Origin of the sequence: Streptomyces sp. Ru71, from assembly GCF_002920535.1 — a bacterium.
Classification (GTDB): Bacteria; Actinomycetota; Actinomycetes; order Streptomycetales; family Streptomycetaceae; genus Streptomyces.
Window position 1 is genome coordinate 1 of record NZ_PQSS01000029.1, and the last position, 57671, is coordinate 57671.

The 57671-nt window shown below is 72.3% G+C and carries 44 protein-coding genes (1 of these 44 running past the window's edge); 30 read left to right on the top strand and 14 right to left on the bottom strand.

What is annotated here, in order from left to right; all coding sequences use genetic code 11:
- The 7 genes from C3489_RS18700 to C3489_RS18730 form a co-directional block, all read left to right on the top strand.
- Positions 1–244 (top strand): carboxyl transferase domain-containing protein (locus C3489_RS18700; protein WP_308460811.1); only part of this gene is annotated, 244 nt, incomplete at its 5' end.
- 337 nt (positions 245–581) lie between these two features.
- Positions 582–1439: an AfsR/SARP family transcriptional regulator gene (locus tag C3489_RS18705; RefSeq protein ID WP_103783007.1), complete on the top strand. Its 858-nt coding sequence runs from the start codon at positions 582–584 to the stop codon at positions 1437–1439.
- A 228-nt stretch (positions 1440–1667) separates the two neighbouring features.
- Complete coding sequence (locus tag C3489_RS18710; protein ID WP_103783008.1) at positions 1668–2315, top strand: ScbR family autoregulator-binding transcription factor; 648 nt, start codon at positions 1668–1670, stop codon at positions 2313–2315.
- Between the two features lie 530 nt (positions 2316–2845).
- Positions 2846–3667, top strand: a complete 822-nt coding sequence (locus C3489_RS18715) for an AfsR/SARP family transcriptional regulator (RefSeq protein WP_103783009.1) — start codon at positions 2846–2848, stop codon at positions 3665–3667.
- A 121-nt stretch (positions 3668–3788) separates the two neighbouring features.
- A complete protein-coding gene (locus C3489_RS18720; protein WP_103783010.1) occupies positions 3789–4541 on the top strand; it encodes a thioesterase II family protein in 753 nt (250 codons plus the stop codon).
- Between the two features lie 583 nt (positions 4542–5124).
- Positions 5125–8598 (top strand): condensation domain-containing protein, encoded by a 3474-nt coding sequence (locus C3489_RS18725; RefSeq protein ID WP_103783011.1) that lies wholly within the window; start codon positions 5125–5127, stop codon positions 8596–8598.
- A 207-nt stretch (positions 8599–8805) separates the two neighbouring features.
- Positions 8806–9105: a DUF6059 family protein gene (locus C3489_RS18730; RefSeq protein WP_103783012.1), complete on the top strand. Its 300-nt coding sequence runs from the start codon at positions 8806–8808 to the stop codon at positions 9103–9105.
- 82 nt (positions 9106–9187) lie between these two features.
- On the opposite strand, the gene C3489_RS18735 is transcribed toward C3489_RS18730, so the two are convergent.
- The 7 genes from C3489_RS18735 to mvk form a co-directional block, all read right to left on the bottom strand.
- On the bottom strand, positions 9188–10180 hold the full coding sequence (locus C3489_RS18735; protein WP_103783013.1) for a 3-oxoacyl-ACP synthase III family protein: 993 nt from the start codon (positions 10178–10180) through the stop codon (positions 9188–9190).
- Positions 10181–10340: 160 nt separating this feature from the next.
- Positions 10341–11510, bottom strand: a complete 1170-nt coding sequence (locus C3489_RS18740; RefSeq protein ID WP_103783014.1) for a hydroxymethylglutaryl-CoA synthase — start codon at positions 11508–11510, stop codon at positions 10341–10343.
- Positions 11511–11513: 3 nt separating this feature from the next.
- Positions 11514–12575, bottom strand: a complete 1062-nt coding sequence (locus C3489_RS18745; protein WP_146075332.1) for a hydroxymethylglutaryl-CoA reductase — start codon at positions 12573–12575, stop codon at positions 11514–11516.
- Positions 12572–13663, bottom strand: a complete 1092-nt coding sequence (gene fni / locus C3489_RS18750) for a type 2 isopentenyl-diphosphate Delta-isomerase (protein ID WP_103783015.1) — start codon at positions 13661–13663, stop codon at positions 12572–12574. Before fni ends, C3489_RS18745 begins: the two co-directional genes overlap by 4 nt.
- Entirely contained in the window at positions 13660–14790 is a 1131-nt protein-coding gene (locus tag C3489_RS18755) for a phosphomevalonate kinase (RefSeq protein ID WP_103783016.1), read from the bottom strand. The genes fni and C3489_RS18755 overlap by 4 nt, the downstream gene beginning before the upstream one ends.
- Positions 14787–15842 (bottom strand): diphosphomevalonate decarboxylase, encoded by a 1056-nt coding sequence (gene mvaD / locus C3489_RS18760; protein ID WP_103783017.1) that lies wholly within the window; start codon positions 15840–15842, stop codon positions 14787–14789. Before mvaD ends, C3489_RS18755 begins: the two co-directional genes overlap by 4 nt.
- Positions 15832–16839, bottom strand: a complete 1008-nt coding sequence (gene mvk / locus C3489_RS18765) for a mevalonate kinase (protein ID WP_258054845.1) — start codon at positions 16837–16839, stop codon at positions 15832–15834. The genes mvaD and mvk overlap by 11 nt, the downstream gene beginning before the upstream one ends.
- A gap of 681 nt (positions 16840–17520) precedes the next feature.
- Here mvk and C3489_RS18770 point away from each other — a divergent pair.
- Positions 17521–18627, top strand: coding sequence for an AfsR/SARP family transcriptional regulator (locus C3489_RS18770; RefSeq protein WP_103783019.1), 1107 nt, complete (start codon positions 17521–17523; stop codon positions 18625–18627).
- Between the two features lie 69 nt (positions 18628–18696).
- Here C3489_RS18770 and C3489_RS18775 read toward each other — a convergent pair whose 3' ends face one another.
- The gene (locus C3489_RS18775) at positions 18697–19149 is read right to left on the bottom strand and encodes a nuclear transport factor 2 family protein (RefSeq protein ID WP_103783020.1); all 453 of its coding nucleotides are present in this window, start codon (positions 19147–19149) and stop codon (positions 18697–18699) included.
- 365 nt (positions 19150–19514) lie between these two features.
- On the opposite strand from C3489_RS18775, the gene C3489_RS18780 reads away from it, so the two are divergent.
- The 3 genes from C3489_RS18780 (at position 19515) to C3489_RS18790 (ending at position 24231) form a co-directional block, all read left to right on the top strand.
- Entirely contained in the window at positions 19515–21032 is a 1518-nt protein-coding gene (locus C3489_RS18780; RefSeq protein ID WP_103783021.1) for an FAD-binding protein, read from the top strand.
- 355 nt (positions 21033–21387) lie between these two features.
- On the top strand, positions 21388–22467 hold the full coding sequence (locus C3489_RS18785) for a polyprenyl synthetase family protein (RefSeq protein WP_103783022.1): 1080 nt from the start codon (positions 21388–21390) through the stop codon (positions 22465–22467).
- Positions 22468–23097: 630 nt separating this feature from the next.
- The gene (locus C3489_RS18790) at positions 23098–24231 is read left to right on the top strand and encodes an AfsR/SARP family transcriptional regulator (RefSeq protein WP_258054846.1); all 1134 of its coding nucleotides are present in this window, start codon (positions 23098–23100) and stop codon (positions 24229–24231) included.
- Between the two features lie 72 nt (positions 24232–24303).
- Here the strand turns inward: C3489_RS18790 and C3489_RS18795 are convergent, their stop codons facing one another.
- Positions 24304–26418, bottom strand: a complete 2115-nt coding sequence (locus tag C3489_RS18795; RefSeq protein ID WP_103783024.1) for an MMPL family transporter — start codon at positions 26416–26418, stop codon at positions 24304–24306.
- 17 nt (positions 26419–26435) lie between these two features.
- Positions 26436–27338, bottom strand: coding sequence for an RNA polymerase sigma factor SigJ (sigJ, locus tag C3489_RS18800; protein ID WP_258054847.1), 903 nt, complete (start codon positions 27336–27338; stop codon positions 26436–26438).
- Positions 27339–28213: 875 nt separating this feature from the next.
- On the opposite strand from sigJ, the gene C3489_RS18805 reads away from it, so the two are divergent.
- Positions 28214–29653, top strand: coding sequence for an MFS transporter (locus tag C3489_RS18805; RefSeq protein WP_258054848.1), 1440 nt, complete (start codon positions 28214–28216; stop codon positions 29651–29653).
- A 72-nt stretch (positions 29654–29725) separates the two neighbouring features.
- Positions 29726–30028 carry a hypothetical protein gene (locus tag C3489_RS18810; protein ID WP_103783027.1) on the top strand — a complete coding sequence of 101 codons (303 nt, stop codon included), beginning with the start codon at positions 29726–29728 and terminating at the stop codon, positions 30026–30028.
- Positions 30029–30284: 256 nt separating this feature from the next.
- On the opposite strand, the gene C3489_RS18815 is transcribed toward C3489_RS18810, so the two are convergent.
- Both C3489_RS18815 and C3489_RS18820 read right to left on the bottom strand, forming a co-directional pair.
- A complete protein-coding gene (locus C3489_RS18815; protein ID WP_181139734.1) occupies positions 30285–31205 on the bottom strand; it encodes an aromatic prenyltransferase in 921 nt (306 codons plus the stop codon).
- A 117-nt stretch (positions 31206–31322) separates the two neighbouring features.
- Positions 31323–32960 (bottom strand): prenyltransferase/squalene oxidase repeat-containing protein, encoded by a 1638-nt coding sequence (locus C3489_RS18820; RefSeq protein ID WP_181139735.1) that lies wholly within the window; start codon positions 32958–32960, stop codon positions 31323–31325.
- Between the two features lie 398 nt (positions 32961–33358).
- On the opposite strand from C3489_RS18820, the gene C3489_RS18825 reads away from it, so the two are divergent.
- The 12 genes from C3489_RS18825 to pcaB all read left to right on the top strand — a co-directional run bounded on the left by C3489_RS18825 (position 33359) and on the right by pcaB (position 49144).
- On the top strand, positions 33359–35134 hold the full coding sequence (locus tag C3489_RS18825) for an FAD-dependent monooxygenase (RefSeq protein ID WP_103783030.1): 1776 nt from the start codon (positions 33359–33361) through the stop codon (positions 35132–35134).
- 392 nt (positions 35135–35526) lie between these two features.
- Entirely contained in the window at positions 35527–36357 is an 831-nt protein-coding gene (locus tag C3489_RS18830) for an AfsR/SARP family transcriptional regulator (protein WP_103783031.1), read from the top strand.
- A gap of 222 nt (positions 36358–36579) precedes the next feature.
- Complete coding sequence (locus tag C3489_RS18835) at positions 36580–36780, top strand: hypothetical protein (protein WP_103783032.1); 201 nt, start codon at positions 36580–36582, stop codon at positions 36778–36780.
- 519 nt (positions 36781–37299) lie between these two features.
- Positions 37300–38367 (top strand): type III polyketide synthase, encoded by a 1068-nt coding sequence (locus C3489_RS18840; RefSeq protein ID WP_181139736.1) that lies wholly within the window; start codon positions 37300–37302, stop codon positions 38365–38367.
- A gap of 32 nt (positions 38368–38399) precedes the next feature.
- Positions 38400–38969, top strand: a complete 570-nt coding sequence (locus C3489_RS18845; protein ID WP_103783033.1) for a cupin domain-containing protein — start codon at positions 38400–38402, stop codon at positions 38967–38969.
- A 5-nt stretch (positions 38970–38974) separates the two neighbouring features.
- Positions 38975–40132 (top strand): DegT/DnrJ/EryC1/StrS aminotransferase family protein, encoded by a 1158-nt coding sequence (locus tag C3489_RS18850; RefSeq protein ID WP_103783070.1) that lies wholly within the window; start codon positions 38975–38977, stop codon positions 40130–40132.
- Positions 40129–41124, top strand: coding sequence for a class I SAM-dependent methyltransferase (locus C3489_RS18855; protein ID WP_103783034.1), 996 nt, complete (start codon positions 40129–40131; stop codon positions 41122–41124). Before C3489_RS18850 ends, C3489_RS18855 begins: the two co-directional genes overlap by 4 nt.
- Positions 41125–41342: 218 nt before the next feature.
- A complete protein-coding gene (locus C3489_RS18860) occupies positions 41343–42929 on the top strand; it encodes a class I adenylate-forming enzyme family protein (RefSeq protein WP_103783035.1) in 1587 nt (528 codons plus the stop codon).
- 56 nt (positions 42930–42985) lie between these two features.
- The gene (metK, locus tag C3489_RS18865; RefSeq protein WP_103783036.1) at positions 42986–44212 is read left to right on the top strand and encodes a methionine adenosyltransferase; all 1227 of its coding nucleotides are present in this window, start codon (positions 42986–42988) and stop codon (positions 44210–44212) included.
- 250 nt (positions 44213–44462) lie between these two features.
- Positions 44463–45473, top strand: a complete 1011-nt coding sequence (locus C3489_RS18870; protein ID WP_258054849.1) for a methyltransferase — start codon at positions 44463–44465, stop codon at positions 45471–45473.
- 217 nt (positions 45474–45690) lie between these two features.
- Positions 45691–47715 carry an FAD/NAD(P)-binding domain-containing protein gene (locus tag C3489_RS18875; RefSeq protein WP_103783037.1) on the top strand — a complete coding sequence of 675 codons (2025 nt, stop codon included), beginning with the start codon at positions 45691–45693 and terminating at the stop codon, positions 47713–47715.
- A complete protein-coding gene (gene pcaB / locus C3489_RS18880; RefSeq protein WP_103783038.1) occupies positions 47705–49144 on the top strand; it encodes a 3-carboxy-cis,cis-muconate cycloisomerase in 1440 nt (479 codons plus the stop codon). Before C3489_RS18875 ends, pcaB begins: the two co-directional genes overlap by 11 nt.
- A 113-nt stretch (positions 49145–49257) precedes the next feature.
- On the opposite strand, the gene C3489_RS18885 is transcribed toward pcaB, so the two are convergent.
- Together C3489_RS18885 and C3489_RS18890 are read right to left on the bottom strand one after the other, a co-directional pair.
- Positions 49258–49440 carry a hypothetical protein gene (locus tag C3489_RS18885; RefSeq protein ID WP_103783039.1) on the bottom strand — a complete coding sequence of 61 codons (183 nt, stop codon included), beginning with the start codon at positions 49438–49440 and terminating at the stop codon, positions 49258–49260.
- The gene (locus tag C3489_RS18890; RefSeq protein ID WP_258054850.1) at positions 49437–49925 is read right to left on the bottom strand and encodes a hypothetical protein; all 489 of its coding nucleotides are present in this window, start codon (positions 49923–49925) and stop codon (positions 49437–49439) included. Before C3489_RS18890 ends, C3489_RS18885 begins: the two co-directional genes overlap by 4 nt.
- Before the next feature lie 633 nt (positions 49926–50558).
- Between C3489_RS18890 and C3489_RS18895 the strand changes: the two genes are divergently transcribed.
- The 5 genes from C3489_RS18895 to C3489_RS18915 all read left to right on the top strand — a co-directional run.
- The gene (locus tag C3489_RS18895) at positions 50559–51581 is read left to right on the top strand and encodes a polyprenyl synthetase family protein (protein WP_103783041.1); all 1023 of its coding nucleotides are present in this window, start codon (positions 50559–50561) and stop codon (positions 51579–51581) included.
- Positions 51582–52157: 576 nt separating this feature from the next.
- Positions 52158–53672 carry an NAD(P)/FAD-dependent oxidoreductase gene (locus tag C3489_RS38215; protein WP_181139737.1) on the top strand — a complete coding sequence of 505 codons (1515 nt, stop codon included), beginning with the start codon at positions 52158–52160 and terminating at the stop codon, positions 53670–53672.
- A gap of 346 nt (positions 53673–54018) precedes the next feature.
- Positions 54019–55755: a cytochrome bc complex cytochrome b subunit gene (locus tag C3489_RS18905; protein ID WP_103783042.1), complete on the top strand. Its 1737-nt coding sequence runs from the start codon at positions 54019–54021 to the stop codon at positions 55753–55755.
- Positions 55756–55890: 135 nt separating this feature from the next.
- Positions 55891–56250 carry a DUF3099 domain-containing protein gene (locus tag C3489_RS18910; RefSeq protein WP_103783043.1) on the top strand — a complete coding sequence of 120 codons (360 nt, stop codon included), beginning with the start codon at positions 55891–55893 and terminating at the stop codon, positions 56248–56250.
- 105 nt (positions 56251–56355) lie between these two features.
- Positions 56356–57671, top strand: partial view of a helix-turn-helix domain-containing protein gene (locus C3489_RS18915; protein WP_107499747.1) — the 5' portion only. It continues 1006 nt past the right edge of the window; the window shows 1316 of its 2322 coding nt (coding positions 1–1316); the start codon lies at positions 56356–56358; the stop codon falls past the right edge of the window.

Sequence of the window (57671 nt, forward strand, 5' to 3'; positions counted from 1 at the left end):
AGCGGCCAACGTCATCTTCCGCCGGCAGATCGCGGAGGCGGAGGATCCCGAGGCCATGCGGCAGAAGGTGGTCAAGGAGTACAAGGCCGAGCTGATGCACCCCTACTACGCGGCCGAGCGCGGGCTGGTCGACGACGTCATCGACCCCGTACAGACGCGGGAGGTGCTCGTGCGCTCCCTCGCCATGCTCCAGAGCAAGCACGCCGACCTGCCCTCCCGCAAGCACGGCAACCCCCCGCAGTAACCCCGCGGACCCACGGCGACAACCCTGCTGACGGTAGCTCAAGGCAACCGCACGACACGTCTGTTATCCCACCCGTAAACAGCTCGTACGGTCTTGTGCCCGTCTGTTTGGGAGCGTAGATCCATCCACATGCTGGAAGTTCCGCAGCGCGGACCAGCCTGGACGGTCGGCCCCGACCCCATGAACAAGCAGCTCAAAGGCGTGCTCAGCGGGGCAGGAGCGAAACGGCTGCACGGTACACCAAAACAGCGCACTCGGTTTGATATTGACAAACCGTGTGCGCTGTTTTGTACTCGTGAGTTGCTGAGCACAGCACACAGATCTAGGGGGAGACGGCGTGCAGATCGAGGTACTGGGGATATTGGACGTCCGGGAGAACGGGGTCTCCATCGCTCCTACCGCCCCGAAGCCCCGTCAGGTGCTGGCGCTTCTGGCGCTGCACGCCGACCAGGTGGTGCCGGTCTCCGCGCTGATCGACGAGCTGTGGGCCGGCCGGCCGCCGCGCAGTGCGCGCACCACGCTGCAGACGTACGTCCTTCAACTGCGCGACCTCATCGGCCTCGCGCTGGACAAGGAGGCGTCCGAGGCCGAGGGCGCCGCGGCCCCGGCCCGCAGCGCCAAGGACGTCCTGGTCACCGCGCCCGGGGGCTACATGCTCGTCTCCGGCGGCGGCAGCAGTGACGTCCGCGAGTTCGAGCGGCTCGCCGGCATGGGCTACCGCGCGCTCGACGCCGAGGACTTCCAGGGCGCCTCGCGCCTGCTGTCCGAGGCGCTCGCCCTGTGGACCGGGCCCGCCTTCGCCGACGTGCAGACCGGTGCGCGGCTGGAGATGGAGGCGAGGCGGCTGGAGGAGAGCCGGCTGTGTGCCCTCGATCAGCGCATCGAGGCCGACCTGCGGCTCGGCCGCCACCGCGAACTGCTCGCCGAGCTGACCGTGCTGACCAGCCGTTACCGCACCCATGAGAACCTGCACGCCCAGTTCATCGTGGCGCTGCACCGCTCGGGCCGGCGCGGCGAGGCCCTCGACGTCTATCAGCGGCTGCGCGGCACCCTCGTACGGGAGCTGGGCCTGGAGCCGTCGGCGCGGCTGCGCCGCCTCCAGCGGTCGATCCTGGTGGCGGCCCAGGAGGCCGTGCCGGACCACCGGGTGCCCGCCGCGGTCTCCGCCGTACGGGTGGGCAGCAACGCCCGTTAGGAACACCGGCCGCCGCAAGGCGCCACAGCGACACGTCCAGGCGAACAGGAACTGAGGGGCCGCTTCCCGCGGCCCCTCAGCCATGGCCAGCCGCCGTGTTGCCGCTCTATATGAAACCGCACAAGCGGTTTGTTAGTCTAAGTGCTGTTCCTCGCACGCCGCGCCCGTGCGAGGGACAGACCGTCGGTTCCTGCCGGCTTCCGGCATCCCGTGCCCAGGAGGCAGCACATGGTCAAACAGGAGCGAGCCGCGCGGACGCGGCGGGCACTCATCCAGGCCGCGGCCGAGGTGTTCGCCGAAGTCGGCTTCGTTCCCGCGTCGCTGGCCACCATCAGCCAACGGGCCGGTGTCAGCAACGGGGCGCTGCACTTCCACTTCTCCAGCAAGACCACGCTCGCCGAAGCGGTCGAGGCGGAGGCCGTCGAGAGGGTGCGGCGGCTCACCGAGGCGGCGCGGGCCCGGCACAGCGACTCCCTGCAGGCGGTGGTGGACGCCCTGCACGAGCTGACGAAGGCCCTGGCCCAGGACGTCGTGGTCCGCGGCGGCTTCCAGCTCGCCGGTGACATCGCGCGCCGTCCGACATCCCCGCTGCACACGGAGTGGCAGAACTGGGTCGAGGACAGCCTGCGCCGGGCCGCACAGGGCGGTGCGCTCGCCGACGGGGTGTCCTGGGCGGACGCGGCCCGCGTCATCGTCGCCGTGACCGTGGGCCTGGAAGTGCTCGGGGGCAAGGACGGCTTCTGGCTCTCCCAGCAGAACGTCACCCGGTTCTGCGAGTTGCTGATGCCGCCCCTCGCCGACCGGCGTGCCCTCGGCACGCTGGTGTGGTCCGGCACGCGGCGCCCGGCCGTGGCGCCCGCGCGGACTCCGCGCTAGCGGACACGCGGCCCCGGACACGTGCGGTAACTCTTCCCGGATGCGTGCGGCAACTCTTCCCGGCTTCGCTGCAGCAACGTAAGTTGGGGCAGCCTGGCAGCTGTGGAACCCCGGCAGGGGATCAGGGATACGCGTTGGGCGGTTTGGTTTCCCCAGGCCCAGCGCACGTGCTCGGAACACCCGGCCCTGGACGCCGGAGACCAGCCAGGCGCGGCCCGGTATCGCTGCGGGCCGGGCACGGCGGTGCGCTGAAGCCGTGTCGGCGCATCCGTACGCCGGGGACGAAGTCCCGGCTGCGGGCCGCCGGTTCGCCCACGGGGCAAGGCCGGCCGAGCGCGGCAGAGGCGCGGGACCTGGGTCCGGGGCGCACGCGGGGCGCGTGAGCGGGTGTCTTGCCATCCGCTCGACTGTTCGAGGATTGCTCAAATGCCACTGAAGGAACCGATGCCTCCGGTGCGAGTAAGGCTAGCGTGCAGGTTCGCCGACGACTTTCCGCCATCGGGAGTGCCCGACGACGAACGGAGGGAACCATGGAGATTCAGGTCTTGGGTCCGCTGTGTGCCGCCGTGAACGGGGACTCGATCGTCCCGACAGCGGGAAAGCCGCGACAGGTCCTCGCCCTGCTCGCGCTGTATCCGAGCCGCGTCGTGCCCGTGTCGACACTGATGGAAGAGATCTGGGGCACGCAGCTGCCACACAGCGCCATGACCACGTTGCAGACGTACATCATGCAGCTGCGCCGGTGCCTGGGCAGCGCGATGGGATCGGACACCCCGGGCGCGGCGAAGAACGTCCTGGCCACGCGGCACGGCGGCTACCTGCTGCAGGTCCCGCCGGAATCCGTGGACGTGCACACCTATGAACGCCTGGTCGCCCAGGGCCAGGAGGCCTTCGAGGACGGCGACGACGAACGCGCCGCCCGCTCCTACCGTCAGGCCCTCGCCCTGTGGCAGGGGCCCGCGCTGGTGGACGTACGACTCGGCCCGGTGCTGGAGATAGAGGTCACGCGGCTGGAGGAGTCCCGGCTGATGACCACCGAGCGGCGTATCGACGCCGATCTGCGGCTTGGCCGGCACACCGAACTGATCGCCGAGCTCACGGACCTGATCGCCCGTCACCCCCAGCACGAGGGCCTGCACGCCCAGGCCATGGTGGCGCTGTACCGCTCCGGCCGGCAGGCCTCCGCGCTGACCGTGTACCGCAGACTGCGGGAGGGACTGATCGAGGAGCTCGGCGTGGAGCCCTCGCCGCAGCTGCAGCGCCTGCACCAGGCCATGCTCGCCGTCGACCCGGAACTCGACGTGGTGGCGGGCCCGCGCCGCGGCTCCACCTTCGACCGGTACGCCGCCTGAGCCGGGCCACTCGCACTGCGGCCCAAGGAGCCTCGGCCGGGTCTCCAGTGCGATTCGAGACGGTCCGGCAAGGCTCTTACCCCGCCCCGTGTACCCGGAGCGGGCACAGAGGAGGGTGCACATGTCGGTCGAACAGCCGGTGCGACTGCACTGCTTCGCACACTCTGCCGAGGGCGTCTTCGTCTTCGACGACTGGGCGACGAGCGTCGGAGAAGGTGTGGACGCGGTCCCGGTCCTGCTGCCGGGCAGTGCGCAGCGGCGCACCGAACCGCGCCTGACCACACAGGCGGCGCTGCTGGCCGACGTCATGCCGCTGTTCACCGAACCGCGTCCCGGCCCGTTCGCCCTGTACGGGCACGGCCTCGGCGCGATGACGGCGCTCAGCGTGACGCGTGCGCTGCACGAGGCGGGCCTGCCGGGCCCGGCGTTCCTCGCCGTCGGCGCCTGGTCGCCGCCGTACCCGTTCGCCTGCCTGCCGGATGTGCGACGGGCCTCTGACGCCGAACTGCTGCACATGCTCAGCGGCGAGGGCGCCGTGCCGTCCGGCAGCGACGAGGGGATCTGGCTGCGGGCCGTGCTGCCCGAACTCCGCGCCGACCTGGAACTGGCACAGGACCTGCAGGAGGCGGCCGACAATCCCTGCGAGGCGGGGCCGCTCACCACCCCGGTGCTCGTCGTCGCCCCGCAGGACGACCCGCGCACGGCACACGCCACAGTCGAGCGCTGGTCCCGGCTGACCAAGGGACCCGTCGTGCTGCGGACCGTGCCCGCACGCCACTTCCTGCACCGCGGCAGCCCCGACATGCCCCGGCTGCTGGGCCGGGCCTGCCGCGTCGCCCGACGCCTCGTCCAGGAGCCCGAGCCCGTCGGCTGATCCCGCGACGCGGGCACCGGCCGCGCGCATACGACGTCACAACACCGAGACCACCCGCACGCCGTGACGCGGCCACCCTGCCGCCAGCGTGCACCGTCGCCGTCGCCGTCGCCGGTGAGCGGGGCGGTCCGGGAAACTCATCCCCCGCGCTTTCGCGGGTACGCCCACCGCGGTCCTCCCCCCACGACCGGCCCACTCGCGCCCACGGTCGCCGGATGCTCGGGCTCTGCTCGCACTCGGCTGTACCCCTGCTCGGGGAAACCGGCTTCGACCGCAAACTGCCCTTAACGTGGCGCTCCCGACCGTTGTGGACACAGGCAGGCCAGGAGAGGGTCATGGGGGGAAGGCAGTGGGGGCGCGGCCGGTACGGTCCGGTCCGGCCCAGGTGCGCCCCTTCGCGCTCCGCGCACCCTTCACCCACTCCTGGCGTCCTCGCCTCACCGGGCCGTCGCACACCCTTCGGACCCTGCCGCCCCGGGCACGGCGCCCGGGCCCTCTCCGAACCCCGCACGCTCGTTCCGCGCCCGCAGAAAGGAGAGAGGGGACCCGGCCACCCGCAGCGGGCGGCGCACCCCCGGACGTCATGACACCTCATCGCTTCCCGAACGCGCCGATCTCCGTGGTCGTCCGCCCCGGGCACCCTTCCCACCCGACGCCGTGGGACATCGAGCTGCACGGCCCGCTCGACGCCGCCGCGCTGGACGACCTCCTCGTCGAGCTCACGGCCGGCGACACGGGCCGGCCCGCCGAGCGCCACCGGCTGGTGCGGCACGGCGCCGACCGGCACACGCTGCGGTTGCCCGTGGCGCAGCCGGCGCCCGCCGCCCTCGTAGCGGGCCGCATCGCCGACCGGCTCACCGAGCCGTCGCCCACCGCCGACCGCCCGCTGACTCCCGCTCAGCACGCCGTCCTCGCCCGCTGCGGCCCGCACCGCTATGAGGCGCTGCTGCTCGCCGGGGCCGTGCGGCCGGACACGGGCGCGCTGCGCGAGGCGCTGCGGACCGTCGTGGCCGCCCACCCCCAGCTGCGCTCCCGCCTCGGGGGCGGCCGGGAAACACCGGGGGAGGAGGATGTACCGGTGCAGGGGAATCAGCCGCCGGGGCAGGGGAATCCGCCGCCGGGGCAGGGGAATCCGCCGCCGGGGCAGAGGGACCTGCAGGTGGAAGGGGATCTGCAGGTGGAGGAGGACCTGCAGGTGGAGGAGGACCTGCAGGTGGAGGGGGACCTGCTCGTGGAGGGGGAGTTCACCGACGACGCCTCCTTCGCCGCGCTCCTGGACGCGACCGGCCGTACGCTCGACGCGCACACCGGCCTCCAGCTGCGGCTTCTGCTCGCCCGGGACCGCCGTCCGGCCGGACCGCGTGCCGACCGGATCGCGGTCGTCGCCCATGCACTGGCCGTGGACACCGGCTCCTGGCGCATCCTGCTCGACGACTTGACCGCCGCCCTCGGCGCGGCCCCCCGCAGGCTCGCGGCGCCGCCGCAGCCCGCGCCGGACGGCCTGGCCGACTGGGTCGCCGAACTGCGTGAACTGGCCCAGGACGGCACCGAGGCCGGGCACTGGACCCAGGTCGCCGCGCGCAGGTCCTGGATGCCCGGCCCGTCCCGGCCCGCCCGGGTGAGCGGGCCCGGCGCCCGCGGGGCCGAAGGGCCCGGCAGCGCGCAGGGCGAGGCCCAGGACACGGCGTTCATCCTGGAGGAGGAGGCGAGCGAACGGATCACCGACGGTCTGGCCCGGCGGCTCGCGCTGACCACGGGGCAGGTGCTCACCGGGGTGCTCGCCCTGGCCCTCGCCCGCTGGCAGCACACCGACGAGGTCGCCTTCGACGTACGCAGCGACCCGCGGGCCGACCGCGTCAGCCTGCGACGCCACGTGGGCCGGCTCACCGAGCCGTACCCCGTCCACCTCGCGCCCGAGGCGGGCCTCGACCCGCTCGGCCAGCTGACCGCGCTGGCCGACACCCTGGCCGGCTGCGCGGGCCGGGGCGCGGGCGGCGCCGGCTTCGGAGCCTGCCGCGAGTGGAGCCCCGACGCGTCGCTGCGGCACGCCCTGCGCGACCTGGCGCCCGCCCGGGTGTGTCTCGTGCTCGACGACCTCGGCGGACCCCTGCCCGTCTCCGCCCGGCCCCTGCCCGGCGGGCCCGCGTACCCGGTCGAGGTGCGGGCCCGCGTCCACGACGGCAGGCTGTGCCTGCGCCTCGACTGGGCCGACGACCCCGCCGGCGGCATCACCGGCACCTCCGTGCGCGCCCTCGCCCGCCTGTTGCGCGAGCTGCTGGAGGAACTGGCCGGCACGCCCGCCGCCCGGCCCCTGCCCGTCTTCCCCGCCACCCCCCAGCAGTCCGCGCTGTTCACCTGCGGCGACGCGCAGCCCGGCACCGGACACCATGTCGAACAGCTCGTGTGGGTCTGGCACGGCCCGCTCGACCTCGCCCGCTTCACCGCGTCCTGGCAGTCGGTCATCGACTGCGAGACCGTGCTGCGCACCGCGTTCACCGGCGCCCACCCGATGCTCGTCGTCCACGAGCGGGGCACTCCCGACATCACCCGCCGGTCCGTCCACGACGGCGACTGGTCCGCCCTTCTGGAGCACGACCGGCTGCGCGGCTTCGACCTGCGCCGGCCCGGAGCTCTGCGCCTGACCCTGCTGGAGAGGGAACCGGCCCGGCCCGCCGGCCCGGCCGCGCCCACCTGGATCCTCGTCACCTACCACCGCGCCCTGCTCGACACCCGCAGCGCGCACATCCTGCTCCGCGAGTTCTACCGCGCCTATCTCTCCGGCGGCACCCTGCCCGGCGGCGAACGCCGGCCCGATCTGCGTGACTACAGTGCCTGGGTCGCCGCCCAGGACCCGCAGCCCGCGCAGGGGTTCTGGGCCGACAGCGCACCGCCCGACGGTGCGGTGTCCCGGCCCACCCGGCCCGCCGGGCCCACCGGCCTGACCGGCGTCGGCCACGCACGGCTGCGCCTGGACCCCGTCGAGACCACCCGTCTCGCCCGCTGGGCGGGCACCTGGGGCACCGCCGAGAGCAGCGTGCTGCAGGCCGTGTGGGCGCTGCTGATCCACTGGGGGTCCGCGGCCGGCGCAGCCGCCCCGGTCTCGTTCGGGGTGACCGTGTCGGGGCGGGGCATACTCTTCGACGGCGCTGCCGGGATGCCGGGGCCGCTGCGCAACGCGCTGCCGATGTCCGTGGAGGTGGACCCGGCGAGCACCGTGCCGGGCCTGCTGCGGCAACTGCGGGACCGCGCCCTGGACATGGCCGCCTACGAATGGGTGCCCAGCGACTGGATCCGGTCCTGGGGCGGAGGCGGGCCGGGCGGTGGCGGGTGCGCCGACACCGTCGTCGTCTTCGAGGACGCCCCGCATCCGGTGGACGGGCTGGAGGCCGAACTCGCCGCCCACGGCATCCGCGGCGAGTTCCCGGTGACCGTGCCGGCCCGCACCGTGCCGCCGATCGGGCTGCTCGCCCACCACGACAGCTCGGGCGGCCTGGTCCTCACCGGCGTCTACGACCGGGCCCTGTTCGAGAAGGAGACGGTGGCCGAACTGCTCGCGCTGAGCGCCATGCTGCTGCGCGTGCTCCCCGTGGCGGCGGGGGAGTACACCACCGTCGCCGAGGTGCTCAAACTCCTGGAGGACCAAGCCGTGCCGCGCCTGGCCCAGGGCCCCGTGGCCCGGCGGGACATCCCGCTGCTCACCCTGCGCGCGGCCGGGCACGAGCGGGCGGGCACCATCTGCCTGATCCCGCCGCCGGACGCGCCCCCGACCTGCTACGACCTGCTGCCCGACCTCTACGCGGGCCCCCAGGAGCTGCTGGTGCTGCTCACCGACGCCGACGGCGCGCAGCCGGCGCTGGCCGCGCACGGAGTCGGCCGGTCGCTGCTGCTGGGCGGTTTCTCCGGGGCGGGCGCGCTCGGCTGCGACCTGGCCCGGCGTATCGGGGAGGACGGCGGCAGCCCGCCCCGGGTGGTGCTCGCCGGCGGGGCCCAGGACGAGCGGGAGCGGACCCGCCACCTGGCCCGGGCCCTGCGGGACGCCGGCGCGCAGGACATCTGACGGCACACGGGGTGCCGGGAGCGCCGGAGCGGGCCAGGGGCGCACGCCCCCCGCCTCGTCGCCGTACGGCCGGCAGCCCCTCCATGTGCGCTCCGGCGGCGTTCGAGCGGTGCTCGTCCGGCGTCGTCCAGGGTGGCTGCGACAGGGGAGACCCGCCGGTGGCAGGCCTGCTCGCAGCCCGGCCGGCGACGGCGCGAAGGGGCGGACATGAGGCGGTGGCGGGGCGGCGGCCTGTGGGCGCTGGCATGCTCCTGCGGGCGGCGGCTGCACCGCTCCCTGGCGGCACTCGGCGCCGGCTACGCGGGCCCCGCGGTCTACTGCCAGGCGCTGCTGGCGCCTTCGCCGGCCGCGCACCTGGGTGATCCCGTCACACCGCGCGACGCGGCGGCGCCGGGCCTGACCGGTCCGCCGCCCGGGCATCCCGAGCGGCTGTGCGCGGAGCGTCCGTTGTCCGTGCAGGAACGGCGGCTCGCCCGCGACATGTGGCCGGCGCACTACCGCGACTGACAGCGGCGCTTCACCGCGCCGGGCGCCGCCGTCCGGTGCCGCCGGAAAACCGGCGCCCGGACGGACGGCGTGGCGGGAGGATCTACCACTCGATCAGCGCGAAACTCGCGGCCATGCCCCCGCCGAAGCCGGCCAGCAGGACCAGCTCACCGGGGCGGAAGGAACCGGCGCGGACGGCCGCGTCCATGGTGATCGGGATGGAGGCGGCACCCGTGTTGCCGTAGGTCTCCACCGTCCGGTGCATGGTCGCACGCGGCAGGTGCAGCTCCTCGAAGACGGCGTCGAGCATGACGCCGTTGGCCTGGTGCGGGATGAAGTGGCTGATGTCGGCGGCCTCGACCCCGGCCTCGTGCAGGAAGTTCTTGACCAGCTGCGGCAGTTGCTCCATCACGAAGCGGCGCACCTCACGCCCGTCCATCGCGAAGTACTGCAGACTCGCGTCCAGGCCGTCCTTGTCCAGCGGCATCCGGCTGCCGCCCGCGGGCACCCGGATCAGGCCGGTGAGGTCGCCGAAGGTGTGCAGGGCGACGCGTCGCACGATCGGGCCGGCTCCGGTGGGGACGGTCGGTCCGAGGACCATCGCGCCGGCGCCGTCCCCGAAGAGGATGACCGTCTTGCGGTCGGCCGGGTTCAGGATGCGCGAGTAGACGTCCGCGCCGATGACCAGCGCGTAGCCGCCCCGGTAGACCAGGGTGCCCGCCACCGAGGACAGCGCGAACACCGTGCCGGAGCACACCGCGTTGACGTCGAAGGCCGCGGTGCCCACCGCGCCGAGGTGGTGCTGGACGTAGGCCGCCGTGGGCGGCTGCGGACGGTCCGGCGTGGAGGTGGCGACCGCGATCACGGTCAGCTGCTCGGGCGTGATGCCCGCGGCCTTCAGCGCGGCCCGCCCCGCGGCCGTGGCCAGGTCCGAGGTGGCCTGGCCGTCGGCGGCCCAGCGCCGCTGCCGGATGCCGGTCTTGCGGGTGATCCATTCGTCGTCCACACCGGCCGGTGCACCGACCTCATCGTTGGAGACGATCCGTTCCGGTACGTAGGCACCCGTACCGAGAACGCGGAACCGGACGTCGGTCATGCGGCTGCCCTCCCCTCAGGTGGTCGTGGAATGGCTGTGCGAAGGTCCGGCGCGGGGTGCGCCACCAAGGAGCGGCGGCGCACCCCGCGCCGGGACGAACGGGCCGTACGCGCGCGGCGTGGGGAGCCGCACGCGCACTCACCGGCCCGGCGAAGGCCCGTCAGCGGGCCTCGTAGAGGCGCTTGTGGCCGCTGATCCCGGCCAGCCGGAACGGGCCGGTGGTCTGCGCCTCGGTGGAGTGGTCGCCGCCGTCGGCGGGCAGCCTGCGCTCGTGCAGGTCGCGGTAGCCGGCGTAGTCGACGCTCTTGCGCCGGTCGATCACCTGCTGGTTCTCCTCGGTGCGCAGATGCTCGCGGTAGCCGGCGACCACGGTCCCGGAGAAGAACTCCGCGACGCTGCCGGAGCCGTAGCTCAGGAAGGCGACGGACCGGCCGGTCAGGTCGTCCGCCTGGTCGAGCAGCGCGGCCAGGCCCAGGTACACCGACGCGGTGTAGCTGTTGCCGATGACGCTGTTGTACGCCGTGGTCAGGCCGAGGGCGCGCTCGATGGCGTCCTTGTCGGTGTCGTGACCGCAGAAGTTCAGCAGGTGGCGGTGGGCCTTGTAGGCCATCTTGGTGAACGGCTGGTGGTAGACGAACGCGGCGAACTCCTCCAGCGAGCGCCCGTCCTGCTCCGCGTAGTCCTTCCAGGCGCCCTCGACGGCCTGCAGGTAGGCGTTGATGGACTCCTGCCCGTCGACCAGGGCGGCGTCGCGGTAGTTCGGGCGCCAGAAGTCCATGACGTCGGCGGTGAACAGGCCCGACGGCTCCTCGATCCGCACCAGGGCCGGGTCGGCGGAGACCAGCATGGCCACCGCGGCCGCGCCCTGCGTCGCCTCGCCCGGGCTGTCCAGCTCGTACTTGGAGACGTCGCTCGCCACCACCAGGACCTGCTGCGAGGGGTCGCGGCGGACCAGGCCGATGGCGAACTGCAGGCCCGCGGTCGCCCCGTAGCAGGCCTGCTTCAGCTCGACGACCCGGCAGGCCGACTGCAGCCCGAGCAGGGAGTGCACGTACACGCCGGCCGACTTCGCCTGGTCGATGGAGGACTCCGTGGCGAACACGACCGTGCGGATGCGGCTCTTGCCGTGCCGGGCGATGATGGGCGCGGCCGCGGCGGCGCCCATGGTCACGATGTCCTCGTCGGCGGCCGGCACGCTCATCGACCGCTGCCCGATGCCCACGTGGTACTTGCCGATGTCGGTGCCGTTGTACTCGGCGAGCGCCGTGTGCGGCAGGACGAACTCGGTGCTCGCGAACGACAGGTCGTGGATTCCGATCGATATGGACATGCCCTATGCACCAACCTTTGCGGTGTTGTTGTCGCGTTCCAGCTGGACGTGCGCGCGCATGAGTTCGCCGGGGTTCGTCTGCGCCGCGAGCAGGGAGAGTTCACCGCACAGCACGGTCGCGGCGGCGATGACCGCCAGCCGGCGTGCGTTCTCCCCGGGTTCGCGCTCCTCCAGGCAGCCGAGCCGGGTCAGGTTCGTCTCCACGAAGCCCAGGCCCTTGCCGTTGCCGACCGTGCCCATGATCAGGTTGGGCAGGGTGCAGGCGAAGTACAGGTCGCCGTCGCGGTCCTCGGCCATGACGACGCCCTGCGAACCCTCGACGATGTTGGCCGCGTCCTGGCCCGTGGCCAGGTAGAACCCGAGCAGCATGTTCGCGAAGTGGGCGTTCGCCGAGCGGATGCCGCCGGCGAGGAGGGTGCCGAGGAGGTTCTTGCGGATGTTCAGCTCGACGATCTTGGCGGCCGTGGTGTGCAGGACGCCCTCCACCACGTCACGCGGCACGAGCAGCTCCGTGACCACGTTCTTGCCGCGGCCGAGGATGCCGTTGATCGCGGTCGCCTTCTTGTCCGTGCAGTAGTTGCCCGAGATCGACCCGTAGGAGATGCCGGGGATGGTCTCCAGCAGGTGCTTGAGCAGGGCGTCCGAGGCGAGCGTGGCCATGTTGTGCCCGGAGGCGTCGCCGGTGGCGAACTCGAACCGCAGGAACAGCAGGTTGGCGTTGATCTCGTGCCGGATGCCGATGAGCCGGGCGAAGCGGCTGCAGCCGCGCACCACTTCCTGCAGCTCGTCGGTGCGGGACTCGATGGTCCGGGCGGCGGTGAGCGCGGTCTGCGCGTCCGTCGCCTCCACCAGCACCGAGCGGGTCATCCGCTCGTCGACCAGGGTGGCGACGATGCCCTGCTCGGCCAGCATGGACACCTTCGCGCCGCGGCCCACCGAGGGCCACAGCGGCGACTCGTAGGTGGCGAGCGGCACCTGTGTCTCGGTGGTGGCGACGTTCCCCGAAATGCGAAGGGGTCCCACCCAGCGCATCGGGACCCCGGCTATGGCGTGTGTGTCGGTCATCGTGTGCTTCCCGTCATCTCGTGGAGGGCCTCGACGGAGCTGGACCGCTGGGCGAGTCGCCGCGTGTCGATGCCCCGGTCGGCGCAGAAGGAACGAAGCTCGCCGTGGATCAGCAGATCGCAGCGGGTGAGGTCGGCGGGGGTGCGCGCGCCGAGCATGGTCTGCAGCGCCGCCAGCTGGTCCAGCCAGGTGGTGATCTGCGCGACGAGCGCCGGGACGCCGCCGTCGAGCAGGGTGCGCAGGAATCCCGCGGACGAGCCGACCGCGCGGGCGCCGAGCGCCAGTGCGCGGGCCACGTCCAGCGGGTGGCGTACGCCGCCGGAGGCGAGGACGGGCAGGCCGACGTCCTGCGCGTCCAGCAGGCAGGCGGCGGTGGACTGCCCCCAGCCGTGCAGGAAGGCGTAGTCGGCGAGGTCCCGGCGGCCGTTCTCGATGCGGGCGAAGTCCGTCCCGCCGCGGCCGCTGACGTCCGCCGCCGCCACGCCCAGGTTCTGCAGCGTCAGGATGGTCTGCCGGCTCAGCCCGTTGCCGACCTCCTTGACGATCACCGGGATGTCGACGGCCGCCGCGATCTTCTCGATCTGCGGACCCCAGGAGGCGAACGACCGGTCGCCCTCCGGCATCGGCGTCTCCTGCGCCGTGTTGATGTGGATCTGCAGCGCGTTCGCCTCCAGCAGGTCGATGGCACGCCGCGCGTTGTCGACCGACGTCGTCGCGTTGATGTTGGCCATCACGAACCCGTCCGGGTTCTCCTCTCGCAGGACGCGGAACGTGCCGGCGCACGAGGGGTCCTTGAGGTAGGCGTTCATGGAGCCCGACGCGATGGGCACCCCGGTCTCGCGGGCGGCGGTGGCCAGGTCCCGGTTGATCTCGCCCGTCTTGACGCTGCCGCCGGTCATCGCGTTGATGTAGATCGGCACCTGCCAGGCGATGCCCGCGAAGGACGTGCCCAGGGACACGTCCGGGCGGTCGATGCCGGCCAGGGCGTGATGGACGAAGGCCACCTCGTCGAACTGGTTGCGTCCGCTGTGCGCGTGATGCTGCTCGATGGCGAGGCGGACGTGGTCGTCCTTGCGTTGAGCGCTCATTCCTCGATCCCTTCCAGGGCGGGGCGGACGGGCAGGGGCAGCACCCCGTCGCTCTCCCACCGTTGCCGTACGTGTGTGATGTCCCGCGACGCCTCGGCGTCCAGCAGGGCGATGCCGCAGTCGCCGCCCCCCGCCCCCGACGGCTTGGCCGCGCCGCCGACGGCCTCGGCGGCGTCGCACAGCGCTTCGAGCCGGGGCGTGAAGATGCCGAGACCGACCTCGTCGTCCAGGCGGGCCAGCTCCGTGCGGGCCCGGCGGATCTGCTGCTTCAGGCCCGCCGGGTCGCCGGCCTCAAGCGCGTCGATCGCCGAGCGCACACAGTCGGTCGTGGTCTGCACGAACCTCTGGTGGGAGGCGGTGCCCCGCCAGGTGCGGCGGTGCAGATCGGACACCAGGGACGCGGTGGAGGCGGGCTCCCCGGTCCAGCCGACCTCCAGCGACACCCCCGTCGGCGGCGGCAGCCGGCGCACCGAGTGACCCGGCCAGGGCGCGCTGAGCGTCCTGTCCACCCCGAGGCGGCGGGCCAGGTCCAGCACGAAGGCCCGGTCGGGTGCCTGGTAGGCGATCCAGCCGCCCCAGGTGCTGGCGGCGAGGTCGCCGCCGGAGCCCTTGGGGTCGAGTTCGGCCGTGGCGAGCATGGCCAGCCGGAACTGCTCGTCGTTCGACAGCTGAAGTCCGCAGAAGGACGCCACGGCCGCCACCGTCGCCACGGTCACCGCACCGCTGGAGCCCAGACCGTACTTGCGGCCGCCGTCATGCAGACGGCTGCCGACCGAGACGTCCAGCGCGGGCACCGGCAGGCCGCGTTCGGCCAGCAGCCGGCCCACGGTCTCGATCGCCGACACCACGTGCGCCAGGGCGCCGCGTGCCCGCCCGGCGTCGCTCGCGCCGCACACGACGAGCCGGCCCTCGTGCCACCGCCAGCCCACGGGCCGCGCCAGGAGATCGGAGGAGACGACGACGTCGGCCGCGCCGGCGCCGGGGCCGGGCTCGGCCACGGTGACGGTGACCCGCCGGTCGACCGCGACGAGGATCGCCGGGGTGCCCGGCTCCACCACCGCGTACTCGCCGGCGACGAACAGCTTGCCCGGCGCGTGCCGGACCACCGTGCGCTGACGGGTCCTCACGCGTCCTCGCCCAGCAGGCGGGCGCCGGGTCCCGGACCGGCGACGAGCACCGTGCCCTGCGGGGCGGCGTCGCGGACGGCCGCCGCGACGCGCTCGGCGTCCGCACGCCGGCACAGCACCTTCACGTTGGGCCCGGCGTCCATGGTCGCGTAGGCCAGGACACCGTCCCGCCGCAGCTGCAGCACACTGTCGAGCACGGTCACCGAGGCCGCCGACAGGTAGCGCACCGCGGGACGCGCCGCCAGCATCGTGGCGTGCATGCCGAGCGCGTTGCGCTCCGCGATCTCCCCCACGGCCTGGAGGTCGCCGCGCAGCAGCGCCGCGCGCATGTCCGTCAGGTCGTCCTTGCTGGAGGCGGCCCACGGCCGGTACAGCGGCGAGGTGTCGACCGTGCGGCGCATGGCCTCCCGGCTGGAGACGTCCTTGGGCCCGGCGTTGACCACGGCGACGACCAGGGCCGGGTCGATGTCGGCCGTGGGCACCGGCTCGGCGTAGGAGGCGAGGTCCGCCTCCTCGGCCGGGCCGGATTCGGGGCCTGCGTGCCAGACGGCGAAGCCGCCGAAGACCGACCGGGAGGCCGACCCGGACCCGCGCCGCGCCAGCCGGGACAGGGCGGCGGCGTCCAGGTCGAGGCCGTAGGCGGCGGCCGCGGCCACGGCGAGGGCGGCGAACCCGCTGGCGGAGGAGGCGAGTCCGGCCCCGGTGGGCACGGTGTTCCTGGTGTCCACGACCGCTCGCTCCGGGCGCCCGGCCGTCTCCCGCACCAGCTGCAGGAAGGCGGTGATGCGGCGCAGCGCCTCACCCGTGGCCGGGGCGCCGTTGAGCTCGGCCGTGTCGTGCTCGGCCGCCGGATCGAGCCGGACCCGCGTGGTCGTGGGGAACACGTCGAGTGTCATCGACAGGCTGGACGTCCAGGGCAGGACGAGACGCTCGTCGCGCTTGCCCCAGTACTTGATCAGCGCGATGTTCGGGTGTGCGACGGCGGTGGCGCTCGCGTGGGCGCCCTGCCGCTGCGGCCTGATCGCCGTGGTGGTCGGGTGGTCACTGAGCATGGTTGTCGAGCCCCTTCAGCGGTACGACCCAGGTCTGTACGGCGCCGGCCTCGTGCAGCTGCCGGGTGACCTCCCGGGCGTCTTCGGGCCGGGTCTGTGCGATGACGCAGCCGCCCAGACCACCACCGGTGATCTTGGCTCCGAGGCTGCCTGCCTTCAGTGCGGCGCCGACCAGCTCGTCGATCCGCTCGGTGCTGAGGCCGGCCGCGCGCATCAGCTCGTGATAGTCCGTCAGCCGTTCGCCGAGATCCTCGGCTCTGCCCTCGGCGAGGGCCTTGCGGGCCGCCTCGGTCAGCTCCGAGGCCCGGCCGACGAAGCTCTCCTGCGCTCCGCCGCGGCGCCTGAAGCCCTCCCGCAGCAGTTCGACGGCTTCCTTGGTGCTGCCCGGCACGCCGCTGTCGGCGACGATGAACAAGCCGTCGCAGCCGATGGCCACCGGCTCGGTGCGGCCCGCCTGGAACAGCAGCGGATGGGGTGCGCCGACGGTCTTGGCGTCCACGCCGCTGGCCCGGCCGTGTGCCATGTTCTCGGCCGTCTGCACCAGGTCGAACACCGTGTCCTCGGACAGTTCGCGGCCGAAGAGGTCGGCCAGGGCGAGGACGATCGCGCGGGAGCTGGCCGCGCTGGAGCCGAGGCCCCGGCCGTGCGGGACGGCACCGTCCAGGATCACGTCCAGGTGCGGCCCGCCCGTCACCCCCATGAGCGTCTTGAACTCCCGGGTCAGCCGGCGCAGGCCGTCGGAGGCCTGGGTCACCAGGGCCCGTGAGGCGGAACCGGTCATCGTGTACGACAGGTCGTCCTGACCGTCGCAGGCCCGGGACGACCACCCGGCGCTTGCCGTGACCGCGAGCTGAGGAATCGGAAGGGCGAGCGCCGGCGCTCCGTAGACGACGGCATGCTCCCCCAGCAGGATGGCTTTGGCGTGGGCGCGACCGATGCCGACCGAGCGGACCCGGCGGCCTTCTGATAACCCCTCCGCTGAGGTCGGTAGAGTCAACGCACTCAGCTCCCTTTGTCTGTTCTGCGTGCAGATCGCGTGGTCATGGGATCGCTTCGTCCAGAGTTCTGAGATAGGCATGAAGCAGGACGCCAGATGCGTGCGCCGCTCGCTGCGAGGGCACGGAGCGTCAACCGCCGTACGACGACCTGGCATGGCGCGGGCCGGGTGTGGGGGCGCGCGGGCTTACGTCGTGGCGAAGGGCGTCGGGCATCGACGCACAGCACCTGAAGCGAGCGGTTGCTCGGACACGGAAGAAAACGGATGCCGTACGCGCAAGGACACGGTCCCTGGGCGGCTCAGCGGCGGGTACGGCACGCGATCCACTGCCTCGCAGCAAATTTTGGGCAGGGTGGGCGTGGGTAGATAGTGACACGGGGGTTCCTCCGGCGCCAACACCCCGCAGAAGTGACCTGGGCCACGGCCGCGCGCCGCGCCGTCGCCCGGCCCCGGGGCTGCCGCGTTCGGGCGCCGGCCGCGCCCTGAGCGTGGGTGGAGGATCGATTGGCGACGGCTTGACGCCCACCTGGTGGTGGCTTGGCGCCCAGGCCCTCGGCCCGTAGGGTCGCGCACACCGGCGGCCCGGCGAGGCGAAGGGGACCCCGGCGGGTGGTCCGCCGACGCAGTCCGCGCGAGGCCTGTCGATGGCCGCAGCGGGCCATGAAATGGGGGTTTTCACGGATGGCTGACGATCCCGCACGCGCGGACGCGTGGCGCATGGCGGAGCTGGAGCGCGAGGTCTCGCAGCTTCGCCGCAGCAACGAGGCCCTGCGGGAGTACGTGGCCCAGGAGCTGGAACGTCGCGACGACGAACTCTCCCGGCCCGCGCCGCGCATCCCCGAACCACCGCGTCCCCTGGTCGAGTTCCGCGTCCTCGGCCCCATCGAGGCCGTCGTCGGCGGCCGTCTCGTCGACCCGGGAGCGCCCAAGCAGCGCGCCCTGCTGGCGCTGCTGGTCAGCAAGGTGGGCGAGCCGGTGGCCGTCGACGTGATCGTGGAGGAGCTGTGGGCCGGGAAGGCGCCGCCGTCGGCGATCGCCTCGCTGCAGGCGTACGTCGCCAACCTGCGGCGCATGCTGGAGCCCGGCCGCGCGCCCCGCACCCCGCCGGTGGTGCTGCGCACCTACGGCCGCGGCTATCTGCTCGACGGCCGGGTCGTCGAGGTCGACGTCCACCGCTTCAGCGAGCGGGCCGTCGCCGGCTGGCAGGCGCTGGACGGGGGCGATCCGCAGGGCGCGGTCGACGAGTTCGAGGCGGCGCTGGCGCTGTGGCGCGGGCCGGCGTACGCCGAGGTGGCCGACGCCCTCGGGGTGCGGCCGGACGTGGCCCGGCTGGAGGAGCTGCGGCTGTCGGTGGTCGAGGGGCGCTGCGCGGCCCTGCTCGCGGCCGGCGCCCATGAGGTCGCGGTGGCCGAGCTGGAGGCGTTCGTGCGGGCCCATCCGCTGCGCGAGTACGGCTGTGAGCTGCTGAGCCTCGCCCTGTACCGGGCGGGCCGGCAGGCCGACGCGTTGACGGTGCTGCGCACCAACCAGCGACGGCTGGCCAAGGAGCTGGGGATCGATCCGCGGCCGTCGCTGCGGCTGCTGGAGAAGCAGATCCTCGACCAGGCGCCGTCCCTGCGCTGGCGCGAGCGTCCCACGGCGGTCGCGAAGCCGGCCAGGCCCCGCGGGCCTCGCGTGGCGGCGTGGCCCGCACCCGCCGGGCCCGAGCCGTCCGCCCGCGCGGCGGACACCGCCGAGCGCCGGGTGCCCTGGGCCGCGCTGGCCGGCACCGGGCCGGCCGCGGGCTGACCCTCCACGGCAGTCCCCCTCGGCCCACCGAGGGGGACTGCCGTGCCGCGTCACCGCGGGCGGTGGCCCTCACGCATGCTCGGCCCGGCGCGGCGGCGAGCCGGCCAGCGGGGAGGAGTCCTCGTAGCGGACCTCGTAGACGCGCTCGGCGAACTTCCAGCCCTCACCGGTGCGCTGGTAGCGGTCGTGGTAGATGGCGTAGTTCATCCCGCCCCGCCCGTCGACGGCACGTCCGATCTCCGTCATGTACGCGCGGCCGGAGGCGGTGTCGCCGTCCAGCTCGATCAGGCCCGGGTGCGTGTTCTGCACGAGGAAGTCCACCACGTGCGGCACCCGCCTGCCCCAGGCGCGGATCGCCTCGCGCCCCTCAAGGTCGACGGGGATGTTCGGCATGCGCAAAGCGCCGTCCGGTGTGAACAGCAGGGCCATCCGGTCGTAGTCGCGCATCATCGTCGCATCCGTGAACTCACCGCGCAGCGCCTCGATCTCGACGCGGTCGGCGATGGCTTGCAGGTCCCTCATCGCTCACTTCCTTCTCAGTGCCTCGAACACCGTGCACGACCGGCTCGCACCGCCATGGAGGTGCCGGGCTTCCGTGTTCGTCTTGACAGGTAGACGGTGCGGTGCCGGGCGAATGTGACGGGGTTTCACGGACGAGTGAACGTGTGCGAAAAGGACATTCGACGGCCGGGCGAGCGGACCAAGTCGGCGCCAAGTCCACGCGCCTACGCTCGCGATGGCGTCAATGGCGTCCACAGAAGTCGTACGTCACGTACGTCATGCGCCTGGAAGCGGCCTCGCGGCCGCCGGGGCGGCCGACCGGCACCAAATGCGCCGACCTTGCGTGCCCCGGCGGCCCGAGACACCCCCACATGAAAGGAAAGCGCATGGTCAATCGGCGATCCTTCCTCGTCGGCGCGGGCGGGGCGGCGCTGGCCGCGACCGGGCTGGCCAGCCCCGCGTTCGCCCGGTCCTCCCGCGGCGGCAAGTGGCACCGGCTGAGCCACCACCTCGGGGGACGGCTGGTGCTGCCGTCGGACGCGGACTATCCGACGGCGAAACAGCTCTACCTCGCCCAGTTCGACCACATCCATCCGCAGGCGATCGCCTACTGCACCTCGCCCGCCGACGTGGCGCTGTGCCTGCGCTTCGCCGAGTACCACGACGTGCCCATCGCCGTGCGCAGCGGCGGCAACTGTGCCGGCGGCTACTCCACGAAGCCGGACAGTCTCGTCATCGACGTGTCGCAGATGAACCAGATCTCCATCGGCTCGAAGTCCGTGAAGCTCGGGCCGGGGGCGGCGCTCGTCGACATCACCGACAAGCTCTCGCGCAACGGGCTGTCCATCGCCGACGGCTACTGCCCGTCCGTGGCGGCCGGCGGATTCCTCAGCGGCGGTGGCGCGGGCCCGTTCACCCGGGCCATGGGCATGGCCACCGACAGCGTGACCAAGGCGCAGGTGGTCCTCGCCGACGGCCGCCTCGTCACCGCCTCACCGCACGAGAACCCCGACCTCTACTGGGCCGTACGCGGCGGCGGAGGCGGCAACTTCGGCGTCGTGACCGGATACCAGATCACCCCCGAACCGCTCACCGACCTCGACACCTGCACCCTCTTCTGGCCCTGGGACCAGGGGCTGGAGGTGTTCGAGGGCTGGTCGAAGTGGCAGGCCGACGCACCGTGGGCGATCGGCAGCGCGCTGCTGATCACGCTCATGGACGCCGCGCCCGGCAAGGTCCCGGTGCTGTCCGTCTTCATGGGCTCGGTGGACACCGGCGGCATCCTGGCCCCGGAGGTCGAGCGGCTCATCTCGCTGGTCGGCCGTCCTCCGGCGCGGCGGCAGCCCGTCAAGGCGCCGTACAAGAAGATCATGATGGGCTTCTACAACTGCGACGACAAGACGGTCGACGAGTGCCACCGCGTGAGCACGTGGCCCGACGCCCTGCTGCCTCGGATGGAGTACGGCATCTGGCGCAGCCGCCTGTTCAGCAAGCCGCTGCCGCGCGGGGGATGGTCGGACGTCCTGCAGGTGTTCGAGGACGAGAGGTGGCCGGGGCAGATGCGCCAGCTGCAGCTCGTCACCATGGGCGGCAAGGCCAACACCGTCGCCCGCGACGCCACCGCGTTCGTGCACCGCGACACCATCTTCTCCATCGCCTACCTCGCCGCGAACTACACCGGGCCGGTCTCCGCCGAGACGGTGACCTCGGCGGAACACTTCGCCGACACCGGCTTCAACGTGATCGACCCGTACTCCAACGGCGAGACGTACCTGAACTTCTACGACCCCCGCGACCCGAACTGGGAGAAGTCCTACTACGCCGAGAACTACCCCCGCCTGATGCGGATCAAGGACAAGTACGACCCGTACAACATCTTCAACCACGACCAGAGCGTGCGGTGATCCGCGCGTAGGGCGCCGCGCTGGTGCGGCCCGGCACGGCGCATGCCGGCCGGGCCGCACCGGCCTGTCAGGTGCCCGCCCGCGCTCGACCGGACCTCAAGTCCGCCGACCGATACTCGGGGCTCCAGGACGGCACGGACCCATGGAGGCTGCGCTTCCTCGCTCCCAGACACCGCCCCCCATGCCGTCGCTCCGGCGAACGATCTCATCGGCAGCGCCCTTCTCAGCCGCCGGCGGCCACCTGTCCTCGACCGGCGAGGAGATCCCCCCACCCAGTCGCACCACCGGGGCAGGCCCTGGCCGCAGGGCCACCTGTCGCTGTCGGACTCCGAAGAGAACCAGGGAAGTTGAGGGCATGACCAGCACCCGTACCAGCCCCGCGGAGGCCGTCGAGGACGCACTCCGCCAGTTCTTCGCCGCGCGCCGGGCCGAGGCCGCGGCGATCGGCCCGGCCTGCGCCGACGTGGTCGCCGAGTTGGAGACCTACGTGCTGCGCGGCGGCAAGCGCGTGCGCCCGACCTTCACCTGGCTCGGCTGGCTCGGCGCCGGGGGCGACGAGGACGGCGACCTGGCGCAGGCGGTGGTGCGCACCGGCGCCGCGCTGGAACTCTTCCACGCCTACGGCCTCATCCACGACGACGTCATCGACGCCTCCCCCACCCGCCGCGGCGCCCCCGCCGCACACGTGCTGTTCGCCGAACGGCACCGGGACCGCTGCTGGAACGGGGACGCGGAGCTGTTCGGCACGGGCACCGCGATCCTGATCGGCGACCTCGCCCAGGGCTGGGCCGACGACCTGATCCGCGAGTCCGGGCTGCCGGCGCCGGCTCAGGCGCGGGTGGCCCCGGTGTGGTCGGCCCTGCGCACCGAGGTGCTGTGCGGCCAGCTGCTCGACGTCACGGCCGAGGCGGCGGGCGCCGAGGACATCGACACACCGCTGCGGGTCAACCAGTACAAGACGGCCTCCTACACGGTGGAGCGCCCGCTGCACATCGGCGCGGCGATCGCGGGCGCGGACGCCGGGCTGGTCGCCGCCTACCGGGCCTTCGGGCGGGACGTCGGCGTCGCGTTCCAGCTGCGCGACGACCTGCTGGGTGTCTTCGGCGCCTTCGAGGAGACCGGCAAGCCCTCCGGCGGGGACCTGGTGCAGGGCAAGCGCACCATGCTGCTCGCGGTCGCGCTCAAGTACGCCGACGAGCAGGACCCGGACGCGGCGAAGTTCCTCCGGGCCAGGATCGGGACGCCGATCACCGACGAGGAACTGGCCGCGCTGCGCGCTGTCATCACCGACGTCGGAGCGGTGGACCACATCGAGCGCGACATCGCCCGGCGCACCGACCGGGCGCTGGCCACGCTGCGGGCGAGCAGCGCGACCGACTACGCCAAGGAGCAGCTGACCGCCATGGCGATCAGCGCGACCCAGCGCAGGTCATGACGGCGAGCGCCCCCGCCGAGGCGCACCGGGCGGACCCGCCCGCGTGTGCCTCACCAGCGGCGGGCGCAGCGCCCGGAGTTGCGGGGGCGGCGGTGACGCGCCGACGGCCGGGCGCCGGGCGGGAGGGCTCCACCACCCGCCGCGCGCCCGGCCGGCGTGTGCCAGGTCACCATTGGCGGGCTCTTGGCGGGCAGTTGTCTGCCGTGTCACAATTCCGGCACGCCTTCCCTGCCCGAAATCCGCTGTACGGCGGTTGAACGCGTCGCGGGAGCGGCGGGCCACAAGGCGAAGACCGACGCGGCCGGCGACGGCGTGGGCGACGACGAGATCCCTTCGAGCCCGCCTCGCTGAGCCCGGAAACGGCCGCCGAGGCGGCCGCCACCTCCATCACCGCACACCCGCCGGCGGCCCATGGGCGCGGGCGGGCCCTGCCTGTGTCCACGGCACGGTGCGTCCCCGAGCACGCTCACCGAACTGCCCTGCACGGTTCCGGCATGCCCGACATCCTCCCTCCCGCCCGGAGAATCTCGTGCTGCCCGTGACACCTGTGCAGATTCCCCAATGTCCCGCATCTCGCTTGCCGCCGGCTTGGCGTCGGCTGGGCTCCGGCTCCGTGAACGAAGGAGTGACATGCTGAAAGGCTCAGAGATGGCGAACAAGGAATTCAACTACTGCACGACGGGCGCCGGCTCCGCAGCGCTCGGCAGGCCCGGGGTGTACGTCATCCCCGGGCAGCGGTCGGCGGGCGGCAACGGCGATGCGCGCCGCATCGCCGAGCTGGAGCGCGAAGTGCGCGAACTGCGGCGGATGAACGAGACGCTGAAGATGTACTTCGCCAGGGCTCTCGACCTCGACCTGCCTCACCCCGGTGCGGGCCGGGAGACGAGGGTGCCCGGCAGCGGCGTGGAGGCCGAGCCCGCCTTTCGGGGCATGCCGGTCTCCGCGGCGGGCCGCGGCGGGGCGCAGCAGCGCGACAGCGCGGACACGGCCCCGGCCCGGGTGGAGTTGCGGGTGCTGGGCCCGATGGAGGCGAGCGTCGGCGGCCGGGCGGTGGACCTGGGGGCGCCGAAGCAGCGTGCCGCTCTCGCGCTGCTGGTCAGCCAGGTGGGCCGGCCGGTGTCGGTCGATGTGATGCTGGAGGAGCTGTGGGAGGGGCAGCCGCCGCCGTCGGCGATGACGTCGCTGCACGCATACGTGGCCAATCTGCGCCGGGTGCTGGAGCCCGATCGTCCGCCGCGCAAGCCGGCGACGGTGCTGCGCACGCGCGGCCGGGGCTATCTGCTGGACGGCCGGGTCGTGGAGGTCGACGCCCGCCGCTTCAGCGAGCGTGCGACGGCCGGCTGGCAGGCCTTGGACCGGGGCGACCTGCGGCGCGCGCTGGGCGCGTTCGAGGCGGGGCTGGCGCTGTGGCGCGGGCAGGCCTACGCGGAGGTGGCCGACACCGCCCAGGTGGCTCCGGAACGGGTCCGGCTGGAGGAGCTGCGGCTGTCGGCCACCGAGGGCCGCTGTGCGGCGCTGATCGCCGTGGGCGCCTACGAGGTAGCGGTGTCCGAGCTGGCGGCCTTCACCCGGACCCATCCGCTGCGCGAATACGGCTGTGAGCTGCTCAGTCTGGCGTTGTACCGGGCCGGACGGCAGGCGGACGCGCTGGCCGTGCTGCGCACCCATCACAAGCGGATGGCGCAGGAGCTGGGCATCGACCCCAGTCCGGCGCTGCAGCACCTCGAAAGCGAGATCCTGCGTCAGGCGCCGGAGTTGGGCTGAGGCCGCCCCGCCGCCGCGTCCCGGCCCCGCCGGGCCTCCCGGCTCGTGCCGGAAGGCCGTGGCGCGAGGTCGTCAGCTGCCCTCAAGGGCGGGTTCGAGGCCGGGGGTGTTGACCGGAGCCGTGGTGTCGTCGTCGTGGCGCCGGAAGAGTTTGCTGGGCCACCACATCCACCGGCCCACGTCCAGGGTCAGCGCGGTGACCAGCACCGATCGGACGATCATGGTGTCCAGCAGCACGCCGAACGCCACCGTGAAGCCCAGCTCGGCCGCGAACAGCAGCGGCAGGGAGGCCATCGCCGCGAACGTGCCGGCCAGCACCAGACCCGCCGAGGTGATCACACCGCCCGTGGCGGACAGACCCAGCAGCGCGCCGCGCCGGGTGCCCTGTTCCACGGTGATCTCCCGTACCCGGGTGACCAGGAAGATGTTGTAGTCGACGCCGAGTGCGACCAGGAACACGAACGCCAGCAGCGGGAAGGAGGCGTCCGCCCCGGCGAAGTGGAACACGTGGTTGAACATCAGGCTGCTCACACCGAGGGCCGCGGCGAACGACAGCACCACCGTCGCCATGAGCAGCAGCGGAGCGACGATCGCCCGCAGCAGCAGGGCGAGGATGAGGAACACCACGGCGAGCACGATCGGGATGATCACCTTCGAGTCGCGGCCGGCCGCGTCGCGGGTGTCCAGCGTGATCGCCGCGTTGCCGCCGACCTGCGCGTCCGCCGCCTCGATCCGGTGCACCACGTCCCGGACCTGCTTGACGGTGTCCAGGGCGGCCGCGCTGCTGGGGGCGTCCTTCAGCTCCCCGGCCAGGAGGGCGTCGGCGCCCTTGACCACCGGCGGTGAGACGTCGGCGACCCCGGGCACGCCGGCCAGCGCCGTCTTCACCTCGCCCGCCGAGGCGGCCTTGGTCACGACGTAGACGGGGTCGCCCGAGCCGGCCGGGAAGTGCCGGGCCTGGATCTCCTCGCCGACGGCCATCTGCGGCTTGTCGGTGAACTGGTCCTTGCTGGAGAGCCCGTCGGCCTTGAGCCCGACCACGGCGACCGCCATGGCGCCCAGGACGACGGCGGTCCCGATCCACACCGTGCGCGGCCGGCCGGAGATGGCGGTGCCGACCCGGCCCCAGATGCCTTCCCGGGCCGTCTCGGTCGCCCCGTACACCGGCCTGACGGGCCAGAAGATCCAGCGGCCGAAGATGACCAGGAGCGCCGGCATCAGGGTGACCATGGCGAGCAGCCCGACGACGATGCCGATGGCGCTGGCCGGCCCGAGCCCCTGCGTGGAGCGCAACGTGGCCAGCATCAGCAGCGTCAGGCTGACCGCGACGGTGGCGGCGCTGGCGATGATCGCCGGACTGCAGCGGTGCAGGGCCTCCGCCATCGCCCGGTGCCGGTCCTCGTGCCGGCGCAGCTCCTCCCGGTAGCGGGAGGTGAGCAGGAGCGCGTAGTCGGTGGCGGCGCCGAACACCAGCACGGTCAGGATGAAGCTGGTCTGCGAGTTGACGGTGAGTCCGGCGTGCTTGGCCAGCAGATAGATCACCGCCTCGGACGCGCCGAGCGCGCCGAACGCGGAGAGCAGGGGCAGCAGCGGCAGCACCGGGCTGCGGTAGGTGAGCAGCAGGATCACGACCACCACCAGCGCGGTGATGGCCGTCAGGCTGCCGCCGCCGCCGAAGGCCTCGACCGAGTCGGAGGCGTGCCCGGCCGGGCCGGTGACATGGAAGCCGAGGCCGTCGGCGTTCTTCTTGCCGATGTCGGTCAGGGAGCCGACGACCTCGTTGATGCCGTTCCAGCCCGTCTTGTCCTTCTGCACCTGGACCACGGTCTGGACGGCCTTGCCGTCCTTGGACTTCAGCGGACCCTGCGGCCGGCCCACCACCTTCTCCGTCCTGGCGAAGGCCTCGGCGTCCGCCCGGGCCTTGGCCATGTCCTGGGAGGTGACGCCGGTGGGACGGTCGTAGATCACGATCGCGGGCATGGTGTCGGACCGCAGGAATTTCTCCGACCGCTCGACGACCTGGGTCGACTCCGCGTCCGCGGGCAGCCAGGCCGAGCTGTCGTTCTTCTGGACGTCGGTGAGCTTGCCGGCGAGGGTGAGGGCCGGGATCAGCAGGGCCACCCATAAGGCGAGGACGACCCATTTCGCGACCCTGCCGCTGGGCAGGGCCGCCAAGGTGCGCAGCATGCGGTGCTCCTGAACGGTCATTCGAGGTGTGAGAGCTTGTCGGGATTGGCGACGATGTAGATTCCGCACACCTGGTGGCCGTCCGGCGTGAGGTCCAGGGAGATGACGGCCTGAGTGGTGTCGCCGTCGAACATCACCGCGGACGGGGCGCCGTTGACGCTGCGGTAGACGATGTCGAGGTCCCGGCCGAAGCGGCGGGCGTTGGCGATGAGCGCGCGGGCGACCTTGTCGCGGCCGTGGAACGAGCGCAGCCCGCCGGCAGGGTGGGCCTTGCCGCCGCCGTCGCCCCACAGGCTCACCTCCGGGGAGAGGATCTGCAGCAGGGCGTCCACGTCGCCGCCCAGGGTGGCGGCCAGGAACCGCTCGGTCACCTGCTGCCGGACGCCCGGTGCGGGCTCGTAGCGGGGGCGCCGGGCCTGGACGTGCTCGCGGGCGCGGTGGGCGAGCTGGCGGATGGCCGACGGGGAGCGGCCGAGGATGTCCGCGATCTCGGTGTGCGGGTAGCCGAACACCTCGTGCAGGACGAACACCCCCCGCTCCAGCGGGGAGAGGGTCTCCAGGACCACCAGCAGCGCCATCGACAGCGACTCGGTGTGCATCACGGCGTCGGCGGTGTCGTCGAAGGCGGGTGCGCTCGCGCAGGGGGTGGCGATCGGTTCGGGCAGCCATGGCCCGACGTACGTCTCCCTGCGCCGGGCGACGGCGGCCTGGTGGTCCAGAGCCCGGTTCGCCGCGATGCGCACCAGGTAGGAGCGCGGGTTGTCGATCCGCTCCGCGCCCGGTGCCTGGCTCCTGGCCATCCATGACAGCCAGGTCTCCTGCAGCACGTCCTCGGTGTCGGCGACGCTGCCGAGCATGTTGTAGACGATGGAGAAGAGCAGGTCGCGGTGGTCGGTGAAGGTCTTTGTCGCAGCCCTCACGACGGGATCGGACGCCGTCTCCTGCGGGCTGCCCCAGGATGGGCCCGCCTGCGCCGAGTCTGACGGGGAGTAGGACATCTTCGGGCCTCTCATTGCGGATGTATTCCGGAAATGAGACCCGCCCCGAAGCGGGGAATGTGACACCTACCGGGACGGTGTGGCCTACATCACGTCGCGGCCCGCATCGTCAAGTCTTCACCAAGCGGTCGTATAGCCCGGGCCAAGGCACGCGGCCGACGATGGGGCTCCGCAGCTGTGCCCTGAACGCCTGGAAATGGGGTGCGCGCGGGCTGTCCGCGTTCGCCTCGCGCCCCGCCTGGTGGAGGGCCGGCCCCGGCCGCCCTCGCCGCGGCGCGGCCCCGTGCCCGCAGCGGGCGGCTTCTTCGAGGAGCGCCATCGCAGCAGATGACCGGCCACCTTCGCTCATGCCCTCAGAGGCATCGTCACATGGCAGAACCGGTCTTGGAAATGCATAAGCATCTGTCTCTACGGTCTTACCCGGGGTCCGGCAGCACGACCGGTTTCGCGCTGCTCACCGGACCGGAAGGGACGCCGTGGTGTGATGCGCCGCGCAGGTCGCGGAGAGGTTCTCGGTTCCGATCGCCGTGGCCCGTACCACAGACGGCGCGCACGCCGCGCGCCGACGGCAGGCGGGTGGCTGTACGGGGAGTGCCCCGTGGAGCCGCACGGCCGACGGCCCGGAAGAACCCGTGCCGGCCATGTCACATTCCCACCCGCCGAATCCGTCGTATGAGGGTCACCTCACGTCCGTCCGACATGACAAGGAGAAGATCGTGGCAGCACAGAGCGCAGCCTCTGCTACCGAGGCGGCCGGAACCGGGGGGAGGAATCCCCGGCGATGGCTCATCCTCGCCATGATCTGCGTCGCGCAGCTCATGGTCGTCCTCGACACAACGGTGATGAACCTGGCACTGCCGTCCGCGCAGGAGGACCTGGGGTTCACGGACGCCGACCGGCAGTGGATCGTGACCGCGTATCTGCTCGTGTTCGGCAGCCTGTTGCTGTTCTGCGGGCGGCTCGTCGACCTGATCGGCCGTAAGCAGACCTTCCTCATCGGCCTGGTCGGCTTCGCGGGCGCCTCCGCCGTCGGCGGCGCCGCGGTCAACTTCGGCATGCTGGCGGCCTCGCGCGCCCTCCAGGGCTTCTTCGCCGCGCTGCTGGCGCCGGCCGCCCTGGCGCTGCTGGTCACGACGTTCACCGACCCCAAGGAGCGGGGCAAGGCGTTCGGCGCCTTCAGCGCGGTCGCGGCCAGCGGCGGCGGCCTCGGCCTGATCATCGGCGGCTCGCTGACCTCCTCCCTGTCCTGGCGTTGGTGCATGTACATCAACCTGCTGTTCGTCGGCATCGCGGTGGTCGGCAGCGCGCTGCTGGTTCCCAAGCAGCCCAAGACGCGCAGCGCCCGCCTGGACGTCCCGGGCGTGCTCCTCGTGTCGAGCGGCATGTTCTGCCTCGTCTACGGCTTCGACAACGCCTCCAAGCACAGCTGGGGCACCCCCTCGACGTGGGGCTTCCTGGCCGCCGGCGCCGTGCTGCTGGTCGCCTTCGCCAGCTGGCAGACGCGTGCCGCCCAGCCGCTGCTGCCGCCTCGCATCGTCGTCGACCGCAACCGGGGCGGCGCGTACCTCACCATGCTGATGGTCGGTGCCGCGATGTACGGCATCTTCCTGTTCGTCATCTACTACATGCAGAACACGCTGGGGTACTCGGCGCTGAAGTCCGGTGTCGCCCTGCTGCCGATGGTGGCGGTCACCGCCGTGTCGGCCAACGTGGGCAACATCAAGCTGATGCCCAAGGTCGGCCCCAAGCCGCTCGTCAGCGCCGGCCTGCTGCTCGGCGCGGCCGGCATGGTCTGGCTGACGCGGATCGACGTGGACTCCAGCTACGCCGCCGCCCTGCTCGGCCCGCTCATGATCGCCGGTGCCGGCATGGGCCTGATCTACTCCGCGACCATGAGCACCGGCACCTCCGGTGTGGCGCCGCAGGACGCGGGCATCGCCTCGGCGAGCATCCAGACCGGCCAGCAGATCGGCGGCGCCATCGGCCTCGCGCTGCTGAACACGATGGCCACCAGCGCCACGACCGACTACATCAAGGACCACGTGCAGGGCCGGCCGACGCCGTCGCTGATCCACCTGGCGACGGTCCACGGCTTCACCACGGCGTTCTGGTGGTGCGCCGGCATCTTCGCGGCCGCTGCCGTCATCTGCGGCTCCCTGATGCGCCGCGGGCCGCTGCAGACGCCCACCGCCGCGCCTGCCCAGAAGCCCTCGGAGCCCGAGACCGCCCGGGCCTGACACGTAACCGCCCCGCCCGGGTGCCGGGCGGGGCGCAGCGAGAACCAGCACCCTGACGAGAAGGAGACCGTGATGAGCGTGCGCATGTTCCACGTGAAGATACGTCCCGAGAAGACCGCGGAGATGGAGGCGGCGGGCAAGGAGATGTTCGCGGCCATCGAGGCCGCCCAGCCCAAGGGCGTCCGCTACACCTGGTGTCGCCTCCAGGACGAGGGGAACTACCTGTTCCTGGTGGACTTCGACGACGACGCCGTCAACCCCCTCGCCGACCTGCCGGCCTGGACGGACGTGATGGCCGACCTCAAGGGCAGCTGGATCGCCGAGCCGCTGACGATGGAGCAGCTGACCCCCATCGGTTCCTACCGGTTCTTCTGACCCGCCCCTCCGGCCGGCCGCTGCCGTGCCGGGCGGACCGGGGCCCGAACGGGGCTCCGGTCACGGAACGGCGACCCGCGAAGGTCGCCCGCCCGTGACCGGAGCCCCTTTTTTCTTGCGCTCATCCCGCCTTTTCTCGCGCCTCTTCCCGCCTTGTTTCGCGCTCACCCCGCCCCGGCGGCACGGACGACAGATCGGCCGCCAGCTCAGGCTGACGGCCGATCGTGTCGTCGCGGCTGATCCGCGCGGGGCCGGGCTACTCCGGCAGGGAGTCGAACGCCTTCACCAGCTTCCGCTGGTAGTCACTGATCTGGTAGTACGCCCCGAGCTTGTAGTACTCCTTCTCCGACGACAGGGCGAGACCGTAGACGAGGGCCCGCTGCTCACCGACGTACGCGTACGGAGCGGTGGTGGCGTAGTCCCACATCTGGCCGGCCTCCGGCTCCGACTTGGTCGGGGTCGTGGAGGCATCGGTGGTGATCACCGCGAAGCAGATCCGCTCGATCCTGGAGGAGTCCCAGCTCAGCGTCGGGTAGACGGCGAAGGACCGCTTGGCGAAGTCCAGCCCCTGCTCGGTGGCCTCCTTCAGGCCCATCTCGCGGAGCATCGACTGGACGAGCTCCGACTCCATCGGCTCGCCGTCGGTGAGGTCGCAGTACAGGTTCAGCTCACGGCGCTTGTAGTCGACCGAGACGCCCGTGACCTTGTCCAGACCGTAGCGGGTGAACAGCTCGGCGTTCTCGGCCGCGGAGCGCGGCATGGACGGCAGGTCGACGAGCTTGTCCAGCTCGCGCAGGTCGTCGGAGGGGAAGGCCACGTAGGCCTTCTTGAAGCCCTCGGCGACATCGACGTCGATGCCGTACATGCCGATCGGGAACCGCTCCTGGAAGTCGGAGACGACCGAGCCGGCGGGGTGGTCGGTGGGCTCGATCAGCCCCTTGGACAGCGCGAAGGAGTACGGGTCGGTGTGACCGGAGGGAACCGTCATGCTGAGGTCGAGGCCGCCGGAGCGGCTGGCGCTGGCCGTCATGGAGAAGACGATCACGGCGTCGTCCAGCAGGTCCTGATGTCCGGTCAGGACGGGGAGCACCTTGTCACCCGCGCAGGAAGTGCCGGCCAGGGCGGCCGCCTTCTCCACGGCCGCGTACACACGGTCGACTTCAGTGGCTTCGGACATTGGTTCCTCCATACCTCGAACGCTTCCTGACGCTGCTGGACCTGATGTGTCGCCGGCCGGGCCGGCACCGCCGGACGGCCCCGGCCCGGCTCCCCTCGCAGTGACCTGGACGCCGGGTCATGCCACTCCCTGGGACAGCGGCGCCGCACCCAGGAAGCGGGAGCGGACGTGGCCGAAGGCGAGCAGCACGGGAGCGTCGGTCAGGACGGGGACGTGGTACGGGAAGGGGCGCGGGCCGACCATGTCCGGCGGTCCGCTGTAGCCGCCGTCGGTGTTCTGGTTCTCGACCAGCCAGGACAGCGCACGCCCGATCGCGCGGGCTTCGTTCCCGCAGCACAGCGTGATCAGCCCGTAGGCGGTGCTGATGGCGTCGCTGGGATCGCCGGGCTGCATCCCCCAGCCGCCGTCGGAGTTCTGCGTGGCGCACACCGAGCGCTCCATGCGCTGGGCCACTTCGGCGATACGGCGGTCGTCCGCGGACGCGGTGCCCACGGCCAGCCGCGCACGGAACATCGCGTGCAGCCGGCTGCGGCTCCACCCCGGCTCGTAACCGCCGTCGGCCAGCTGGCTCTCGGCGAGGTAGGCCAGCGCCCGCTCCCGGGCGGCCAGGGTGTCGGCGTGCGGCGCGAGCGCGTTGACCGCCGCGGCCGTCATGCACGGCTCGGAGCGGGCGCCGGCGACGTACGTGGGGAATCCGCCGTCGTCGCCCTGCAGGGCGAGCAGCGCGTCCACGCCGCGCCGTACGGCGCCGCGGTAGGCGACCGGATCGGTCTCGTGCACGAACTCCAGCGCGGTGGCGGTGCAGTCGACGTCGTTCAGTGCCACGCCGGGGGACATGGACCAGCCGCCGGTGAGCGGCACACCGCGCGAGAGGGAAGGCAGCGGGGCGCCGCCCTGGTGGCGCACCAGCGCGTCCGCCATCGTGCGCAGCAGCTGCGACGGCGCACCGGTGGCCGCCAGGCCGATGGCGGCGGGCGCGGTGCACCAGTGGTGCATCTCCGCGATGAACGGGAACCCACCGTCCTCGCGCTGGTGCTGCAGCACGGTCCGGATGCCGCTGCGCACGGTCGCTTCCTGCCCGGGGACACCGGCCAACGCGTGCAGCGTCAGCAGGTGCATCAGGACATAGCCCTCCCACACCGTGGTCCCGGGGTTCGTGGCCGTCAGCGTGGCCAGCGCGGCATCCGTGGCCGGGTTGTCCACCTTCGTCGCGGAGGCGAGGATCAGCGTCACCGCGGCCTGCTGGACGACGTTCCAGGAATGCGTGGGGTCGTTGGGCGCCACCTCGTCGGGCGCGGGGGCGACATCGGCCGGCAGGGGACAGCCGAGCACCGACAGGACGGCGTAGAGCATCTTGCGGCGGCGGGCGGAGATGAACTCCGGGGCGCTGCCGAGGACGGCGTCCGTCAGCTTCTCGATGAGGTCGGTGTCACGGGCGGGGGCCCACACGTCCGCGGTGGCCACGGCGAGCGTGGCGAGGACACGGTCGAACTCCTGCGGGGAGTCGAGCCGTGCCTGCAGATAGGCGAGCACCCGGTCCCGGGCCGGTGAGGCCGTGCCGGTGCGGGTCATGAGGGTGAGCGCGAGCGCCGACTCCAGCACCCGGCTGCGGCATTCGTCGCGTATCAAGCCGTCGGCATCGACCCTGCTGCTGACATTGTCGCGCAGTCGCGATATGGCCTGGTGCGCGTGGGCCGGATCGACGTCGGCCGGCCACGGCAACGGGGCTGGACGCGATGCATTCAGTGGTCTCATGCCGTGCTCCTTTGACATGTCGAATTGCGGTTCCCCCGACCGGGGCCACGGCAGAACGCAGTTACGGTTTGCAGCCAAGAGTCGGTCAGTGAACTTGGCTGGCGCTGTTCCGCGACTTGGCGCCTGCTTGGCAGCGGGCCGCTCTCGCGCCACAGGGCACGGAAAAGGGACGGCACCAACCCGGCACCAAGCCGGGCAATAGCGCGGGCCAATCAGGCCGGATCAGGATGGGCGCGCGGCATCGGCCGAAGAATTCCCGTCCCCGGCGGCGCCAGAGCCGCATCCCGGGACGGCCGGTCGGCCGAGCCGCCTTCCCGGTCTCCGCCCGCCGGCGACCGGGGTCGTTCGTGATCGTCTGATGCCCTGCATGTGGGCCCTCACCTTATGGAAGGCCGAATATGGAGGAAACCGAGGTTCCGGTTCTGATCGTGGGCGGCGGTGGCTGCGGCCTGTCCGCCTCCGTCTTCCTTTCGGACCACGGTGTGGGGCACATGCTCGTGGAACGCCACGAGGACACGTCGATCCTGCCCAAGGCGCATTACATCAACCAGCGCACGATGGAGATCTTCCGTCAGCACGGCATCTACGACGCCGTGACCGAACGCGCCTCGACCACCGAGCGGTTCGGCCGGGTGCGCTGGCAGACCACGCTGACCGGCGACGGACCGCTGGACGTGAAGGTGATCCACGAGATGGACGCCTTCGGCGGTGGCGCGCTCACCGACATCTACGCGGCGGACGGCCCCGTACTGCCCGTCAAGCTGCCGCAGCTGCGGCTGGAGCCGATCCTGCGCCGGCAGGCCGAGCAGCGCAATCCCGGCCGGGTGCTGTTCTCCCACGAACTGGTCTCCTTCGCCGAGGAGGGCGACCGGGTCGTCGCCGAGGTCCGTGACCGCGACAGCGGCCGGGTCACCCGGGTCACCGCGCGGTACGTCATCGCCGCCGACGGGGGCCGCACGCTCGGCCCCGAGCTCGGCGTGCAGATGCAGGGCGTGTTCAACATGGCCGACGTCACCACCGCGTACTTCTCTGCGGACCTGTCGAAGTGGTGGCACGAGGGCACCCTCATCACCTGGTTCGTCAACCCCTACCGCCCCGACCTGAACAGCGCCCTGCTGGAGATGGGGCCGACCTGGGGCCGCGGCTGCGAGGAGTGGGGGCTGACCTTCTCCCTGGGCGACGTGGACCGCTCCGACGACGAGGCGATCGCCGACCGGATGCGCGAGGTGCTGGGCCTGCCCGGCCTGGACCTGACGGTGCACAAGGTGTCGCACTGGACCGTCGAGGGGGTGCTCGCCGACCGCTACCGGGCCGGCCGGGTGCTCATCGTCGGCGACGCCGCCCACCGCCAGCCGCCCACCACCGGGCTCGGCCTGAACGGCGGCATCCAGGACGTGCACAACCTCGCCTGGAAGCTGGCCGCGGTGCTCTCCGGCCGCGCCGACGACCGCCTGCTCGACAGCTACGAGGCCGAGCGGCGGGCCGTCGGCAAGCGCAACGTCGAGTGGGGCCTGACCAGTTGGTTCCACCACCGGGTCATGACGGAGGCCGCGCTCGGCCTCGGCCCGCACATCCCGCCGCAGCGCCGCTCCTCGGCCTTCGAGACCTTCTTCGACCCCTCCCCGGTCGGCGCGGTCACGCGTGCCCGGGCGGCGGAGTTCTTCGGCACCCACCGCGCCGAGTGCCAGGCCCACGACCTGGAGATCGGCTTCGCCTACGAGGAGGGCGCGCTCGTCCCCGACGGCAGCGAGCCGCCGGTCCGCGCGCCCATGGGAGACGCCTACCAGCCCACCACCCGCCCCGGGCACCGGCTGCCGCACGCGTGGATCGAGCGGGACGGGCAGCGCCTGTCCACCCACGACCTGGTCGGCAAAACGACCGGCTTCGCGCTGATCACCGGCCCCGCGGGGACCGGCTGGGCCGAGGCCGCCGAGCAGGTCGCCGAGAAGTTCTCCGTCCCCGTCACCGTGGCCACGATCGGGGCCGGGGCGCCGTACGCCGACCCCGACGGCGGCTGGGCGGCCGTGCGGGAGATCGCCGACGACGGGGCCGTCCTGGTGCGCCCCGACCACCACGTCGCATGGCGCTCCCGGGGCGCGGCCGAGGACCCGGCGCAGGTGCTGGCGGAGGCGATGGCGCGGGTCCTGGGCCACGCAGCCGGCGAACGGCCCTAGCGGCACCGTCCCTGGACATACCGAACGTGCGGTGAGTCCCCGCTTCCGCCACCCCCGGCGGACGGGGCGCTGCCCGGCGGCCCATGATTCGAGCCGCTCCGTTCCGGACTTCCCTTGGCTCTTTGGCTTCGCTGCTCTGTGCGGTACATAAGCGGAAGCCAAGCCTCAGCCTGCGCTTTCTCCTGGCCGGAGCGGGGGTCGAACAACAGTGGACGAATCATGGGATTGGCCGGATAGCGCTGCTGCACTCGCGTGCCGACTGCCCGGTAATTGACGAACCGACTGTGCTGTTTTTTTATCTGTGGTGTCCAAGTGTCAATAGAGCAGCAGGCAACCGGCGGCGGCACGAGCCGCCGAACCCCGGTCACTTGCTTGAACTCACGGGGGAGAACGTGGACATCCAAGTGCTGGGCACGCTGGCGGTGCGCGAGAACGGCGTGTCGATCGTGCCGACGGCGCCCAAACCGAGGCAGGTGCTGGCCCTGCTCGCCCTGCACGCCGACCAGGTGGTCCCGGTGACCGTGCTGGTGGAGGAGCTGTGGGGCAGCAAGCCGCCGCGCAGCGCCCGCACCACGCTGCAGACGTATGTGCTGCAGTTGCGCGAGCTGATCGCCGAGGCGCTCAGCCATGGCGAGGACGCGCGGGCCACGCCCAAGGACGTCCTGGCCACGGTCCCCGGCGGCTACCGGCTCAGGACGCGGGAGGGCAGCGTCGACTTCCGGGAGTTCGAGCTGCGCGCGGGCGCCGGTTACCGGGCCATGGACGCCAAGGACTACCGCGGCGCGGCCCGCCGGCTGGCCGACGCGCTCTCGCTGTGGACCGGGCCCGCGCTCACCGACGTCCAGGGCGGCATCCGGATCGACATGGAGGCCAGGCGGCTGGAGGAGGCGCGGCTGTCCGTGCTGGACCAGCGCATCGAGGCCGACCTCAGGCTGGGCCGCCACCGCGAGCTGCTGCCGGAGCTGACGGTGCTGGTCAACCAGTACCGGATGCACGAGAGCCTGTACGGGCAGTTCATGCTGGCCCTGCACCGCTCGGGCCGGCGCGGCGAGGCCCTCGACGTCTACCAGCGGCTGCGCAAGACCCTCGTCTCCGAGCTGGGTCTGGAGCCGTCCGCCGCGCTGAGCCGGCTGCAGCGCTCGATCCGCATGGCGCACCCCGAGACGCCGTCGGAGGCGGCGTCGAACACCGCGGGGCGCCGCCTGCTCGGCCGCACGGCCTGACGCCGGCCCATTCGCACGCCGGCCCATTCGCACGCCGGGCCCGTTCGTCGGCGGGATCGATTCCCTCGGTTCGGCCGCGAGCGGGGCGGCAGCCTTTCTGCACGGGCGCGCGAGGCGGGCTGCGGCCATTCTCCAGTGGTATTCCAGGTGCGCTTTTCGTGAATTGCGGACGCCGCCGCGGACGGCTGTTCCCCGGCGGGAAGGTGCTGTTACCTTCCGGCCATGGCGACGGAATCGAACAGCTCGACCGTCCATCGCGACGAGGACCCCCTCATCACCGGGCTGCTGGCCCGTCTGGCACCGCAGGGAAGGTGCGACTTCCTGCCCGACCTTCCGGGGCGGGAACTGCTGTCGTTGCTGAGCCGCTATCACCGGCGCCCGACCCGGGTGGGTTTCCCGGAACCGGTCGCCGAACGGAACTGAGACTCCCCGGATTTCGCCTCGGCGCGTGACGGCGGGCCCGCCGCGCCCGGCCGTCGCGCTCGACGCCGCCTGGAAGCCCGCTGGACTGTGAGCTGGGTCACCCGGCGACGTCTTGGCGCCGGGACCCCGCACGTGTCACGATTCCCCCACACCTCCGCTGCCCGAAAACAGCTGCACGGCAGCGGATCGAGTGTCGTATACGCCGGTCCGTACAGGCGAGACCGAGCCCCCTGCGATCCACGGCAGCCGGCTGCATTCCCCCGCAGCTGAAGTCCCTTCCCTGGAAGGACAGGCGCAGCCCGCCGTCGGCGCCCCCTGACCGGCCGCCCTCACCACCACGCCTGCCCGGTCCGGGTCGAACGCGGATGTACCCGCCCGTCTCCTCAGCGACGGGCGCCTCCAGGCCACCGTGAAGAACTCGTCGACAACCGCACCGAGTCAGACGGGCGATCGGCCTGCCATCGGCTCAGCGTCCCACGCCCTTGCAGTCGAGACTCCGAAAAGAAGTGGATTCCAGATATGCCGAGGCTTTGCAAGCCGGCGATGAGCGCGCCGGAACACATCATCACCGTGGAAGAAACCCTGGAATTTGCCCAGCAGGCGCACGCCGGCAAGCCGCAGCTCCCCTTGGCGCTTCGTCTGATCCGCAACACGGGCGTGCAGAAGCGGCACATCGTGCAGCCCATCGAGCAGACGCTCCGGCACCCGGGCTTCGAGGAGCGCAACCGCATCTACGAGGTCGAGTCGAAGAAGCGCACCCCCGAGGTCATCGAGCAGGCCCTGGCCAACGCCGAGCTGACGGCGCGTGACATCGACGCGATCATCTATGTGTCGTGCACCGGCTTCCTGATGCCGTCGCTGACGGCCTGGCTGATCAACAAGCTGGGCTTCCGCTCCGACACCCGGCAGATCCCCATCGCCCAGCTGGGCTGCGCGGCCGGCGGCGCGGCGATCAACCGCGCCCACGACTTCTGCATGGCCCACCCCGGCAGCAACGTGCTGATCGTCTCCTGCGAGCTGTGCTCGCTGTGCTACCAGCCCACCGCGGACGACATCGGCTCCCTGCTGTCCGACGGCCTGTTCGGTGACGCCGTCGCCGCCGCCGTCGTACGCGGCAACGGCGGCACCGGCATCGAGCTGGAGCGCAACGCCTCCTACCTCATCCCGGACACCGAGGAGTGGATCTCCTACGCCGTCAAGGACACCGGCTTCCACTTCCAGCTGGACCGCCGCGTGCCCGGCACGATGGAGCCGCTCGCACCGGTGCTGCGCGAGCTGGCCAAGGACCACAGCTGGGACGCCGGCAAGCTCGACTTCTACATCATCCACGCCGGCGGCCCGCGCATCCTGGACGACCTCGCCAAGTTCCTGGAGGTCGACCGGGACGTCTTCCGGCACAGCTGGTCGACCCTGACCGAGTACGGCAACATCGCCAGCGCCGTCGTGCTCGAAGCCGCCCGCAGGCTGATGGAGGAGGAGACCCCGCAGCCCGGCGCCACCGGCCTCATCGCGGGCTTCGGTCCCGGCATCACCGCGGAGATGGCCCTGGGCACCTGGGCCGACGGGTCCGCGCAGCCCGTCGACTGAGCCCGCCGCCCGGACACAAGGAAGCGAACCATATGACTGACCTCATCCTTCCGCCGGGTGCGGGGCGCAAGCTGGTCACCCCGGCGCAGGAGGTGACCTTCAAGGCCACCAAGGAGATGGGCTCCTCCGTGTCGATCTTCGAGGTGATCGTGCCGCCCGGATTCGACGTCGGGGCACATGTGCACGGCGACGCCCAGGAGTTCTTCTACGTCCTCGACGGCGAGCTGGACGTGCTGTGCTTCGAGCCGACCGAGCGCACCGGGGACAGCTGGCACAACTGGGTGTCCGCCCAGGGCGACCGGGTCGTCCGCGCGGGCGAGGGCAGCTGCATGTTCGTGCCGCCCGGCACCCCGCACGCGTTCCGCAACGCCACGGACAAGCCGGTGAAGATGCTCTTCGAGTGCTTCCCGTCGCCCGTCCACGAGGACTACTTCGAGGAGATCGCGGAGATCTGGTCGCGCGGCACCGGGGTGGACCCCGCGGCCGTGGAGGACATGCGCAAGCGGTACGACGTCACCCAGCTGACCCCGCTGCGCTACGAACCGCCGTCGGCCGACGCGATCCACCGACAGCACACGCACGAGCAGCGGAGTGGGAGGTGACCGAGGTGGAACCGATTCCCCTGGTCCACGCGAGCCTGGGTGAGCGGGAGCTGGCGGCCGTCGCGGAGGTGTTCGCCTCCGGCTGGCCGGCCGGCCAGGGCCCCAAGGGCAAGGCGCTGGAGGCCCAGCTGGCCGAGAAGTACGGCGTCGCCGACGCCGTCGCGGTGAGCAACTGCGGCGCGGCCCTGCACCTGGCCATGCTCGCGCTCGGCGTCAAGCCGGGCGACGAGGTGATCGTCGCCGACTACGGCTTCCCCGCGCCCGCGCAGGCGGTGCGCTACATGGACGCCACCCCCGTCTTCGCCGACGTGCGGCCCGACACCTACACCATCGACCCGCAGGCGGTGTCCGACCTGATCACCCCGCGCACCGTCGGTGTGATCGCGGTGGACACGGTCGGCATGCCCGCCGACTACACCGAACTGCAGGCGATCGCCGACCGCCACGGACTGTTCCTCGTCGAGGACGCCGCCTGCGCGGTCGGGGCGACCTACCAGGGCCGCCAGGCCGGTGCGCTCGCCGAGGTGGGCTGCCTGTCCTTCCACGGACGCAAGGGCGCCAGCAGCGGTGAGGGCGGTGCGCTGCTCGCCCGCGACCCGAAGATCGGCCAGGACGTGCGGCTGCGCTCCTCCTTCGGCATCGGCAGCATCTTCGACATGGGCAACGTCGTCGGCCTGCCGATCCCGACGTTCACCGAGATCGGCTACAACTTCAAGCTGTCCGACATCGCCGCGGCGATCCTCCAGGTGCAGCTGGGCCGGATCGACGAACTGCTGCAGCGCCGCAACGCCATCGCCGCACAGTACGGCGAACTCCTCGCCGACGAGGAACTGCTGACCCTGCCCCAGGTGCCCGAGGACCGCACCCACGCCTGGCAGACCTACATGGTCACGCTGGATGCGGGCGTGGACCGCGCCGCGGTCGCCGCAGAGCTGCGCGGCCAGGGCATCGGCTGCGGACACGGCACGTTCGCCGCCCATGTGCAGCCGGTGTTCCGTACGAAGCAGACGTGCCCCGTCTCCGCGGACCTCTTCGCGCGCCAGCTGGCGATCCCGATGCACGCGGAGCTCGCCACGCACCAGGTCGAGCGGGTCGTGGACGCCCTGCGCAGCGCGGTGCGGACCCATTCGACGTCCACCCGGGCCCTGGGAGGGGCAGCATGACGAGCAACAGGCCGACACCCGACCGCATCATGCGGCTCATCAACGGATACTGGGCCACCGGCGTCCTCGCCGCCGCGTCCACGCACTCGCTCTTCACCCATCTGGAGAACGGGGCGGGCACGGCCGCCGAGCTGGCCGACCGCGCCGAGATCTCCGAGCGGGGCGCGCAGACCCTCCTGGACGGGCTCGTCAGCCTGAGCCTGGTCGAGCTGCACGAGGGCCGCTACCGCAACACCCCCGAGGCGTCCGTCTACCTGGTCGAGGACACGCCCGTCTCGCTGGCCCGCTTCGCCAGGCTCAAGCTGACCCACATGGGCGCGCTGGCCGATCTGGCCGAGGTGGTCCGCGTCGGCGGGCCGGTCAAGGACGTGGTGGTGGAGGTCGCCAACAACCCGCACTGGGAGGAGATCGTCAAGGCGATCGCCGCCCAGTCGGTGCCGGCCGCGGGCATCGCCGCCGAGGTGCTGGGGCTGGCCGACGCCGGCGAGGTGTCCATCCTCGACGTGGGCGGCGGCTCGGGCATCTACTCGGGCATCTGGCTGCAGAGCAACCCGGCCGCCCGCTCCACCCAGCTCGACTGGGAGCCGATCAACGCCATCGCCCGCCGGCTGCTGGACGAGCGCGGCGTGGGAGAGCGGTTCACCACCGTCAACGGTGACTTCCACACCACCGACTTCGGCACCGCGCAGTACGACATCGCGGTCTACTCCCACATCGCGCACCAGGAGGGGCCGGAGGACAACGTGGAGGTGTTCACCCGGCTCCGGCAGGCCCTCAAGCCCGGCGGGGCCCTGGTGGTCTGCGACTACGTCGTCGACGACGACCGCAGCGGCCCGGCCTTCCCGCTGATCTTCGCCTCGGAGATGCTGCTCAAGAGCAAGCACGGCAGCACCTGGCGCCGGGCCGACTACCGCGACTGGCTCGTCAAGGCCGGCTTCGAGGACATCTCCTTCCACGCCGCGCCGCCCGCCACCGTGGTCGTCGCCCGGTAGCGGCAGGACCCGCTGACGGCCTGCGGTGACGCCGCCCCGGCGGCGCGATACGCAGGCACGAGCCACCGCCGCAGCGGCGGCCCCGGTGTTCGCGGGGCCGCCGCTGCGGCCTTTTTCCCCGGCACGGCCGCCACACCCTGTCCACGTGCCCCGGCATCCCGGCACCGAGGCGGCGACAGCCCGAACGTCCCTCGCTCACCGCAAAGGAGACAGCCCCGATGAAGGGATCTGTGGCCTATCAATCGATACAGAAGCGCGGCCTTCACATCGGCCTGCTGCCGGAGATGGCCGCCGCCGTCAACCCGTCGACGCCGATCTTCCTGGACCACGACCTGGACGTCCTGCCCGAGGCGGGACGGCGTCTGACGGTCGCCCAGTACGCCGACCACGTCGACGACCTGGCGGGCCGCCTGTGGGCGGCCGGGGTCCGGCCCGGCGAGCGCGTCGTGATCTACAAGACGGCCAACGCCGACCACTGGATGCTCGCCGCCGCGGTGTCCCGCATCGGCGCCGTCGTGGTGAACCTGTCGCCGGCCCTGGACGCCAAGACCGTCACCGTCCTGCTGGAGCGGGTCGACCAGCCGACGCTGCTCACCGACGGCACCAAGTTCGACGCCCTGGCCGACGTGCCGCTGGCGGACCTCACCCGCCGGGTGATCACCTCGGCGTTCGACCGCCCGGGCGCGATCTCGCTGGCCGAGCTCGCCGGCGCACCGCGCGTGAAGCCGGTGGTCCGGCCGATCGACGAGGCCGCGGTCATCACCCACACTTCCGGCACCACCGGCATTCCCAAGCTCGTCGTGCACACCCCCCGCACCCAGGGCATCCGGCTCCTGCCGCAGTGGCGGCTGCTGTCCTTGATGCGCAAGAGGGAGACCGTCGCCATCAACGTGCCCTTCGTGCACTCGCGGATGGTCGCGGCGATGTCCCTGGCGCTCCTGAAGGAGTACCCGGTGCTGCTGATGCGGGAGACGGCTCCCGCCGAGGTCGCCGAGCAGTTCCTCAAGCACCGGCCGGGCTTCGTCGAGGCGCTGCCCAACTCGCTGATGGAGTGGGAGGGGCTGGCCGAGGACCCGCGCGCGCCGTTCGGGTCGGTGAAGGTCTTCAGCAGCACCTTCGACGCCATCCACCCCGCCACCATGAGCAAGCTGCTCAAGGCCTCCGACCGGCGAGGCGCCCTGTTCTTCCAGATCTACGGGCAGAGCGAGGTCGGCCCGGCCGTCGGCCGCGCCTACTTCCGCCACTCCGCCCACAAGGCGAACGGCCGCTGCGTCGGCTGGGCCATGCCGATGGGCGCCGCGAAGGTCCGCGTGGTGAGCCGGGACGGGCACACCCCCTCCGAGACCAACCCCGGTTTCATCGAGGTCGCCTGGGACGGCCTGGCCAAGACCTACTTCGCCGAGCAGGACCGCTACGACACCAACCGCAACGGCGACTGGTGGCGGACCGGGGACGTCGGCTACCGCACCAGGTTCGGCTGCCTGCACATGCTCGACCGCGAGGTCGACATGATCCCCGGGGTGCGCAGCTCCCTGGAGGTCGAGGACACCGTCCTCGCCAAGCTGCCCGAGCTGAGCGAGCTGGTCGTCGTACAGGGACCCGACTCCGAGGCGGTCCCGGTGATCTGCACCCACGGCGACCAGCCGCTGGACCGGACCCGCTGGCGCGCGGCCGTCGCCGACTTCCCGCAGCTGGCCGACCCGATCCAGATCCCCGAGGCCGAACTGCCGCGCACCGCCACGCTCAAGGTGCAGCGGCTCGCCCTGGCCGACCGGCTCAAGGACCAGCTGAAGAACCGCGCCTGACAGCAGGTCCCGGGCGTTGCGTTGTCACGTCTTCACCCCCTACGTCTTGGAGTGTCATGTCCCGCCGCCTGTTCACCTCGGAATCCGTGACCGAGGGACATCCCGACAAGATCGCCGACCAGATCAGCGACGCCGTCCTCGACGCGCTGCTGAGCCAGGACCCCGCTTCCCGCGTGGCGGTCGAGACCCTGATCACCACCGGTCAGGTGCACATCGCCGGCGAGGTGACGACCGCCGCGTACGCCGACATCGCCACGCTGGTGCGGGAGAAGATCCTGCAGATCGGCTACGACTCCTCCGCCAAGGGCTTCGACGGCGCCTCCTGCGGCGTGTCGGTGTCCATCGGCGCGCAGTCCCCGGACATCGCGCAGGGCGTCGACACGGCCTACGAGTCCCGGGTCGAGGGCGGCGCCGCAGACGAGGAACCCGACGAGCTGGGCCGGCAGGGCGCGGGCGACCAGGGCCTGATGTTCGGGTACGCCACCGACGAGACGCCCACCCTGATGCCGCTGCCGATCGAGCTGGCGCACCGGCTGTCGCGCCGGCTCACCGAGGTCCGCAAGGACGGCACCGTCCCCTACCTGCGCCCCGACGGCAAGACCCAGGTCACCGTCGAGTACCTGGGCAGCACCCCGGTGCGCCTGGACACGGTCGTGGTCTCCTCGCAGCACGCCGCCGACATCGACCTCGACGAACTGCTCACCCCCGACATCCGCCGGCACGTGGTCGAGCCGGTCCTCGCGCAGCTCGCCGACGACGGCATCAAGCTGGAGACCGAGGACTACCGGCTGCTGGTCAACCCCACCGGCCGGTTCGAGATCGGCGGCCCGATGGGTGACGCGGGCCTGACCGGCCGGAAGATCATCATCGACACCTACGGCGGCATGGCCCGCCACGGCGGCGGTGCCTTCTCCGGCAAGGACCCCTCCAAGGTGGACCGTTCGGCGGCGTACGCGATGCGCTGGGTCGCCAAGAACGTCGTCGCCGCCGGTCTCGCCTCGCGCTGCGAGGTGCAGGTGGCGTACGCGATCGGCAAGGCCGAGCCGGTCGGTCTGTTCGTGGAGACCTTCGGCACCCACACGGTCGCCGTCGAGAAGATCGAGGAAGCCATCACCGAGGTCTTCGACCTGCGTCCGGCCGCCATCATCCGCGACCTGGACCTGCTGCGCCCGATCTACTCCCAGACCGCCGCGTACGGCCACTTCGGCCGGGAGCTGCCCGACTTCACCTGGGAGCGCACCGACCGCGCCGACGCCCTGCGCCGGGCCGCTCGTGCCCGCTGAGGGCACGCCGGGGCACCTCGGTGCCACAGTCGGCGGGGAGCAGCGAATCCCCCGTCTCGCCGCTCCCCGCTTCTCCCTCCTCGTTCCCCCGGCTCCTTTCGCCGTGCGCGCGGCACGAGGGCCCCAGCGCGCCGGACCGCCGTCGCTGCCCGGGACCGGACCACTACCGTTACGAAAGAGGTCAGTTGCAATGACACCGGAAGCCACGCTCGCGCGGTTTCGCGACTACATGGTGGGACCGTCCCGGTTCATGACCCTGGTGTCCTGCTTCGAGCTGGGCATCATCGACGCGCTGCGCAAGAAGTCCCACCTGACGGCGGCCGAGCTCGGCGAGGTGGCCGGCGCCAAGCCGGACGCCGTGGAACAGCTGCTGCTCCTGCTGGTCAAGGAGGGCTTCGTCGCCCATGACGAGGCGACCGGCCGCTACTGCCTCGACGGGCTCGCGGGAGTCTCCGACACGCTGCTCGAACAGGCGCTCGCCGACCTGAACATGATCAAGGCCGTCACGCTCCGCCAGCTCTTCTACCTCACCGAGAGCGTGCGCAGCGGGTCGGTCGCCGGCCTCAAGGAGCTGTACGGCCACGAGGGCGACCTGTACAGCGCGCTGGGCGAGCTGCCGGAGCTGCGCGAGCCGTGGGCGAAGCTGATGAACACCGTCACCGCCCATGTGGACCCCTGGTTCTTCGACAACGTCGACATCCCGGCCGGGTCCCGGGTGCTCGACCTCGCCGGGAACACCGGTCTGGGCGCCATCAACACCCTGAAGCTGAAGGACTCGCCCGGCCTGCGGGTGACCACGTTCGACCTCCCCGAGAAGGAGAAGGAGTGCCTGGAGAACTTCCGGGCGCACGGGGTGGAGGACCGCTGCGCGTTCATCGGCGGTGACGTCTTCGTGGAGGTCCCCAAGGGGTTCGACGTCGTCCTCGTCAAGCACTTCCTGCCCATGTTCGACAAGAGCGACGTGCTGCGGATCCTGGACGGCATCCACCGGTCGCTGGACGTCGGCGCCCAGGTCCACGTGCTGGTTCCGGTGTTCCCCGAGAACCTCGCCGACACCGAGAACTACACCGTCGACTTCTACCCCAGCTTCTTCATCGGCTGCACCATGGGCCAGGGCGGCCCGCAGAAGCTGTCCACCTGGCAGAGCTGGCTTGAGGAGTCCGGGTTCCAGGTCACCAAGGCGATCACCGACGACCCGGCCAACCTGCCGCCGCACGCCCTGACCGTGGAGGCCGTCCTGTCCGCCACGAAGGTCGCCTGACCGGCCGGTACACGCCTTCGCGAGGAGGCGAGTGCCGCCGGCACCTGTCCCACCTGGCCGGTGCCGTCCGTCGACGGCACCGGCCACGTCGTGTCAGGCCGGCAGCGTCCCGCCCGGCACCGTCTTCGAGGACCCCTGACCGAGCCGCCCGCACGGCACCCGTACGGCACCCGCACGGCCCTCCCACCGTTGCCCGACATCGGCCGAAACAGGAGACATGTCTACGAGACAACGCACTGTGTGCGTCATAGGCGCCGGTCCACGCGGCCTGTCGGTGCTGGAGCGGCTGTGCGCGAACGCCCGCTCACGGACCGAGGACGGCACCCTCCACATCCATGTGGTCGACCCCTACCCGCCCGGACCGGGCAGGGTGTGGCGCACCGACCAGTCCCCGCACCTGCTCATGAACACCGTGGCCGGACAGATCTCGGTGTTCACCGATGCCAGCGTCGACCTGCGCGGGCCCCTGGAGCCGGGGCCGAGCCTGCACGAGTGGGCCGTGGCCCTCGTCGCGGGCGACCTCGGCGACGACCACCCGGCGCACGTCCTTGAGGAGGCCCGCGCGCTGGGCCCCGACACCTATCCGACCCGCGCGTTCTACGGCCGCTATCTCGCCTGGGTGTACCAGCGCGTCGTCGACCGGGCGCCCGCCGGGGTGAGCGTCACCGCGCACGCCTCCCTCGCCGTGTCCCTGGACGACGCCCCGAACTCCCCGGACACGCCGCGCGAACCCCGCCAGCGGGTGGTGCTCGCCGACGGAACCGTGCTGGACGACCTCGACGCGGTCATCCTGTGCCAGGGCCACCTGCCGGCCCGGTTGGGCGCCGCCGAGCGGGAGTTCGTCTCCCGGACCCGGCGGGCGGGCCTCACCCACATCGGGCCGGCCAACCCGGCCGACGTCGACCTGGACGTGCTGGCCCCCGGCACCAAGGTGCTGCTGCGCGGCCTCGGGCTGAACTTCTTCGACTACATGGCCCAGCTCACCGCCGGCCGCGGCGGTACGTTCACGGCGGCCGAGGGACGGCTCGTCTACCACCCCTCCGGCAAGGAGCCCCGGCTCTACGCCGGGTCCCGGCGCGGCATCCCCTACCAGGCGCGCGGCGAGAACGAGAAGGGCCCGCACGGCCGTCACGAGCCGCTCGTGCTCACCGCGGAGCGCATCGCGGAACTGCGCCGCACCCACGGCCCCTCGGGGCTCGACTTCCGGGAACACCTGTGGCCGCTGATCGCCCGTGAGGTGGTGGTCGTCTACTACCGGACGCTGTTCACCTCACGCGGACACGACACCCTGGCGCAGCAGCTCCAGGACGACCTGCTGGCGGCCGGACCGGGCAGGGAGACGGGGCGTGCCGTCCTGGAGGCGTACGGCATCGGCGAGAAGTACCGCTGGGACTGGGAGCTGGTCGCCCGCCCCTACCGGGACGAGGAGTTCACCGGCCCGCGCGACTTCACCGACTGGCTCCTCGACTACCTGCGCGAAGACGTCGCCGAGGCCGAGGCCGGCAACGTCAGCGGCCCGCGCAAGGCGGCCCTCGACGTCCTGCGCGACCTGCGCAACGAGATCCGGCTCGCCGTCGACCACGGCGGTCTGCACGGCGACTCCCACCGCAGCGACCTGGACGGCTGGTACACGCCGCTCAACGCGTTCCTGTCGATCGGCCCGCCGGCCCGCCGCGTCCGGGAGATGATCGCCCTGATCGAAGCCGGCGTGCTGCGTGTCGTCGGGCCGGGCCTGCGCGTGACGGCCGACTCCACCGGATACGTGGCCGACTCCCCGCTCGTGCCCGGCTCCGAGGTCCGGGTGGACGCGCTCGTCGAGGCCCGCCTGCCCGACATCACCCTGCGGCGCACGCAGGACCCGCTCCTCGGTCACCTGCTGGAGAGCGGGCAGTGCACCGTCTACCGCATCCCCACCCGCTCCGGCGGCTCGTGGGAGACAGACGGACTGGCCGTCACCGAGCGGCCGTTCCACCTGATCGACGCGGCCGGGCGGCCGCATCCGCGCCGCTTCGCCTTCGGCGTGCCCACCGAGTCGGTGCACTGGGTCACGGCCGCCGGCATCCGGCCCGGCGTCAACTCGGTGACGCTCACGGACTCCGACGCCATCGCCCGCGCGGCCCTCGCCTGCGCCGCCGGGGACCGGCCGGCCAAGGGCGGCGCGGCGGACACGCACACCACCGGTGCCGCGCCCGGCGCACCCGCGGATCAGGACCGTACAGGAGGACCTACCCATGCTCACTGAACCCAGCCCCGCCGTGGCGGCGGGCCCAGGTCCGGCCCCGGTGGCGGACCCCGGTCTGCTGGCGCCGGTCTGGGCGGCCACCCCGGTCCTGGCCGCGGTGTCCGACGGGGCGTGGCTGCAGGCCATGCTGGACGCCGAGGCGGCACTGAGCCGGGCGCAGGCCCGGCTGGGAACGGTGCCCGCGGCCGCCGCGCGGGTGATCAGCGAGGCCGCGCGGGCCGACCGGCTCGACCTGGTCTCCCTGGCCCGCCAGGCACGCGAGTCCGCCAACCCGGTGGTGGCGCTGGTACGGGAGTTCACCGCGCTGGTCGCAGCCCGGGACCAGGAGGCGGCCGGCTACGTGCACCGCGGTTCGACCAGCCAGGACATCCTGGACACGGCGACCGTCCTGGTCGCCCGGCGCGCGCTCGCCGTGATCCGCGCCGACCTGGAACGCGTCGAGGAGGCGCTGGCCGCCCTCGCCGCCGAACACCGCGACACCCTGATCGCGGGCCGCACCCTGGCCCTGCACGCGGTGCCCACGACCTTCGGCCTCAAGGCCGCGGGATGGCGCCACCTCGTCCTGGACGCGATGGAGCGGCTGGACCGGGTGAGCGCCGAGGGGCTCGCCGTCCAGCTCGGCGGCGCGGCCGGCACGCTGGCCGGGTACCTCGCCTACGCGCCGGACACCGACCCGGCCGGCTATGTCCCGCAGCTGACGGAGGCGTTCGCGGCGGAACTCGGGCTGCCCGCCCCGCTGCTGCCCTGGCATGTGCTGCGCACCCCCATCGCGGACCTGGCCACGGCGGCCGCCTTCCTGTGCGGCGCCCTCGGCAAGATCGCGGTCGACGTGCTGTCCCTGACCCGGACCGAGGTCGGTGAGGTGCACGAGCCGTCGCCCGGCGGCCGCGGCGCGTCCTCGGCGATGCCGCACAAGCGCAACCCCGTCCTGGCGACGGCCGTCCGGTCCGCCGCCCTGCAGGCGCCGCAGCTCGCGGCCACGGTGCTGGGCTGCCTGCCCAGCGAGGACGAGCGGTCCGCCGGTGCCTGGCACGCCGAATGGGAGCCGCTGCGCGCCCTGCTGCGGCTGGCCGGCGGCGCGGCGCACCAGACGGTGGAACTCGTCTGCCATCTGTCGGTCGACGCGCAGCGCATGCGCGCCAACACCCGGCTCACCGAGGGGCAGATCGTCTCCGAGCGGATCGCCGCCGTCCTCGCCCCGCTGCTCGGCAAGGCACAGGCACGCGATCTGCTGAACGAGGCCTCCGCCCGGTCGGCGCGCACCGGTGAGCCGCTGGCCGACGTCCTGCGCCAGGACGAACGGGCGTCGGCGCATCTCACCGGCACCCGGCTGACCGATCTGTTCGAGCCGGACGCCTACACCGGTGCCGCCGGTTTCCTGACGGACCGCGCGCTGACCCGTTCACGGCCCGGGGCCGGCCCGCGCTGAGCACGGATCGCCGGGCGCCGCAATCGGCGCCCGGCGATCCAAAGGCCGCTGTCACACCCGCAGGTACCCCGCCGACCTGCGCGGATGCTGCGACCACGAGGCGCGCTGGCGCCTCAGCGCTGCCGTCGCAGGGCTATCTGCGTGAGCTCGTCGATGTCGAACTCGGAGCGGCCCGGTCTGCCGTAACGGGTGATCTTGCCGCGGCTCACCCACTTGCGGATCGTCGCCTCGGACACCCCGGCGGCGAGGGCGGCCACGTTCGTGGGCACCAGCCGGTGGCGTGGCGGTCTGGTCATGCGCTGACGGCCTTCCGTCGCCGCTCCACGAGCGGTCGCAGAGTGATCCATTCGTGAATTTCCCAGGTGTGTCCCGAAGAGCACTGGATGCTCCTCTTTCCGGTGTTGGCGCCGCGCTGTGCCGACGCGTTGATCGTGCCTGTGCAGTCCTCCACGACACATTCCCGCCCGGGCGCTTGAAGTTCACTCGGGGACGGGTCGATCGTGCGCAGAATCTCCAGCCTGAGAGCGTCGATCTCGTCCGCGAAATCGGCGGCCGGCGGCTGCGCCGCGAGCCAGGAAAGATGACGCAGTAAAAAGTGCGTCAAACCGGGAACCGAACGGATCGGAACGTCCGTCCCGAGTTTTTCGGCGACGAATTCCGACCACGACTCCAGAACGGCCAGGATATTGCACCGGGCGTCCAGCACGGACAGGTTCAGGTGGTCCTTGCTGCGGCTCCCGGACACCCGGGTGCGGTGCACCCGCCGGGCGATGGGCGCCACCTGGTGCAGGCTCTCCTCGTACAGGCCGGGGAGCGCGCGGAGGCTACCCTCCAGCTGTCTCAGGCACGGGACGCACAGGACGGACCCGGTGGCCGCGTGGAGTTCCTTGGCGTGCGTCCTCGGGCATATGTGAAACTCCATTCAAGCTCCTTCGAGTGGTGGCTCGTCCGGCAACCATCACGGAACGCACGGATCTCCCGTGCTGATTGCGCAGTCGTGATCGGATCGACGGTCCTCGGCAAAGGGAACCAGTACGATCGAATCCCACGCCGAGCTCGCCGAAGAACTCCACTCGGACACGGAAGGACGGTCCGGGGAGGATTCGGCAGGGATTCGGGTCTGATCGGGCGATTACCAGCACTGGTGCGTTCAGCGGATACAGTGCCTGTGTGTTACCCCCTGAGGCTGCCCAGCGTGAAACTATGGGTGCACAGGGAGGCTTCCACGGGGCAGTTCGGGGTGTCAACGCTCACCATTAGCAGTCGATCGTCCCTAAAGGGGAACTCCAGATTCGCCCCAAGACGGCGTGGTCACCTGGAGTGGGGCGAGCGGCCGGCCGAGGCCGCGGCGCCCGCTGAGACGCCACCCCCTGCTCGTGCCTCAGCGCCCGTACACCTACCCAAGGAGACATGAGTGACTGCGGACGTGACCACCGGCCTGCTGGAGCGCGTGGAACACCGGATGCGCTCCCTGCTGTCGGCCGAGCGCGAGGCCTGGGCGCACGTGGACGAACGGGCCGTCGTCCCCATCGACGCGCTGTCCGAGCTGATCGCCTCGGGCGGCAAGCGCATCCGGCCCGCCTTCTGCATCACCGGCCACCTCGCCGCCGGCGGCGACCCCGACGACCCCGCGATCGTGGCGGCCGGCGCGGCCCTGGAGATGCTGCACGCCTCCCTCCTCGTGCACGACGACGTCCTGGACGATTCCAGCCGCCGCCGCGGACTGCCGACCGTCCACGCCAAGCACACCGCGCTGCACCACAGCCGGGGCTGGCAGGGCGAGTCCCGCCGGTTCGGCGAGGGCGTGGGCATCCTCGTCGGCGACCTGGCTCTGGTGTACGCGGAGCAGCTGATGTCCCAGGCGCCGGTGACGGCGGTCCGGGAGTGGGACAAGCTGCGTTCCGAGGTGCTGATCGGACAGTACATGGACGTCGCGGCGGCCGCCGAGTTCTCGGTCGACCCCCGGCTGTCCCGGCAGATCGCCCTGATCAAGTCCGGCCGGTACACCATCCACCGGCCGCTGGTCGTGGGAGCGAGCGTGGCGGGCCGCGCCGACCTCGCCCCCGCCTTCGCGGAGTACGGGGAGGCCGTCGGCGAGGCGTTCCAGCTCCGGGACGACCTGCTGGACGCCTTCGGGGACTCCGCGGCCACCGGCAAGCCGGCCGGGCTCGACTTCACCCAGCACAAGATGACGCTGCTGCTGGGCTGGGCGATGCAGCGGGACGAGTCCATCCGCACCCTGATCACCGAGCCGGGGCACAGCGCCGAGGAGGTGCGCCGCCACCTCATGGACACCAAGGTCCCCGACGACGTCGAACGGCACATCGCCGACCTCGTCGACCGCGGCTGCAAGGCCATCGCCGACGCACCCATCGCCCCGCAGTGGCGGGACGAACTGAAGACGATGGCCAGGCGGGTCGCGTACCGCGACGCATAACCCCAAGCGATACGCCGCTCACTTGCCCTCTGCCGGGCGCCGGCTCCGGCCTCGACCGCCGGCGCGGCGCTCGCGGCTGTGCCGCGTGGCCGGGTCGGTCTCACCTGGCGGTGCGGCGCGTGTGTGGTGGCGGCGTGGCGCACGCCCGGCCATGCCACATGGCCGGTTCCGTCCCACCCGGCGGTGCCCGCGTGGCCGGTTCTCACCCCGTCGCCGGCGGCCACCACGGGCACGCTCGGCGCGGGCCGGGGTGGCGAGCCGGCCGTTCCCGGGCTCTAGGCGTCGGGCCGGGGTGTCGACGCCGGACGTTGCGGGCTCGACGTCCGCCGGAGGTGGCGTCGTGGATCGCTCGACGATCGCTTGAGTTCCCGTTCCGGCCGGTACCGCACCCCCGCCCCGCCGGCCCGGTCACCCCGGCCACCCCACCAGGCACATCGGAGGAACGCCGCCGCACGGCGGGCCCGTACCGGCGTCACACATCGGCCACGCGCCGCGCACAGCGGCCTCAAATCCCCTGCCGCGGTGAGCACCGTACCCCGCATCATGCAACCACAACGCACAGAAGGGGGACGGCAGATGAGCCAGGGGACACGGGCCGTCGAGGGCGGCCACGGCCACGCCGTGGTGATCGGCTCCGGCCTCGCGGGGCTCACCGCGGCACGCGCCCTGGCCAACTTCATGGACCGCGTCACCGTCATCGAGCGCGACCGGCTGCCCCGCGGCTTCGGCCGGCGCCGGGGCGTTCCCCAGGCCCGCCACACCCACACCCTGATGCCCCCGGCCCAGCAGGGCCTGGAGCGGCTGTTCCCCGGCATCGTCGCCGAACTCACCGCCGCCGGAGCGGTCCCGGTCGGCATGCCCCGGGACATGCTGCTGCTCGGCCCGGCCGGCTGGCTGCCCCGCTTCGACGCCGGCCTGTCCCTGCTCAGCGCCGGCCGCGACCTGATCGACGCCGTCGTACGCGAGCGGCTGCGCACCGATCCGAAGGTGACGTTCCTTCAGGAGCACGAGGTCGTCGCCCTGGAGCCCGGCCGCCAGGACACCGTCGCCGGCGTCTGGACCCGCGGCCGCGACAGGCAGGCGGACGGCGGCTGGGGCCCGCGGCACCTGCTGTCCGCCGACTTCGTGGTGGACGCCACCGGCCGCGGCTCGCGCGCCCCGCGCTGGCTGGCCGAACTCGGCTACCCCACCCCGAGGGAGTCGGCCGTCCAGACCCCGACGACGTACGCCTCCACCGTGTTCACCCCGCCCATCGGCCATGTCGCCGACTTCAGCAGCCTGCTGCTGATGGGCACCCCCGACCACCCCCGCCAGGGCGTACTGCACCCCGTCGAGGGCGGCCGCTGGTCGGTGACGCTCAGCGCCGGCGACGGCAGCCGCCCGCCCGCCGACCACGAGGCCATGCTGCGCGCCGCGGGCGAGCTGCGCCACCCGCTGCTGCGCGAGATCATCGAGGCCGCCACCCCCCTCGGCCCGGTCTACGCCTGCGCCCGCACCGAGAACCGCTGGCGCCACTACGAGAAGCTGCGCCGCTGGCCCGACCAGTTCCTCGTCGTCGGCGACGCCTTCGTCGCCCTGGACCCGGCCCACGGCCACGGCATGACCCTCGCCGTGCAGTCCGCCCTCGTCCTCGACCATGTGCTGGCCGGCCACGGCACCGCCGTCGGCATCACCTTCCGGCTGCGGCACGCCCTCGCCCGGCACCTGGCCCCCCACTGGGCGGCGAGTGAGCGCAGCCTCTGCGCGGCCGGGGCCGGCCCGCACCCGCGGGCGGACGGACTGCGCGCCCGGCTCGGCCGGCTCCGCACGGCCCGCATAGCCGCCGCGGCGACCACCGACGAGGACGCGGCCCGGCTGCTGCTCGACCGGCTGCACACCTTCGCCCCGCCGACCGCCGGGCTGCGCCCCCGCGAACTGCGGGCCGTCCTGCGCGCCCCGCGCCCCTCGCCCCTGGCGGCGCCGCCCAGCACCACCCATGGCCAGGGCGCCAGGCGCCGCCTCCTCACGCCGGCCGCACCCGGGCTGTCCCTCGGCTCCGGCCACCCGCGGTCCGCGATCTCCTCGGCCCAAAGGAGCGGCACAGCGGGCTGAACCGGTTGGTCGGTTCGAAGCGCTGTGCCGGCCGCGCCGAAAAGGCATGCCCGGCCGACGCGGGACAAGAGGCCCCGATTACGCTTTTACTCATGACAAGAGTGGAGCAACTGGCCGCCTCGAAAGGCGAGTTGATCGACCGGGAGCAGGCGTGCGCCGGTAACCGGGCCGGATTTCCAGGCGCGTTACGTATGCACGGCGCCGGTGCCCGCCCGGAACGCTCGAAACTCGCTCAAGAATCACTCAAGTTGACACCCGGCTACGGCTGGATCGCGGTTGTCCAACCGCGGCAGCGGTGGATACCGTTCCAGCCGTTTCACGACACGCGAGGGGAGGGCGCGCGGGGATGAGCACGATCGAAAAAGCGCCACTTGATGCCCGTACCGAGGCATCCAAAGGCGAGCGCATAGCCGACTGGGCGGACGGGCGGCTCGGGATCTACAGCATGCGGTTCCTGATCCGCAAGGTGTTTCCCGACCACTGGTCGTTCATGTTCGGTGAGATCGCCCTCTACAGCTTCCTGATGCTGCTGCTCACCGGCGTCTGGCTCAGCCTGTTCTTCGACCCGAGCATGACCGAGACGGTCTACAACGGTTCGCACACCCCGCTCCACGGCATCCCGATGTCGCGGGCCTACGAGTCCACGCTGCACATCACCTTCGACGTGCGCGGCGGCCTGTTCATCCGGCAGCTGCACCACTGGTCGGCCCTGATCATGATCGGTGCGCTGTGCTGCCACACCCTGCGGCACTTCCTCACGGGGTCGTTCCGCAAGCCGCGCGAGGCCAACTGGCTGATCGGCTTCGTGCTGCTCGTGGTGGTCACGCTGGAGGGCTTCATCGGGTACTCGCTCCCCGACGACCTGCTCTCGGGCACCGGTCTGCGCATCGCCGAGGGCATCACGCTCGCCATTCCGCTGGTGGGCACCTATCTGACGATGTTCCTCTTCGGCGGCGAGTACCCGGGCCACGAGGTGATCCCGCGGTTCTACAGCATCCACATCCTGCTGCTGCCGGGCATCATCGCGGCCCTGACCGTGGTCCACCTGATCCTGGTCTTCTACCACAAGCACACCCAGTTCCGGGGTCCCGGCCGCACCGAGAAGAACGTCGTCGGCCAGCCCCTGATGCCGCACTACACGGCCAAGGCCGGTGGCTTCTTCTTCCTCGTCACCGGTGTGCTCGCGATGATCGCCGGCATCGCCCAGATCAACCCCGTGTGGACGTACGGTCCCTACCGCTCCGACCAGATCTCCCAGGGATCCCAGCCTGACTGGTACATGGGCTTCCTGGAGGGCGCCCTGCGCGCCATGCCGGCCTGGGAGTTCACCGTCGGCGGCTACACCATCAACCTCGGCGTCCTGATCCCCGCCGTCGTGCTGCCCACGGTGATGATGGCCGTGATGGCCTTCTGGCCGTTCCTGGAGGCCTGGGTCACCGGGGACAACGAGGAGCACCACCTCCTCGACCGGCCGCGCGACCACCCCACGCGCACCGCGTTCGGCTACGCCTTCGTCGCCCTGTACCTGGTGCTGTTCTTCGGCGGCGCCAACGACGTCCTGGCCGTGCGCTTCCACCTGTCGCTGAACTCGATCACCTGGGCGGTCCGCATCGGCGTCTTCGCCGTCCCGGCGCTGACGTACGTCATCACCCGGCGGATCTGCCTGGGCCTGCAGCGGCGGGAGCGCGACAAGCTCCTGCACGGCCGCGAGACCGGACGCATCCGCAGGCTGCCGCACGGCGAGTTCGTCGAGGTGCACGAACGCCTGGACCGCCAGCGGGAGTACGCGCTGCTGGCCCGGGAGGACTACAAGCCGCTGCCCGTGCCCGAGCCGGAGACCGACGGCGTGCCCAACCCGCACCTGCGCAAGCAGATGCTGCGCTACCGGCTCAGCCGCTGGCTGTACGGCGGCCAGGTCGCCAAGCCGAGCCCGCAGGAGATGCAGAAGGCCCTGGCGCACTTCTCCCACTCGGAGAACGGCCACGGCTCGCTCAACGGGCACGGCTCGCCCAACGGACACCCCCTGGCCTCCGGCGCCCAGCGCCCCGTCGAAGGACGGGAGCCGGACCAGGAACTGCTCTGACCCCGGCGGTACGCCGCAGAGGGCGGGGTCGGTGACGGCGGCGCGGGTGACCGGGGGACGGGCACCCGCGCCGCCGGCTTGTCCACGACGTGTCCGAGGGGACGCGCGGCACACCAGCACGCACACGGAGGCCCGATGAGCGCACCTGCCTGGCGCCGGGAAGCCGCCCGGGCCGAGTCCATCACCCGGGCGCGCACGGGCCTGAGCCACGACGTGCGCGGGCGGCAGCGCCGCTATCTGACGGCCATGCTGATCCGCACCGCCTGTGTGGTCCTGATGGCCGCGACCTGGACCCGCTGGCCGGTCCTCGCGGTCTGCGCCCTGGCCGGCGCCGTGGTCATCCCGTACGTCGCCGTCGTGGTCGCGCAGGCCCACTGGCGCCAGCAGCGCGGGGCCCGGCACGCGGTGACGCCCCTGCGCGACGAGCCCGCGGGCCCCCGTACCGTCCTCGAACCCACCTTGATCCTGCCCCCGCGGCAGCAGACGCCGGGCTGACCCCGCAGCACCCCACGCCGGGCCGACCGCGCCCGACGCGCCAGGGCTAAAACCGCAGGCAAATCCGAGGCTAAAGAATGCTAGGGTTCGGCCTGGAGGTGGATCATGGCGACCGAGGAGGAGCTGCTCGCAGCCGTGGACGCGCTGCTGGAGGGCGAGCCCCAGCTGCCGCCGCCGGGGGAGCGGTCCCGGCTGCGCGAGGCGGCCGGTGTGACCCAGGCCCGTCTCGCCCAGGTCCTGCAGACCACGACCCAGACGGTGAAGAACTGGGAGGCCGGCCGTTCCGAGCCCCGCCCCCCGCGCCGCCAGGCCTACCAGCGCCTGCTGGACGGCTGGGCGGCGAAGTACCCGGAGGCCGGCCCTTCCCCGGCCACCGCCGCCCCGGTAACCCCCCGCGAAACCCCGCAGCCCCCGGTACCGGCCGGTGCCCCCGAGGGCCGCGCGGCCGAGCCCCGTCCGGCCGAATCCGCCGCGCCCGGCGAGCACGCCCCGGCCCAGAACACCCCGGCCCAGCACGCCCCGGCCGAGCCCCCGGCCCCCTCGCGTCCCGGCGAGCGCCCGCGAACCGGGCAGACGGCTGAGCGGCGCGGCGCACGGCCCTCCGGTGCCCGCGCACGCCCCGAGGCGGCCCCGAAGCCCGCCGCCGCGGCCCGCGTCGACGGCGCCCCCGACTTCCCCAACGGCCCCCTGGCCGTCCTGGACGGCGACGGCACGGCCCACTGCCTGGGCGGCGTCGTCGTGGACTGCCCGGCCACGACACTCCCGCAGCTGGCCGAGTGGGCGCTGCGGGAGTCCGGCGTGGGCGCCGCGCGCCTGCACCGGCACGGCATGGACGCCGACCCGCTGCTGGTCCTCACCGAGGAGGCCACCGCCCGCTTCGGCCTGCCGCCCCGGCTGGAGGACCGCCGCACACTGCGCCTGCCCGACGACCATCCGGCGATCCGGCAGCTCACCCGCGCCAAGTGGAAGCTCACCCAGCGCGGCTTCGGCCCCTGGCCCCGCATCTACCGCCCGGTCGACGGCGGCCGCCGCCAGTGCGTGCAGCTGGCGATCCTCCCCTGGGAGGCCCTCGACCCGCGCGCCTGGGGCGAGGCCTCCCGGCTGCACCCCGCCGACCTCGCCCGCGTCCTCGGCGTCTACGCCGGCCGGGTGCTCACCCCGCGCGGCTCGACCGCCGTGACGGGCCTGGAGCTGATGACCGCGCTGCGCCCCGCCACCCGTCCGGTCAAGGACGAGGCCACGGGCGCCTGGGTGTCCGGCCCCAACCCGGGCGCGCTCTCCCGGCCCCTGGACCCGGCGCCGCCGGAGGCCCCCCAGGAGCATCCCGTCGCGCAGGGCTGGCAGGGCGGCTTCCTGGACGAGGAGGCCTACCAGTGGGTCCGCGACGCGGACCTGCTCAGCGACGAGGAGTGCCTGCTGCC

What these genes read in the sequence shown, in the direction of transcription:
- C3489_RS18710 (WP_103783008.1), top strand. Translation starts at nt 1,668, where the DNA reads ATGGTCAAACAGGAGCGAGCCGCGCGGACGCGGCGGGCACTCATCCAG.
- C3489_RS18715 (WP_103783009.1), top strand. Translation starts at nt 2,846, where the DNA reads ATGGAGATTCAGGTCTTGGGTCCGCTGTGTGCCGCCGTGAACGGGGAC.
- C3489_RS18720 (WP_103783010.1), top strand. Translation starts at nt 3,789, where the DNA reads ATGTCGGTCGAACAGCCGGTGCGACTGCACTGCTTCGCACACTCTGCC.
- C3489_RS18725 (WP_103783011.1), top strand. Translation starts at nt 5,125, where the DNA reads ATGACACCTCATCGCTTCCCGAACGCGCCGATCTCCGTGGTCGTCCGC.
- C3489_RS18730 (WP_103783012.1), top strand. Translation starts at nt 8,806, where the DNA reads ATGAGGCGGTGGCGGGGCGGCGGCCTGTGGGCGCTGGCATGCTCCTGC.
- C3489_RS18735 (WP_103783013.1), bottom strand. Translation starts at nt 10,180, where the DNA reads ATGACCGACGTCCGGTTCCGCGTTCTCGGTACGGGTGCCTACGTACCG.
- C3489_RS18740 (WP_103783014.1), bottom strand. Translation starts at nt 11,510, where the DNA reads ATGTCCATATCGATCGGAATCCACGACCTGTCGTTCGCGAGCACCGAG.
- C3489_RS18745 (WP_146075332.1), bottom strand. Translation starts at nt 12,575, where the DNA reads ATGACCGACACACACGCCATAGCCGGGGTCCCGATGCGCTGGGTGGGA.
- fni (WP_103783015.1), bottom strand. Translation starts at nt 13,663, where the DNA reads ATGAGCGCTCAACGCAAGGACGACCACGTCCGCCTCGCCATCGAGCAG.
- mvaD (WP_103783017.1), bottom strand. Translation starts at nt 15,842, where the DNA reads ATGCTCAGTGACCACCCGACCACCACGGCGATCAGGCCGCAGCGGCAG.
- C3489_RS18770 (WP_103783019.1), top strand. Translation starts at nt 17,521, where the DNA reads ATGGCTGACGATCCCGCACGCGCGGACGCGTGGCGCATGGCGGAGCTG.
- C3489_RS18775 (WP_103783020.1), bottom strand. Translation starts at nt 19,149, where the DNA reads ATGAGGGACCTGCAAGCCATCGCCGACCGCGTCGAGATCGAGGCGCTG.
- C3489_RS18780 (WP_103783021.1), top strand. Translation starts at nt 19,515, where the DNA reads ATGGTCAATCGGCGATCCTTCCTCGTCGGCGCGGGCGGGGCGGCGCTG.
- C3489_RS18785 (WP_103783022.1), top strand. Translation starts at nt 21,388, where the DNA reads ATGACCAGCACCCGTACCAGCCCCGCGGAGGCCGTCGAGGACGCACTC.
- C3489_RS18790 (WP_258054846.1), top strand. Translation starts at nt 23,098, where the DNA reads ATGCTGAAAGGCTCAGAGATGGCGAACAAGGAATTCAACTACTGCACG.
- C3489_RS18795 (WP_103783024.1), bottom strand. Translation starts at nt 26,418, where the DNA reads ATGCTGCGCACCTTGGCGGCCCTGCCCAGCGGCAGGGTCGCGAAATGG.
- C3489_RS18805 (WP_258054848.1), top strand. Translation starts at nt 28,214, where the DNA reads ATGATCTGCGTCGCGCAGCTCATGGTCGTCCTCGACACAACGGTGATG.
- C3489_RS18810 (WP_103783027.1), top strand. Translation starts at nt 29,726, where the DNA reads ATGAGCGTGCGCATGTTCCACGTGAAGATACGTCCCGAGAAGACCGCG.
- C3489_RS18815 (WP_181139734.1), bottom strand. Translation starts at nt 31,205, where the DNA reads ATGTCCGAAGCCACTGAAGTCGACCGTGTGTACGCGGCCGTGGAGAAG.
- C3489_RS18820 (WP_181139735.1), bottom strand. Translation starts at nt 32,960, where the DNA reads ATGAGACCACTGAATGCATCGCGTCCAGCCCCGTTGCCGTGGCCGGCC.
- C3489_RS18825 (WP_103783030.1), top strand. Translation starts at nt 33,359, where the DNA reads ATGGAGGAAACCGAGGTTCCGGTTCTGATCGTGGGCGGCGGTGGCTGC.
- C3489_RS18835 (WP_103783032.1), top strand. Translation starts at nt 36,580, where the DNA reads ATGGCGACGGAATCGAACAGCTCGACCGTCCATCGCGACGAGGACCCC.
- C3489_RS18840 (WP_181139736.1), top strand. Translation starts at nt 37,300, where the DNA reads ATGCCGAGGCTTTGCAAGCCGGCGATGAGCGCGCCGGAACACATCATC.
- C3489_RS18845 (WP_103783033.1), top strand. Translation starts at nt 38,400, where the DNA reads ATGACTGACCTCATCCTTCCGCCGGGTGCGGGGCGCAAGCTGGTCACC.
- C3489_RS18855 (WP_103783034.1), top strand. Translation starts at nt 40,129, where the DNA reads ATGACGAGCAACAGGCCGACACCCGACCGCATCATGCGGCTCATCAAC.
- C3489_RS18860 (WP_103783035.1), top strand. Translation starts at nt 41,343, where the DNA reads ATGAAGGGATCTGTGGCCTATCAATCGATACAGAAGCGCGGCCTTCAC.
- metK (WP_103783036.1), top strand. Translation starts at nt 42,986, where the DNA reads ATGTCCCGCCGCCTGTTCACCTCGGAATCCGTGACCGAGGGACATCCC.
- C3489_RS18870 (WP_258054849.1), top strand. Translation starts at nt 44,463, where the DNA reads ATGACCCTGGTGTCCTGCTTCGAGCTGGGCATCATCGACGCGCTGCGC.
- C3489_RS18875 (WP_103783037.1), top strand. Translation starts at nt 45,691, where the DNA reads ATGTCTACGAGACAACGCACTGTGTGCGTCATAGGCGCCGGTCCACGC.
- pcaB (WP_103783038.1), top strand. Translation starts at nt 47,705, where the DNA reads ATGCTCACTGAACCCAGCCCCGCCGTGGCGGCGGGCCCAGGTCCGGCC.
- C3489_RS18885 (WP_103783039.1), bottom strand. Translation starts at nt 49,440, where the DNA reads ATGACCAGACCGCCACGCCACCGGCTGGTGCCCACGAACGTGGCCGCC.
- C3489_RS38215 (WP_181139737.1), top strand. Translation starts at nt 52,158, where the DNA reads ATGAGCCAGGGGACACGGGCCGTCGAGGGCGGCCACGGCCACGCCGTG.
- C3489_RS18905 (WP_103783042.1), top strand. Translation starts at nt 54,019, where the DNA reads ATGAGCACGATCGAAAAAGCGCCACTTGATGCCCGTACCGAGGCATCC.
- C3489_RS18910 (WP_103783043.1), top strand. Translation starts at nt 55,891, where the DNA reads ATGAGCGCACCTGCCTGGCGCCGGGAAGCCGCCCGGGCCGAGTCCATC.